Genomic DNA, 56,795 nt, shown 5'->3' on the forward strand with positions numbered 1-56,795 from the left:
CGCCGTCGGGGGCGTGGTCACCGAGGCCAACGCGCCGAACGGGGTGTAGGTGTACGCCGTGCGGTAGGCCGGGTTCGCGGTGCCGGTGGCGCCGGATCTGGCGTCGGCGGCGTAGAGCACCTTGCCGTTGAGCGGGTCCATCGGGTCGGACGCGTTGGTGTGGTAGCTGAAGTAGGAGGTCTGGCAGGAGTTGGCCTGCCGGCAGGTGGTGGTCGTCAGCACGTTGCCGTACGCGTCGTGCTTGCGGGTGACGGTGTGCCCGTTCGGATCGGTGCTGGCGTCCTGGAAGCCCAGGGAGTCGTACGCGTACGTCGTCTCGCCGCCCCGCGCGTCGGTGACGGCGGTGGTGCGGTTGCCGTTGGACGGGTCGTAGGCGAAGGTCTCGGTGTGCTGCGCGGGGTCGGTGACGGTCAGCGTGGTGGAGGGCATCAGCGTGGTGGCGGAGCCCTTGGCCTTGTACAGGCCGAGGCCGGCTTCGACGGCGGTCAGGTCGAGGTCGGTCTGGTAGACGCCGACCTGGCCGATCTCGCCGTTGAACCAGCCCTGTGCGGTGGTGGGCGGCTTGGGCCAGGAGCCCGCGATGTAGCCGGCGCCCACGGTGACGTTGGTCTCGCCCCAGGTCGCGACCTGGCCCGCGATGGTCTTGCCGGTGCGGGTGGCCTGGGTCTGGCCGTCGAGCGACAGGGTCTGGGTGGTGCCGGTGGCGGTCATTTCGACCAGGTGCCAGTTGCCGTCGTTGACGGCCGCCTTTGAGGCCATCGGGGAGGTGGTGCCGTCCCAGAACTGGCCGCGCAGCAGGCCGTCCGTGCCGATGTAGAGGGCCGGCGTGTAGCTGGTGGGCACCGAGCCGATCTGGCCGTTCTGGTACGAGAACAGCACTCCGCCGGCCTGCTTGGTGTTGAACCACAGGGCGACGGAGGCGTTCCCGGTGCCGTCGTCCAGGGCGCCGGCCGGCAGGGTGAGGTAGGAGGAGGTGCCGTTGAACCCGGCGGCGCTGTCCCCGCCGGGTCCGAAGATGCCGGGTTCGCCGAGCATGACGTCGTTGTAGATGCCGTCGGCGGAGCCGGCCGGCTTGTCGATGCCGTACTGGTTGACGGCGGTGAGACCGGCGGACTCGGTCATCGGGTAGTCGTAGGCGGGCCGGGTGCCGCGTACGACGCCGTAGTAGGAGTCGTTGCCGCCGGTGGTGACCGGGTCGGCCAGCCCGTACGTGCCGCCGTCGGCGTCGGTGACGGACGAGGCGCGGTCGGTCAGGGCGTTGTAGCTGACGGCCAGCGCGGTCTTGCCGGACGGCAGCGTGGTGCCGGTGAGCTCGGCGGCGGCCAGGGTGCCGGAGGCGTACTCCTGCTGGACGGCGGGCAGTCCGAGCGGGTGCTGGAGGAAGGAGACGTCCTGGATCTGGCCGCTGAACCAGCCCAGGGCGTTGCCGGTCGGGACGGCGGGCCACGATCCGGCGAGTTCGCCCGCGCCGACGGTGGTGTACGGCTGGCCGCTGACCGCGATGGTGTGGGTGCCGGTACTGGTCCGGGTGGCGGCCTGGGCGCCGTCCAGGAAGAGGGTCTGCGCGGTGCGGGCGCCGGAGAGCACCACGTAGTGCCACTTGCCGTCGTTGACGGCGGCGGCCGTGGTCATCGGGGAGGCGGCGCCGTCCCAGAACTGGCCACGGAGCTTGCCGTCGGTGCCGATGTAGAGGGCAGGCGTGTAGTTGGCGGTGACGGCGGTGCCGGCCTTGGCGCTCTGGTACGAGAAGAGGGTGCCGCCGGCCTGCGTGGTCCTGAACCACAGGCCGATCGCGAGGTTGCTGCTGGAGGCCACCAGGTTGTCGGGCAGCGCCATGGCGGAGCTGGTGCCGTTGAAGGAGGCGGCGGTGGCGGGAGTGCCCGCGAGGGCGCCGGTCTGGCCGAGGGTGACGTTGGCCAGCGTGGCGACGGTGGTGCCCTGGTTGACCACGACCGAGTCGGCGGCGGTGGTGGAGCCGGTGGCGTCGCCGAGGCGCCAGTAGTCGGTGGGGTTGGAGTCCTGGACCATCGACACGAAGTGCGATCCGGAGCTCGTGCCGGAGGTGTACGCGTACTGGGTGCAGGCGGTGGATGTGGTGGTGCTGGTGGCCGGCGGGCACACCGAGGTGAGGTCGTCGGCGGCGTTGTAGCCGTACGACCAGGGGTGGGTGACGCCGGCCACCGTACGGTCGGTGGCGGTGAGGACGTGCGGAACGTTCTTGACCGTTCCGTCGGTGGCCGTGATCTGCTGGACGCCCCAGGTCAGTTCGAGCAGCACGGTCTGGTCGGGCTGGCTGTCGGTCGCCCCGTCGTTGAAGCCGTTGTCCTGGTCGACGGAGTATCCGGCCTGGACGGGCTCGGTGACCTTGAGCGTGCTGCCGTCGGGCAGGGTGAGGGTGACCGGTTTCCAGGTGATGTCCAGGCCGTGGCCGTCGCGGTTGCCGTACTCCCTGAGTCCCCAGTAGGTCTGGCCCGTGACGGGGTCGGTCGCCGGCGTGGTGAAGATGTACCGCATGCCGGACTTCTCGGTCAGCATGAAGCCCGAGCTGCCGTGGGCGGCCGGCGGGGCCGAGAGGACGGCGTAGTCGCCCGCCGGGGGGCTGTAGGTGCCGTCGCCGTTGGCGCCGAACCGCTCCTGGCGGCCGTCGGCCATCGTGATGACGATGTTGCCGGAGCCGTCGTCGTCCGTGGTCGCCCGCATGTCCAGCATGGACGACCAGCCCGCGCCGAACGCCTTGAAGACGCCCGGGTCCAGGCTGTTGTAGGTGCGCTGGATGTTCAGCGCCGTGCCGTCGGCCATCGCGCCGAGGGACAGGTCGGTCGTCTGGGTGGAGTAGTCGCCCATCTGCGGGTCCACACCCTTGACCGTCGCGTCGTAAGGGGCGGCACCCAGATGCGAAGTCACCAGCGGCTGGGGCGCGGAGGGCACGGTGAAGTAGTCGGGCGCGGACCACAGGGAGGTGGCGTCACCGTCGCTGACCAGCGCGGTCCAGTAGTAGGTGCCGCCCCAGGCGAGTTTGCCCGCCGGGACGGTCCAGGTGGAGGTGGTGATGGTGCCGGAGCTCGCCAGCGCGGTGGTGGAGCCGTCGGCGTAGATGTTGAAGGAGTAACTGAGCGCGGTGCCCGGGTAGTTGTCGGGGTCGTGGCCGGTCACACCCAGCACCGGGGTGAGGCTGAAGACCGAGGCGTTGTTGCCGGGCGTGAACGTGTCGACGATCGGCGGGTTGTTGACCACCGGCAGGGAGTAACAGGTCTGCGGCACGCCGTAGGTGGAGAACAGCGTCCCGTTGTAGGACATGTCCCAGCAGATCAGATAGGTCTTGCCCGCGGTCAGCGCGGGGATCGACGCGGTGACGGTGACCGGTTTGTCGGGTGCGACGGTGGACGGCATGACGGCCGGGGTCGCGGCGGGGCTGGTGAGCAGGGTGCGGGTGGTGCCGGAGACCGTGTAGAGCTGGTACGAGAGCTTGTAGCCGTTGGTCGGGGTCCAGGTGGCCGTGCCGCGGTTCTGCACGGTGACCTTGCCCCAGCCGGGCTGGTTGTTCCACGGCGAGGCGTAGCTGACCTCGGAGTAGGAGGCTCCGGCGCCGTTGGGGGTGTACTCGATCGCCAGGTAGGGATCGTCGGCGTAGAACTCCTTGGCCGCGGCGGCGGTACTGGCCGCGGTGAGCGCGAGCCCGTAGTTCGGCGCCCAGCCGTGGGCCCAGTTCATGACCGTCTTGGTGTCGAGGGGGATGCCCTCCCACTGGCGGCCGTTGGAGCAGTCGGTGCCGGCCGCGAAGGAGGCGCTGCCGGTCTGTGCCCCGTAGGCCGGGCCCGGGTAGGTGTCGATCTTCGCCGGGTCCCAGGAGGCGCTGACCGGGAAGACGTTCACCGCCTGGGCGGAGCAGGTGCCGGTGGTGTCCTGGCCGGAGAACTCGGTGTCCAGCCAGAGCGTCGAGTTGACGACGTAGTCGTTGGCGAACTGGGTGCCGAAGCCGCTGAACTGGAGGAACGAGTTGTAGTCGTGGCTCTGGTACTTCCCGACGTACAGCTGCCCGTTGCCGTGGAAGTTCTGGGTGACGCCGGACTCGACGTAGGTCGAGGAGCCGGCGTTGCCCTGGCCGGTCGGGTTGCCCGCGGCGGCCGCGGTCCGGTAGGAGACCGTGGAGGCCGTTCCCGGGGTGGCGGTGGTGGCGGTGGCGATGCGCGCCCAGGTGCCGTCGGATTTACGGTAGTTGACCGGGTGGGTGTGGATCTGGGCGGTGTAGGTGCCGTCGGCGTTCTTGAAGACGGTCGTGGTGGCGGTGTCGAGCTTGGGCTGCTCCACGCTGGTGGACGCGACAAAGCCCCGATGCTTCTTCGTCGCCGGTGCGGCGACGCGCTTCGGGGCTTTGTGGATCCGGCTGCCGGAGTTCACCGGGTCGCTCTTCGTTCCGTGGGCCTTGTAGGCCCCCACCGCGCCCTTGACCTGGCCGGGGCCGGAGCCGGGCAGTGAGGTCCCGGCTCTGCTCCTGGTCGCCGAGGCGGGGACCGCGTGCTTCTTGCCTGCCGCGGTACCGGTCTGCTGTGCCGGGGTGGCGGGGGTGGCCGCCGTTCTCGGTAACGCCTGGGCGGCCTGGCCGCCCTGCACCCCGACCAGCGCGGCGACCGCCACGAACGCCGTCACTCTCAGCGTCATTGGCACATGCCGGACGGATCTCCACAAGCGGCCCATCATCGTTGCCCCCCCCAGCGATGCCCACCATCCAACTCCGGACAGCCGGATCTTCTATCAGCGGGGCGACGGCCCGGGACAGCCATATATCCCGGGCCATTGGCATCAAAGACCGGCATTGCGCACCAAGGTTGACCGGTACATTGCAAGTCCTTGTGGTTTTCCTGGCCAACTCCCGCCCCACTCTTGCCAGTTGGAGGGGAAGGCTGCTCTCACTGGACATCAGAGGGGCTGCGGGGGCAGATGAGACCGGGACAGTCGGGCGTTTTACGAGCCTGCGCATACGTCGGCCTGCCGCTGCTGCTCCTCCTGGCCGCCGCACCCGGGGCCGCCGCGCGGCAGTCCGCCGCACCCACCCCCCTCGGCTCCGAATGGCCCCTGGACGCCCGGCACTTCGACGCCTCCCGGATCTGGCGGCTCAGCCAGGGGGCCGGCGTCACGGTCGCGGTGGTCGACACCGGGGTGAACGCCCGTCACCCCGATCTGGCGGGCCGGGTCCTGCCCGGTACCGACGTCACCGGCCAGGCCGCCGACGGCAGGGTCGACGTCTCGTCGGAATCCCACGGCACCTCGGTCGCCGGGGTCATCGCGGGCTCCGGCGGCACCGGCGGCACCGGCGGCACCGGCAAGGGCATGGCCGGGCTGGCCCCCCGGGCCACCCTGCTCCCCGTCCGCGTCAGCGGCAACGAGGCGGCGGATCCGCTCGCCCTGGCCCGGGGCATCGTCTACGCCGCCGACCACGGGGCCGCGGTCATCAACATCTCGATGGTGACCACCGATCCCGACCCGCAGATCCGCGACGCCGTCGCCTATGCGCGGAGCCACGACGTCATCGTGGTCGCGGCGGCGGGCAACAGCGGCCGGGCGGGAAACCCGGTGACCTATCCGGCCGCGTTCCCCGGCGTGGTCGCCGTCTCCGGCACCACCCGCGACGGCGGCTTCTGGGCCGCCGGCGAGTCCGGTTCCTACATCGCGCTGGCGGCCCCGGCGGTGGACATCTACTCGACGAGGAACAGCGGCGGCTACCTCACCAAGGACGGGACCAGTTATTCCGCTCCCTATGTCTCCGCGGCCGCCGCGCTGCTGCGCGCCGCTTACCCGTCGGAGAGCGCCGGGCAGATCATCGCCCGGCTCATCGGCACCGCCGACCTTCCCGGCGGAGGGTCCGGCCGTGACGACCGCTTCGGCTACGGCATCGTCGACCCCCTGAAGGCCCTGGGCGCGCCGGCTCCGGCCTCCAGTGCCAATCCGCTGCTCACCGCCTCCGGAGACGGCGCCCCGAAGGCAGCCGACGCGGCGGGCGGCACTTCCGGCGGAACCGTCGCGGTCATCGGCGCCGTGGCGGGGGTGACCGCCGCCGGGGCGGGCGGCTTCCTCGTCCGCCGCCGCTCCCGTCGTCGTACGTGACCCCCAGGAGGAACCCGATCAGCATGCGGCTCCCGGCTCTCACCGCGCGGCCCGTCCGCCGCTTCGCCGGTCTCGTACGCGGCCACCCGGTCATCGCCGCGACCGCGGCCGCCGTCCTCCTGGCGGTCCTGTCGCTCACCGCGCTGCTCACCGGAGACCGGAGCGACCGGCCCCGGGCCGCCAACGTCTCCCGCAACTTCCGGGCCTGTCTGCTCGTCTCGCCCGCGGGCGCCACCGACGCCCGGCTCAGCCAGGTGTCCTGGCAGGGCATGCAGGACGCGGCGCGCTCCGGCGGGGTCAACGCCCAGCGTTTCCCGACCCCGACCATCGACGCCAAGGCCGCGCTGCCGTACTTCAACGGCGCCGTGCAGCATCACTGCGAGCTGATCGTCACCGTCGGCACCGGCATGAAACCCGCGACCGAGGCCGCGGCGCGCGCCAACCCCCACCAGGAGTTCGTGATCATCGGCGCCACCTCGGCACGCCCGCACATCTCGGCCATCGCCGCGCCTGACGACCCCGGGAAGGAACAGGCCGGAGAGGAACTGGCCAAAAAGGTCAGCGCCTTCATCGCAGACCGACGCTGACCGTCCGCCGCCGGTCCGGCAGCACACCGGCGGCGGATCCGGCGGGGCCATCGGTGCACCGGGTCCGCGCAGGCCGGTGCCGCGCGTCAGGCCGGTCGGCGGGCGGTCACGGAGTCGGCCGGCGGTCCGGCAGCGGCCGGCCGAGCTGCCGGGTCCCACCGGTCCGGGATACCCCGGACCGGTCACACCATACGAATCAGCGACCCGCGCGGCACGGGACCGGGGGCGTCAGCTCGTCGTGGCCGTCGGCTCGCCGACCGTCCTGGGCTCCGGCTGCGCGGGGGCCGTGACCGGCTCCGCCGCCATCTGTACCGACGTCGGCTCCACCGGCGCCGCCGCCGTGTCGTCGGTCTTCATGGCCTTCGCCTCGCTCTTCAGGATGCGCATCGACTTGCCCAGGGCCCGGGCGGTGTCGGGCAGCTTCCGGGAGCCGAAAAGCACGATGAAGACGATCGCGACGATCAGCAGGTGCCAGGGTTCCAGTCCGTTGCGGAGCATGACCGCCCCCTCCCTTTCTCACGTTCCTTCGTGCCGACGGAGGGTGCTTCACGCGCCTCGGCCGGGCAGCGACGATTGCTACATTGCGCAACTGTACAACCCGGGCTGGGAAACGCTCCCCGGACCCGGCCCCGCAATCGCTACCGCCGGTCGTGGCGTGCCCGCACCGCTCGCAGCGCCAGTGCGTACAGCCCCAGGACGGCGGCGAGCAGGGCGTGGTAGGCGGGCGGCAGCCCGGTCATGCCCAGGGCCGCGCCCAGGGGGCCGGGCGGGAGCAGCAGGCCGACGGCGGCGAGTGCGGCGGCCGCCCGGCCCACGGGCCCTCGGCGGGAGCCGCCCCGCAGCAGGAGCATCACCAGGGCCTGGGTGAGCAGGTTCTCGGTGAACCACGCGGAATGGAAGACCGCCTGGTCGTCGAGGGCGTCGGGGCCGCGCAGGGCGAGCGCGAGGACGCCGAAGGTGGCGAGGTCGGCGATCGCGTTGAGCGCACCGAAGCCGGTGATGAACCGCAGGAAGGCACGCGGCCGGAGCACGGTCGGGCGGCGCAGTGCCGCAGGCCCGGGGCGGTCGTAGGCGAAGGCGAGCTGGGCGGCGTCGAAGCAGAGGTTCTGGGCCAGCACCTGGACCGGGAGCATCGGCAGGAAGGGGAGGAGCAGGCCGGCGGAGAGCATCGCGATGACGTTGCCGAGGTTGGAGGAGAGCGTGACCCGCAGATAGGAGGCGATGTTGGCGCTGCTGCGCCGGCCGGCGGTGACGGCGTGCCCGATGGCGCCGAGGTCCTTCTCGGCGAGGACCACGTCGGCGGTCTCGCGGGCGAGGTCCACGGCGGTGCGGGGCGCGATCCCGACGTCGGCCGCGCGCAGGGCGGGGACGTCGTTGACCCCGTCCCCGAGGAACCCGACGGTGTGCCCGGCGGCGCGCAGTCCGGCCACGATCCGGGCCTTGTCCTCGGGGGTGCAGCGGGCGACGACGACAGGTCCGTCGACACGTGCGGCGCCCTCCGACGCCGCCACCCCCGTCTCGACCGCTCCCAGTCCCAGGTCCCGGCAGGCCCGCGCGGCGGTGGCCGGGTGGTCGCCGGTCAGGATCCGGATCGTGATACCGAGGCCGGCGAGGCCGCGCAGGGCCTCGGCGGCGCCGGGGGCGAGGGCGTCGCGGAAGGTGACCAGGCCGCGGAAGGCGAGGCCGTGTTCGTCGGCGGCCGTGCAGGGCCGGGTGCGGGCCGGAACCCGGGCGGTGGCCACGGCCAGGACGCGCAGCCCGGCGTCGGCCTCGCGGGCGGCGAGGGCGAGGAGGCGCTCGCGTTCGGCGGGGTCGAGGTCGCAGCGGTCCAGTACGTCCTCGGCGGCGCCCTTGGTGACGAGGACATGGGTGCCGCGGCTGCCGGCGACGACGGCGGTGGCGGTGCGCCGCTCGGGGGCGAAGGGGACGGCGCCGATGCCGTCGTACTCCTCCCCCACCGGTCCGGCGGCCGTGAGCAGGGCCTCGTCGAGTGCGTCGGGGGCGGGCAGTTCGGCGAGTTGCAGGGTCCACCAGGCGCCGACGGCCGCCCAGCGCAGCACCTCGGGGTCGTCGTCGCCGTCGGGTCCGAGGGCGCGTTCGACGACGGGCCGGTCCTGGGTGAGGGTGCCGGTCTTGTCGAGACAGAGCACGTCGACCGCGCCCAGGTCGTGCAGCGCGGGCAGCCGTCGTACGACGACCCGGTGGGCGCGGGCCAGCAGCGCGGCGCCCCGGGCCAGGCAGGTGGTGACGATCACCGGGAGCATCTCGGGGGTGAGCCCGACGGCGACCGCGACCGCGAAGGGCAGCGTCTCCAGTCCGCGGCCGCGCAGGGCGGCGTTGGCCATCAGGACCAGCGGCGGGGTCAGCAGCATGAACCGGACGAGCACCCAGGAGATGCCGTGCACGGACCGGTCGAAGGCGCTCGCCTCGCGCGGCGCGGCTGCGCCCTGGGCGACGGCGAACCGGGTCCGCTCCCCCGTCTCCACGACCACCGCCGTGGCACTGCCCGAGGCGACGCCGCTGCCCTGGAAACAGAGGTACGGCTCGTCGAAGGGGCCGCCTTCCGAGCGGTCGGGGACGTCCACCGCGGACTTGGCGACGGGCGCCGACTCGCCGGTGAGCACGGCCTGGTGCACGGTCAGCCCCCGGGCGCGCAGCAGTCGTACGTCGGCCGGGACCAGGTCGCCCGGGCCGAGCCGGACGACGTCACCCGGGACCAGTTCGGCGACCGGGATCTCCCGCGCCCGCGGCTCGGTGTCGACGCCGGAGCGGCGCAGCACGGTGGCGGTGCCGGCGACGAGTGCGCGCAGGGCGGCCAGCGAGCGGTCGGCACGGTGTTCGCCGGCGGCCCGCAGTCCGCAGCTGACCGCGACCAGGGCGAGGATCACGACGGCGGTGCCCCAGGAGGCGACGAGAGCGGAGACCAGGCCGAGGGTGAGGAGGACGGCGGTGAAGGGGTCGCGCAGGGCACGGGCGCAGCGCAGCGGCCAGGAGTCGGTGTGCGGGCGGGGCGGGGTGTTCTCGCCGAGGCCTGCGAGCCGGGCCGCGGCCTCGGCCTCGGTGAGCCCCCGCGGTCCCGTGTCCAGTCGGCGCAGCACCTGCAGCGAGGTGGCGGCCTCGCCCTCAGAGACCACGGAGCCGCCGGGGGGCGGGGAGCTCGGCGCCGGTGCTGCGGGCGGTGAGGCAGCCGACCAGGAGGCGTACGACGTCGACGACGTCGGGGTCGTCGACCAGGTACACCTGGCGGCGGCCCTCCCGGCGGGAGCGGACGAGACCGGCGAGCTTCAGCTTGGTCAGGTGCTGGCTGACGGCGGGCAGCGCGCCGCCGACCCGTTCGGCGAGGCCCGTGACATCGCTCTCGCCCTGGGCCAGCGCCCAGACGATGTGCAGCCGGGCGGGCGAGGCGAGCAGCCCGAAGGCCGCGGCCGCCTCCGCGAGCACGTCCGCGGTGGGGTCCTCGTAGCCGCTGCCGGGCACCGTCGCCACCGTCGTCGTCCTCCTGTCCAGCGCGTCGAAGCGACCCGCCGCGGGTCGGAGGGACAGTTTAGGGCGCGGGAACTTATCGGCCGCCGCGCAAGTTTCTACGGTGTTGTAGAAGTAATTTTTTGGCAAGCAGGACTCTTACCTACCGAGGAGTGAGTGCGCATGGCCCTGTGGGACCGCATCAAGGATTCCGCGACGCAGATGCAGACCCAGCTCGTGGCGAAGAAGAACGACCTGAAGAGCGGTGCGTTCCGCGACGCGAGCATGGCGATGTGCGCGCTCGTGGCCGCCGCCGACGGCACCATCGATCCGGCCGAGCGCCAGCGGGTCGCCCAGCTCATCTCGACCAACGAGGTGCTGCAGAACTTCCCGGCGGACGACCTTCGCCGCCGCTTCGAGGAGAACCTGAACAAGCTGACCGCCGACTTCGCCTTCGGCAAGGTGAGCGTGCTCCAGGAGGTCGCCAAGGCGAAGAAGAAGCCGGCCGAGGCGCGTGCCGTCATCCAGATCGGCATCGTGATCGGCGGCGCGGACGGCGACTTCGACAAGACCGAGCAGGCCGTGGTCCGCGAGGCGTGCTACACCCTCGACCTGCCGCCGCACGAGTTCGACCTCTGACCGGCACCGACGGGACGGGGGCGGCGGGACCAGGGGCGGCCGGACCGCGGACGGCTCACATCCGCCGGCTCGTGGCCCAGCAGAGTGCGGTGAGGGCCGCGGCCACGGCGCAGGCCGCCGCCGCCGAGCCGTCCAGATAAGTACTGCCGAGGACCGCCACTCCCAGCGTCGCCCCCAGTTGCTGTACGGCGTTCAGCGCACCCGCCGCCGAGCCGACCTCCTGGGGGCGCAGCGGCCGCAGGGCCAGCGTGAAGAAGGCGGGGGTGAACAGGCCCGCGCCCAGGCCGACCAGGGCCAGCGCGGGCAGGAGCGGCCAGGGATAGTGGACGGGGGCGGTGCCGGCAGTGCTGGCGTACACGGCCGCGGCGGCCGTCAGGCCCATGAGCACCAGGGCCAGGCCGCAGGGCATCATGCGGCGCCGGGCACCGCGGCGGCCCGACAGCCAGGACGACACCGCCAGGCCGATCGACCACGGCGTGAGGCTCAGCCCTGCCGCCAGTACGCCCTGGCCCGCCTGCAGTTGCAGCTGGAGGACGACGACGGTCAGCAGGCCGTTGGTCACCGCGAAGAACGTCGTCGAGGTGGCGAGGGCGGCCGGGAAGCCCGGGCGGGTGAAGAGGCTCGGTTCCAGGAGGGGCGCGGTCGTGCGGCGCTGGTGCCGTGCGAAGGCGGCCAGGGTGAGCAGGCCGAGCGCCAGCGACGCCCAGTCGCGCGGCGGGAGTTCGGTGAGGTCCGTGCCGATCAGGGGGTAGACCAGCAGGCCCGTGCCGGTCGCCGCGAGTGCCGTGCCCGGCCAGTCGAGGGCGGGGCGGTGCGGGGCGCGGTTCTCCGGGAGCTTCGGGGACAGGGCGAGGACGACCAGGGCCACCGGGACGTTCACCAGGAAGGCTGCCCGCCAGGAGGAGCCGAACAGGTCGGCGTGGGTGAGGACGCCGCCGAGGACCGGGCCGCAGACGGCCGCGAGGCCCATCACCGGACCGATGCTGCCCAGCGCCCGGGACAGCTCGTCGCCCTCGAACATCGCCTTGATGAGCCCGATGGTCTGCGGAATGATCACGGCCGCCGCCGCGCCCTGCACCGCGCGGAAGGCGATCAGCAGGCCCGCCGTCGGTGCGAGTGCGCAGGCGACGGAGGCCGCGGTGAAGAGCGTGACGCCGAGGACGAAGAGCCGGCGGCGGCCCGCGATGTCGCCGAGCCGTCCGCCGGTGATCAGCAGGACCGCGAACGGCAGGGTGTACGCCGTACTGAACCACTGGACGTCGGAGACGGAGCCGCCGAGGCCGGCGTGCACGGCGGGGGCGGCGACCTGGACGATCGTCGCGTCCAGGAGGTTCATCGCCTCGGCGAGGAGAAGGGCGGCGAGGGCGGGCCGGCGCCAAGGGTAGGGGGCCGGGGTGGTGGGGGCGTGCGTGGGTGTGGTTTTCATGGGGGCAGCGTGCGGGGCGCTGCGCGGGTGCCGACGGTTTTGGTCGGGAGGTCGCTGCTTTCTTCCATCGCACCCGGTGTTTGTGACGGAATCACACGCGATGAGTTGTGGCTGCGGGTGGGTGGGGGCTGGTCGCGCCCGCGCGGCGGAGCCGCAGATTTGATACAGCCCCGCGCCCCCAAGAAGGGTCGGCTGCTCAGACGTCGGCCAGGAGGGGCAGTACATCCATCGCCGCCGTCACGTCCCCGGTCAGCGCGCGGTCTTCCATGTCGCCCGGCAGAGCCGCCGCGGCCAGTCTGAAGGCGGGCACCGTCGGCTCCACCGGGCCCAGTCGCAACGCCCGTACCGCCGCCACCAGTTCGCAGGCCAGTACCACCGGGTACGCCTCTGCCGCCCGTTCGGCCTGTTTCGCCGCCTGGTCCGCGAAGCTCGCCGCCTCCTCCAGGCCGTGGGAGAGGACGGTGTGGCCGGCCGATGCCGGGGCCGCGCTGGAACGGAGCTCTGCCAGGGCCGAGTTGGCGGTGTACTCCAGGATCATCGTGCCGGAGCTGCTCGCCGGACCCGCGGTCAGGAAGGCGGGCAGGCCCGTGAGGTCGGCGCGGGTCAGGGCATGGAGGCGGGCGGCGGAGAGCTGGGCGGTCTGGAGGAGGGCCAGGTCGAGGCCGTCCAGGGCCAGGGCGAGCGGGGCCGCGAAGAAGCCGCCGTGGTGGTAGACGTGGCCGTCGGGGGCCAGCACGGGGTTCTCCGTGGGGCAGTTGATCTCCGTCTCGACGATGTGGCGGAGCCTGTCGGCGGCCTCCAGGGCCGCGCCGTGGACCTGCGGGAAGGCGCGGAAGCCGTAGGGGTCCTGGATGCGGCGGCCGGTGGTGAGCGGGTGGTCGGGGATCGCGAGGAGGCGTCGTACCTCCGCTGCCGCCCTGGCCGGGCCGGGGTAGGGGCGCAGGGCGTGCACCTCGGGGGCGTAGGCCTCCGGGGAGCCGGAGACGGCGGCCAGGGAGAGGGCGGCCACCGCGTGGGTGGCCCGCAGCAGTACGTCCAGGTCGTGGCAGGCCAGGGCGGCCCTGCCCAGGGCCAGGGCGTTGCTGCTCAGGAGGGCGAGCGAGTCGCCGGGGCGGAGGGCGACCGGGGCGGGCAGTTCGGCGTCGGAGGACGCCGTGAGCCAGGGGCGTTCGCCGATCAGGGTCAGGCCGGTCTGGGCCAGGGCCGTGAGGTCGCCGGTGCCCACACCCCCGTACTCGTTGATCGCGGGGTGCACGCCGAGACGCAGGGCCTCGGCCAGCGCCGTGACGAAGGAAGGGTGGATGCCGGAGCCGGCGGCCAGCAGCTGGTTGGCCCGGACGGCCATCAGCGCGCGGGCCTGACGGGCCGGCAGCAGCGGGCCGGCGCCGCCGGCGTGGCTGCGCAGCAGGCGCAGGGTGTGGCCGGACGCGTCGGACGGGTCGACGATGACGGAGCGGTGGGCGCCCACGCCGGTGCCGCGGCCGTACCAATGCCCCCGTGCGGCGAGGCGGTCGGCGCTCTCGTGGGCCCGGCGGACCCGGTCGAGCGCCTCCGGCGGTACGACAGGGCCGGCAACGGCGTCGGCGAGCCGGACGAGTCCGGTCAGGCCGAGGCCGTTGCCGTCGAGCACGACCCGGTCCGAGGAAGGTCCAGGGAGGATCCGCGGCAGGTCGAACACGGTCAGCTGGTGAGGCCGACCTTCTTCAGCCACGCCTGGGCGACCTCCAGCGGGTCCTTGTTGTCCGACTGCACCTGGGTGTCCATGTCCAGCAGGGCCGCGGTGTCGAGCTTGGCGGAGACGGCGTTGAGGGCGTCGGTGGCCGTCTGGTTCAGGGCGCTCTTGTAGACCAGGGGCTGGACGTTCTCGAAGCCGAAGAGGTTCTCCGGGTCCTGGAGGACGACGAACTTCTCCTTGGTGATGGTCGGGTCCGTGCTGAAGATGTCGGCGGCCTGCACCGCGTTCTTCTTCAGGGCGGCCTCGGTGAGCGCGCCGCCCGCGTCCAGCGCCTTGAAGGACTTGAACTCCAGGCCGTACACGGACTTCAGGCCGACCAGGCCCTGCTGGCGGGTCTGGAACTCCGGCGAGGCGCCGATGGCCAGGTCCTTGGCGATGGTCTTGAGGTCGGCTATGGAGGACTTCTCGGTGAGGTTGTACTTGGCGGCCGTGGCCGCGTTGACCGTCACCGTGTCCTTGTCCTGCGCGTCCGCCGGGTCGAGCAGCGTCAGCTTGGAGTCCAGCTTGGCCCCGATGGCCGACGTGGTCTCCTCGACGGTCTTCGGGGTCGCCTTGGGGTCGAGGTAGGCGAGCAGGGCGCCGTTGTACTCGGGCAGAACGGAGATCGAACCGTTCTTGAGCAGGCCGTAGGTGGTCTCGCGGCTGCCGATGTTCGGCTTGTAAGTGACCTTGACGCCCTTGGCCTTCAGTGCTTCGCCGTAGATGTCGGCGATCAGGGTGCTCTCGGCGAAGTTGTTGGAGCCGACGACGACGGTGTCCCCGCTCGCCTTGCTGTCCGACAGCGGGTCGGACTTGCTGTCGTCGGAAGAGGAACAGCCCGCCAGCAGGGCCGTCGTCGCGGCGAGCGCGACGGCCGCCACGCCTCGGTATGTCCGGATTGACCTGCTGGGAAGGGTGTTGGAAGTCACGGTTGCCGTTCCGGGAGCTGTGGGAAGGGTGGGGGTGTTGCGAACCACGCGGACCTGGTTGTGCACCACGGGGCTGTTCGAACCACTCCGGACGATCCAATCCAGCCGGTTCTCGGTCAGTCAAGTGTCTCCGGGTCACCGATTGGCTTCAATCCGTGGCCAGTTGTGGACGGAGAGCGGTCTCTTTGTAACGGATTCTTGATAAAGAGCAAGCGGAACCGAGCTTCAAGAACGCTGTAGTCTCACGGCAGTTGATATCGGTCACAGCGGTGCGCGGGGCCCGCTACTCGGTGTCGTTCCGCAGCAGCTCGGGGTGAAGACGCCCCCCAGACCAGACACCCTCATGAAGGAGGCCCGGTGTCCACGAACCAGGTGGACGCGCCCGTCCGGCCCGCCCAGGCGCGGAGCGGGATCAGGGGTTTCGCCGACCGTTGGCCCTTCCGGCGCAAGCTCAACCTGCTGGTCGGTGTACCGCTCGCCGTCATCGCCGTACTGCTGACGTACGTCATCACCGACCTGACGCAGCAGTCCACCAGCGCGGAGGACGCGGCGCAGACGGTCCGGGACAGCGCTCAGGTGGCACGCCTCGTGGACAAGGTCGAGGCGGAGCACCAGCAGGCGATCCTGCTCTCCGCGCGCTACGAGTCCGGCTACTCCACTCCCTCGGCGGCCGCCTACCGCGCGGCCCAGGACGCGGTGAACTCCCAGGTCGCGAAGGTCCGTGACACCTTCGGCGACCGGCTGCCGGGCACCGAGGCGGACGCCCTGCGGCAGGTCGAGGGCCTGTCCAGCCTGCGGGACTCCGTCGAGCAGGCCTATCTGCCCGCCGACAACATCGACCCGGCGTACACCAACGCGTCCAACGACCTGATCGACGGCCTCGGTCTGGACCGCGACACCGACCTCGCCTCCACCTTCACCGGCAACCTGCTGGACTCGCTGCTGCGCGCGGACGCCGCCCACGGCGCCTTCGAGACCAACGTGCTCGCGGCGACCACCGGGGACACCAACGCCCTGATCGAGTTCATCAACGCGGTCGGCGCCTACGACCTCTACCAGCACCAGGCCGACCGGTTCACCCGGTTCGCCTCCGAGGGGCAGGCCCGGCAGCTGGCCGACGTCGAGCACACCAAGGCCCAGAGCACGATCGCCGAGTCCTTCGCCGAGCTGCAGATCGACCCGACCAAGCTGGAGTCCGGCGACCAGGACCAGATCCGGCGGGCCGTCAAGGACGCGCTCACCGACTACCCGGCCTACCACGACCAGGCCGCGGCCCGGCTGACCATCACCACCTCGCTCATCGGGCAGATCGCCGACCGGGCCGACACCACGGCCGACTCGGCCAAGTGGCGCGCGATCTACCTGCTGAACGGCGCGCTGCTCGGCTTCGTCCTCTGGATCACCCTCGCGGCGCTGGTCCGCCGCTCGGTGATCCGCCCGGTGCAGGCCCTGACCGGGGTCGCGCACGAGGTCGCCGAGGTGGCGGGCCGCGAACTCGCCCGCGTCGCCGACGACGACGCCGAGGACTCCGGCCCGCCCCGGCTGCGGGACATGCCGGTCACCGCCCGCGACGAGATCGGTGACCTGGCCGAGGCGTTCAACCAGGTGCAGACGACGGCCGCGGCCCTGCTCGAACGCCAGGTGCTCAGCCGCCGCAACACCGCCGAGATGTTCGGCAACGTCGGGCGCCGCGTCAGCAACCTGACCACCCGCCAGCTCGCCTTCATCGACGCGGTGGAGCGTGCCGAGACCGATCCGGCCCTCCTCGAACGCCTCTACTCCATCGACCACATCGCCGTCCGCCTGCGCCGCAACGCCGACAGCCTGATGCTGCTGGCCGGCATCCGCGAGACCGTGCTGGCCTCGGGCCCGACACCGGTGTCCAACGTGGTCCGGGCCGCGCTCGGCCAGATCGAGGGCTACCAGCGGGTACGGCTGTACGCCGGCACGGACGCCATGATCGAGCCGGACATCATCGGCGACCTCACGCTGATGGTGGCCGAACTCCTGGAGAACGCGGTGTCGTTCTCGCCGGCCGGCAGCCCCGTCGAGGTGACCGTCCGTTCCAGCGACGTGGGCGCGCACATCGTCGTCACCGACCACGGCCTCGGCATGAGCGCCGAGCGGCTGGCCGAGGAGAACGCCCGGCTGATCCGCCGTGAGCGCCTCGACCTGGTGCCGACCAAGGTGCTCGGCCTCTTCGTGGTGGGTGCGCTGGCCCGGCGCTGGGAGATCGGCGTCGAGCTGACCCGGACCCCGGGCGGCGGTGTCACCGCCGAAGTGACGCTGCCCTCCAGGCTGTTGCTGACGATGAGCGCGGTGGCGGACACCACCGGCACCCCGTTCGCGGCAGAACCGGCGGAGCCGACGGAACTGACGGCACCCGCGACACCGGCTGCCCTGACGAAACCGGAGACACCGGTGGCGTCGGCCGAGGCGACCGGCCCGACCGCCGCCGTCACGGTGCCGGCCTGGGCCGAGCCGGAGAGCCCGCTCCCCCGCCGGCTGCCGCGCCGCGAACCGGCCGCCGAGCAAGCGGCGGCGCAGACCCCGCTGATCCCGGCCGCGCGCTCCGGCGAGCCCCCGGCCGACCCCGACGACCCCGACGACGCCGACGACGACGGGCCCCGCCCGCTGCGCCGCCGGGTCCGCGGTGCGACCCTCCGCACCACCGTCGGCGCCGCCCAGAGCCTCGCCCAGGCACCGCGCACCCGTGACGCCGAGGCCGAGCGGGACGCACTGGACGAGTTCGAGGCGGCGGTGGAACGCGCCCGGCGCGAGGGCGACACCGGGAGTTACGAACGGCCCGCACCGCGCACCGACCCCCTGAACCCCCCGCAGGACCAGAACCACCTTCCGGAAGGAGCCGAGCAGTGAGCACGTCGACAGGTGACACCCCGACGGGCGGCATCACGCCGACCGACCTGCAGGCGGCCGCAGCCGACTTCACCTGGCTGCTGAACCGCTTCGCCACCGAGACCGCAGGCGTGGTCGACGCGATCGCCGTGTCCTCCGACGGTCTGCTGATCGCGGTGTCGGAACTGCGCGAGCGCGCCCATTCCGAGCGACTGGCCGCGATCGTCTCCGGCATCACCAGCCTGGCCGCCGGTGCTTCCGGCAACTACGGCCTGGGCGGCCTCAACAAGGTCATCATCGACCTGGAGGGCGGCCATGTCATCGTCTCCGCGATCGGCAGCGGCGCCGTACTCGGCGTGGTCGCCGACAAGGAGGCCAAGCTCGGCAACATCGCCTACGAGATGACGCTGTTCGCCAACCGCGCGGGTGCGGCCCTCAGTCCGCAGCTCGTCCTGGAGCTGAAGAACAGCGTCGGCGTCCCACAGACGCGCTGACCGGCACCGCCGGTCGGCAAGCCGAGAAGGCCGAGAGAGGAAGACACAGCCATGGCGGACGGCACCCCGCCCCCGGGCCCGGACCCGGTCGGCCCCGCCCCCGCCGTACGGCCGTTCCTGGTCACCGCCGGCCGGGTGGCGGACAGCGCCTCCGGACCGGCGATGCCCGTCGAGACCCAGGTGGTGGCCACCGCCGCCGGGCTCGCCGTGCTGGACCGGCTCTCCTTCGAGCAGCACGACATCGTCGCCGCGTGCCGGATTCCGCAGTCGCTCGCGGAACTGGCGGCCCGGCTGCGGCTGCACCTGAACGTGGTCCGGGTGCTGGCCGAAGACCTGCGCGAGGCCGGGCAGCTGACGGTCCACGTGCCCGACTTCGAGGCCACCCACGACTCGTCCGTCCTGCGCAGGGTTATCGATGGCCTGCGGGCCATCCCCGACTCCCGAGGGGTACTCCGTGACACCGACTGACTCGCTGACCCGGGGCGCCGGGCGTACGGCCGTCCGGCCGCCGCTGCCGGTGAAGATGGTCATCGCGGGCGGTTTCGGCGTGGGCAAGACCACCGCCGTCGGCTCGATCTCGGAGATCGAGCCACTGACCACCGAGGCGTCGATCACCGAGGTCGCGGCGGGTGTGGACGACCTCTCGCTCACTCCGCGCAAGACGACCACGACCGTGGCGATGGACTTCGGCTGCATCACCATCGACCCGACGCTGAAGCTGTATCTGTTCGGCACGCCCGGGCAGGAACGCTTCGGCTTCATGTGGGACGACATCGTGGAGGGCGCGCTCGGCGGGCTGGTCATCGTTGACACGCGTCGCCTCGACGACTGCTACGCCGCGGTTGACTACTTCGAGCACAAGGGGATTCCGTTCGCCGTCGCGATCAACGCGTTCGACGGCCGCGTCGAGCACACGCTGGACGAGGTTCGGTGGGCGCTGGACGTTACCGAGGGGACACCGCTGGTCGTCTTCGACGCGCGTGAACGGGGTTCTGTGCGGGATGCGCTGCTTGTTGTCCTGGAACTGGCGCTGGCGCGTAGTGGGGGGTAGTGCGGTGGGTGGGGAACTGTCCGCCGCGTGGGGCTGGTCGCGCCCACGCGGCGGAGCCGCATATTGATACAGTCCCGCGCCCCTGAGGAGCGCGTTATCCCCTCCGTACTCCAGGAGAAACCGTCAATCGGGCTATGGCCCAGAAAATCCCCAGCGTGGCCAGGGCCATCGCCGCCACCAACGTGGCGCCGCCCACGACCTTCTCGTAGTTCTTCTGGTAGAGGCCGTCGATGATGTAGCGGCCGAGGCCGCCCAGGCTGACGTACGCCGCGATCGTCGCCGTCGAGACGATCTGGATGGCCGCCGAGCGCAGGCCGCTGAGGATCAGCGGGAGGGCGACCGGGAATTCGACCTGGAAGAGGACGCGTGCCTCCGGCATTCCCATGCCCCGGGCCGCGTCCACCGGGGACGGGTCGACCGAGCGCATCGCCTCGTACGTCGTGACCAGGATCGGCGGTACGGCGAGGATCACCAGCGGGATCATCACCGGCAGCATGCCGAAGCCGAGCCAGATGAACATCAGGACCAGCAGGCCGAAGCTGGGCAGCGCCCGGCCGGCCGTGGCGATCAGCGCGAGGGTGTTGCCGCCGCGGCCGTAGTGGCCGGTGATCAGGCCGATGGGCAGGCCGATGAGGGCGGCGTAGGCGAGGGCCTCCAGGGAGTACTGGATGTGCTCCCACAGCCGGGCCGGGATGCCGTCGTAGCCGTGCCAGTGGGAGCTGTCGCTGAAGAAGGCGTGGATGAAGTTCAGGACGTTCACCGGGCGCTCTCCTTCGGCATCCAGGGCGTCAGCACACGGCGTACGAGGACGAGGACGGCGTCGGCCAGGATGGCCAGCACGGCTGTGGTCACGACCGAGTTCACCGCCAGTTCGGGACGGTGGTAGAGGTTCGCGTCGTTGAGCAGGTTGCCGAGGGCGCCCTGGTTGCCGATCAGCATGCCGACGCTGACCAGGGAGATGCTGGAGACGGTGGCGACGCGCAGGCCCGCGATGATCGCGGGGACGGCGATCGGCAACTGGACCTGGAAGTAACGGCGTACGGGGCCGAGGCCCATCGCGGTCGCGGCGGCCAGGGTCTCGGCCGGGACCGAGCGGACGCCGTCCACGATGGCCGGGACCAGGACCACCAGGCTGTACACCGCGAGCGGGATCATCACCGTCGTCTCGGTCTGGCCCGTGTAGTCGATGAGGACGACGAAGAAGGCCAGGGAGGGGATGGCGTACAGGATCGTGGTCACGCCCAGCACCGGCGGGTACAGCCAGCGGAAACGCACGCAGAGCTGGGCGATGGGCAGGGACACCAGCAGACCGGCCAGGACCGGGATGAGGGCCTCGCGCAGGTGGAGGCCGATCAGCCCGAAGTAGGTGTTCTGGAGGTCGCTCGGGATGTCGAAGAAGCCGCTCATCCCCCGACCTTCGCGTCGTCGCGGCCCTCGGCGTGGGCGGTGCGGATCGCGGCGCCGATGACCTGCTGGGAGACGACGCCGACCGCGCGTCCCTCGCCGTCCACGGCCACGGCCCAGCCGGTCGGCGAGAGGACGGAACCGTCGAGGGCGGCGCGCAGCGAGTCCTTGCCGGGCACGAAGGGCCGCCCGTACGACACCAGTTGCTCCGGCCGGATCGAGCCGGGGGTGAGGGCTCGCGGCTCGCCCCAGCCGAGCGGCCTGCCGTCCAGGTCCGTCACGAGGAGATAGGGGGCGTCGGCCGTGGCGCGGGCGCCGAGCCGGGTGGCGTCGGCGTCGATCGCGACGATCGGGGCGGTCTGCAGCTCAAGGTCCGCGGACGGGAAGAAGGACAGCCGCCGGATGCCCCGGTCGGCGCCGAGGAAGTCCTCGACGAACGCGTCCGCCGGGTCGGTGAGCAGTTCGGCGGGCGGGGCGAACTGCGCGAGATGGCCGCCGGTGCGCATCACGGCGACCATCGTGCCGAGCTTGATCGCCTCGTCGATGTCATGGGTGACGAAGACGATGGTCTTGCCCAACTCGCCCTGGATACGCAGGAGTTCGTCCTGGAGTCCCTTGCGGACCACGGGGTCGACGGCGGAGAACGGCTCGTCCATCAGCAGCACCGGCGGGTCGGCGGCGAGCGCCCGGGCCACACCGACGCGCTGCTGCTGGCCGCCGGAGAGCTGGTACGGATAGCGCTTGGCGAGCGCGGAGTCGAGCCCCACCCGCTCCATCAGCTCGGCCGCCCGGGACCGCGCCCGCTGCTTGCTCCAGCCGAGCAGCCGGGGCACGGTGGCGATGTTGTCGATGATGGTGCGGTGCTGGAAGAGACCGGCGTTCTGGATGACGTAACCCATCGACCGGCGCAGGGTGTTGACCGGCTGTGCCTGGATGTCGGCGCCGTCGAGGAGGATGCGGCCCTCGCTGGGCTCCACCATCCGGTTGATCATCCGAAGGGTCGTCGTCTTGCCACAGCCCGAAGGGCCGACGAAGACGGTGATCGAGCGATGCGGTATCTCCAGGGAGAGCCGGTCGACGGCGACCGTACCGTCCGGGTACCGCTTGGTGACTGAATCTATCCGTATCAAAACGCCGAATACCCTTCGGGTTTGCCAGAAAGTGCCCAGTTATCGACCACGGTCGCCGTGGCGCAGGCAGTTGTGGACAGAGTTTAAACCGGAAGTGTTTCAGCACTTTGGCGGCTGACTGATCCTCTTCAGTTTGTGACCTGACCGAGGCCCGCTGTGCGACACCTGTGAGTTCCCTGATTCTCATTCCTCGCTCAGTGAAGCCTCACGACCGCCCCAGACAGCGCCCCGATCGTCATGGTCATGAACGAAACGAACGCGGGAGGCGTCCGGCGCCGGTCGGTCGAGATCGTGGTGCCGGTGTACAACGAGGCACACGTCCTCGCCGGCAGCATCGGCCGTCTCCACGCATACCTCGAAGACTCCTTCCCGTTCCCGTTCCGCATCACGATCGCGGACAACGCGAGCACGGACGCCACCTGGACGGTGGCGACCGACCTGGCCCTGCGCCTGCCGCACGTGCACGCACGGCGGCTGGAGCAGAAGGGCCGGGGCCGCGCCCTGAAGCACGTGTGGAGCCGCTCCACCGCCGACGTCGTCGCCTACATGGACGTCGATCTGTCGACCGGACTCGAAGGCTTCCTGCCCCTCGTCGCCCCGCTCCTGTCCGGGCACAGCGACCTCGCCGTCGGCAGCCGGCTGCACCGGCAGTCGGCCGTGGTGCGCGGCCCGAAGCGGGAGTTCATCTCGCGCTCCTACAACCTGCTCCTCAAGGCAGGCCTCGGCGCCCGCTTCTCGGACGCGCAGTGCGGCTTCAAGGCCGTGCGCACCGAGGTGTTCCGCGCCCTCGCCCCGCACATCGAGGACACCGCCTGGTTCTTCGACACCGAACTCCTCGTGCTCGCCCAGCGCAACGGGCTGCGCGTGCACGAGGTCCCGGTCGACTGGGTCGACGACCCCGACAGCCGGGTCGACATCGTCCGCACCGCCGTCGACGACCTCTTGGGCATGGCCCGCATGTTCCGGGCCACCGTCACCGGCCGCACCCGCATCCGCGCCGTACCCCGCCGCACCACCGTCCCCCAGAACGTCACGGCCCTGCCCACCGGGGCAGCCACCGCCGCCGAGCCCATGGAGTACGCGTCATGACGACCCTCGCCCCGCCGCCCACCCCGGTCCAGGACGGCCGGCACCGGGCCGCCACCCCGCCGGTCTCGCGTGTCAGAAGGCTGTTCACGGGCGCCCCCGAGGACCCGCGCTGGGCCCGCCCGGCCCTGTGGGCGATCCTGCTCCTGGCCACCGCCCTGTACGCCTGGAACCTCACCTCCGTCACCGGCAACAGCTTCTACGACGCGGCGGTCTACTCAGGCACCAAGAGCTGGAAGGCGTTCTTCTTCGGCGCCCTCGACGCCGGCAGCTTCATCACCGTCGACAAGCCCCCCTTCGCCCTGTGGGTGATGGGTCTGTCCGCCCGCGTCTTCGGGTACGGCACCTGGCAGTTGATGCTGCCGATGGTCACCGTCGGAGTCGGCTCGGTCGCCCTGCTGTACCGCCTGGTCAAGCGGGACTTCGGGGTCGTGGCGGGCACGATCGCCGCCCTCGTCCTGACCCTCACCCCGATCACCGTCGCCATCAACCGCGACACCAACCCCGACCCGGTCCTGGTCTTCCTGATGCTGCTCGGCGCGGCCGCGCTGCTGAAGGCGGTGCGCACGGGCAGGCTCATGCCGCTGGTCTGGTCGGCGGTCGCGATCGGGTTCGCCTTCAACACCAAGATGATGCAGGCGTACGTCGTACTGCCCGCGTTCTTCCTGGTCTATCTGTGGGCGGCGAACGCGTCGTTGGGCCGGCGCATCCGCAACCTCGTCGTCGCCACGGTCGCGTTGGTCGTGAGCAGCGCCTGGTGGATGGTGATCGTCGACCTGATCCCGGCCTCCTCGCGGCCCTACATCGGCGGCTCCACCGACAACACCGTGTGGGACCTGGTCATCGGCTACAACGGCTTCGGCCGGATCTTCGGGGCGAGTTCCTCGGTGGGCTCGGCCGGCAACGGCGCCAGCTTCGGCGGCAGCTCGGGCCTGTACCGGATGTTCAACGACATCATGGGCGGCCAGATCTCCTGGCTGATCCCGTTCGCCGCGATCGCCCTCGCCGGCGGCCTGGTGCTGCGCGGCCGGGCACCGCGCACCGACGCCAGGCGAGCCGCGCTGATGCTGTGGGGCGGCTGGTTCGTCCTGCACTTCCTGACCTTCTCCCTCGCCGAGGGCACCTTCCACCCGTACTACGTCACCGCCATGGCGCCGGGGATCGCCGCCCTGGCCGGCGCGGGCGGGGTCATGCTCTTCAAGGCCTTCAAGGAGGGCTCGGCCGCCACGTGGGGCTGGGTGCTTCCGGTGGCCGTCGCCGTCAGCACGGTATGGGCGGTCGTCCTGCTCCAGCGGGTCTCCGGCTCCGGCACGGTGTACACGGTCGCCGAGGTGGTGGCCGCACTGGGCGGCGCGCTCGCGGTGGCCGGGCTCCTGGTCGGGCGGTTCATGCGGCGGCAGAAGCTGATGGGCCTCGCGGCGGTGGCGGCGGTCGTCGCCCTGCTCGCCGGCCCGGCCGCCTACTCCGTCTCGGCGGCCACGACCGCGAGCACCAACGGCACCAACCCGACGGCCGGGCCGAACACCGGCGGCGGCATGGGCGGCATGGGCGGCGGCGGCCAGCGCCCGAGCGGCAGCGCGCCGAGCGGCACCGCCCCCGGCGGCTCCAGCAGCTCCAGCGGGCAGTCCATGGGGCAGCCGCCGACCGGAACGGGAACCACCGATGCCGATGCCGGCTCCAGCTCCAGCTCCAGCTCCAGCTCCAGCAGCCAGTCGGAGTCCGGTCGGACCGCCGGGGGCATGGGCGGTGGCAGCCAGGTCAGCTCCGCGATGATCACGTACCTGAAGAAGCACCAGGACGGCGCCACCTGGCTGGTCGCGGTGGCCACCGACCAGACGGCCTCCTCGATCATCCTGGAGTCCGGTCAGCCCGTCATCTCCATGGGCGGCTGGTCCGGCAGCGACAACGCGATGACCCTCGCCAAGCTCAAGAGCCTGGTGAAGGCCGGCAAGCTGCACTACATCGTCGTCAGCAGCGACGGCGGCCAGGGCACCAACTCCGAGATCGCGACCTGGGTGAAGAAGCACGGCACGGCCGTGAGCGCGTACAGCGGCCTGTACCGCCTGGACGCCTCCGACGTCGGCTGACCCCTCCCCCGGAAGCGGGCGGGCCGCCGGTATCCCCTACCGGCGGCCCGCCCGTGTCGAGATACCGTGGTGTGTCGGATCGACCGGCGAGAAAGGTTGCACATGGCCGCGACAGCGGGATGGGATCCGGACGGTCTGATCGAGGTGTTCAAGGCCCTCGGCAACCCGGCCCGGCTGCAGATCATGCAGTGGCTGAAGGATCCCGACACGCACTTCGCTGCGTACGAGCCGATCGCGGACCGCCGGTCGGTCGGCGTGTGCGTCAACCACATCCAGGCGAAGTCCGGGCTCGCCCAGTCGACGGTCTCCAGTTACATGAGCACGCTCGAACGGGCGGGGCTCGTGCGCCCCACCCGGGTGGGCAAGTTCACCCACTACCGGCGCGACGAGGAGCGGCTGGCGCAGCTGGCGGAGGCGATCGACGCCACCCTCTGACCGGCACCTCCCATTGACGCATCGCAATATGTCGATACGATCTCCTCATGCCGACCTCCGATGCCGCCGATGCCGCGCCCGTCGCCCTGATCGTGCACGCCCACCCCGAGCCCGGCTCGTTCAGCACCGCCCAGATGACCACCGCTGCCCGGGTCCTGCGCGAGGCCGGGTACCGGGTCGACGTCCTCGACCTCTACGCCGACGGATGGGCACCGGTCCTCGCCCGCGAGGAGTTCGCACCGGTGGACGGACCGTTCAAGCCACAGGCCGAGCAGCTCAAGGCGGTCGCCGAGGGGACGCTCGACGCGGCCGTCCGGGCCCATCTCGACCAGTTGCTCGCCGCCGACCTGCTCGTGCTGTCGTTCCCGCTGTGGTGGTTCTCGCTGCCCGCCGTCCTCAAGGGCTGGATCGACCGGGTCTTCGTGATGGGCGCGGTCTTCGGCGGGGAGCACGGGCTCTTCGACGACGGGGCCCTCGCCGGAAAACGCGCGGTACTGCTGATCACGACCGGCGGGTCCGGCGAGGCGTTCCGGCCCGGCGGCGCCTTCGGCCCGCTGGACGACTTCCTGTTCCACATCCACCGCGGGATGCTGGAGTTCGTCGGCTTCCAGGTCCTGGATCCGGTGGTCACCCACGCACCGGCCCGCATGACCGACCAGGAACGAACGGCGGCCCTGGACGCGGTCGGAGAGTCCGTCACGCGCATCGCGGCGGAGCTCCCCTCCCCCGTCCGCTGAACCGCCGGGGCCCGTCAGGCCGCCGCCGACGGCTCCCCCGCGACCGGGAAACCCGCCGTCCGCAGCACCTGACGCCCGGCGTCCACGGCGAACACCTCGCAGCCCGGACGCGCGGCCGCCCACCCGACGCCCTCGGCGCCCATCGCGAAGGCGGCCGTGGCCACGGAGTCCGCCTCGGTCAGCGAGGAGGCGACGACCGTCAGGCTGAGCAGGCCGGTCGCCGGACGCCCGGTGCGACCGTCGACGATGTGGTCGCCGCGCTCGTAGCGGGCCGAGGTGGCGACCGCCCCGTCGGTGAGTTCGAGCACCGTGCACAGCCGGTCGGCGTGCTCGGGGTGCCGTACCCCCACCCGCCAGGGCCCGCCGGAGGCGACCACGTCACCGCCGGCGTTCAGCACGAACCGGCGCGCCCCGGCCGCCGCGAGCCCCTCCGCCGCCCGCTGCACCGACCAGCCCTTGACCACCGCGCACGGGTCGAGGCCCCGCCCCGGCAGCCGTACGTCGAACGCGCCCCCGGTCGCCACCCGGTACTCCTCGCACAGCGCGAGCACCTCGGCGAGGTCCTGGCTCACCTCGGACCCGGCGAGCTCACCGCGGTCGAGCCGGGAGACCTCGCTGCCCGGCCGGAAGGGACTGAACCGCTCGTCGACCTCGCGCAGCCAGGCGAACACGGCGTCCGCGGCCTCCTTGTAGTCCCCCGCGTCGTCGATCCGCAGGGACACGGGGAAGCCCATGACATGTTCGACCCGCTGCATGCGCTCAGCCCTTCGCGTCGATCGCGGCCTGGAGGGACTCCTTGTAGGCGTCGCTGGTGATCGTCGCCCCGGACACGGTGTCGATGTCCGCGCTCTGTGCCTTCAGTGTCTCAGAGACGAGCACCGGCACCGCGGCCGCCGTCTGCGGGTGGTTCGGCTGCTGGAGCATCGTCACCGCGGAGATCTTGTCGGCGGAGAAGGTCACCTGGACCTGCACCGGGCCCTTGTCGGTGTTGACGGTGGTGCCCTTGACGACGGTGCCGGAAGAGGTGCCCGAAGCGGTGGTCGAGGTTGCCGACGGCGCGGGGGCGGGCTCGGCGGTGGCGGACGTCGTGCCGCCGATCGACGGCTCGTAGCGCCAGACGGGGATCAGGCCCGCGATGCTCAGGGCGACGACAGGTATGGCTCGCTTCACGGTGTCTCTCTCATCCCGCCAGGCTGAAACGCTCGAAGTGGATCTGCGGCTTGGGCACGCCCAGGTCTCCCAGGGTGCGCAGCACCGCGTTCATCATCGGCGGCGGACCGCACAGGAAGACGTCCCGGTCGGCGATGTCCGGCACCAGCCGGACCAGTTCGCGCGGGGCCAGCCTGTCGGGGACCGGCGGGCCGGTGACCAGGTGGAGTTCGGCGCCCTTGGCGACGGCGAGGTCGCGGAGTTCGTCGTAGAGGACGGCGTCCCGGTCGGTGCCGACGCGGTAGATGACGACCGCGTGGCCTTCGAGGTCCTCCAGGAGGGCGCGGATGGGGGTGACGCCGACGCCGCCGGCGATGAGCAGGGACTCCGGCTTCCGGCGGTGCAGGGTGGTGAAGGCGCCGTAGGGGCCCTCGGCGAAGACCCGGGTGCCGGGCTTGAGGTGGCGCAGCGCGGCGCTGCCGTCGCCGGCGGCCTTGGCGGTCAGGCGCAGGGTGCGGCCGTCGGGGGCGGCGGAGAGGGAGAAGGGGTTCGCCTGCCACCAGCGGTCCTTGGTCAGGAACCGCCAGAGGAAGAACTGGCCGGCCTGCGCCCCCAGCTTGTCGAGGTCGCGGCCGGTGACGTACACGGACACCACGTTGGCCGACTCGGGGACGACGGCGGAGACCCGGAACTGGTGCCGGTGGTTGCGCCACAGCGGCAGGACCAGGCGGCCCAGGGCCACCGCGCCGAGCGCCACGCCCCACACCGTGTACCAGTACGTCTTCGCCGCGGACGAGGACGTGAAGGTCGTACCGACCGCGACCTGGTGGCTGAAGGCGAGGACCACGGCCACGTAGGTGTACAGGTGGACGAAGTGCCAGGTCTCGTAGGCGAGCCGGCGGCGGGCGTAGCGGGCCGAGACGGCGCCGATCACGAGGATGATGCCGAGCGCGACCACGGCCCGGAGCACGCCTTGCGTCGTCTCCGCGAGGTCGACGAGCTCGGAGACCGGGCCGACGCCCGCGCCGTCCGCGTAGCCGAAGCTGATGAAGACGGCGTGCGCGAGCAGCGTCCAGAGCAGGGCGAAACCGGTCCAGCGGTGCCAGGAGGTCAGCCGGTCCATGCCGATCCGGCGGTCCAGCCAGGGCAGCCGGGCCACCAGCACCAGCTGGAAGGCCATGACGAGGGCGCCGTAGAGGCCGAAGAAGCGGCCGATGACGATCAGGGCGTTGGAGGCGAAGCCCGCCTGGGCGAAGAAGTAGGCGACCACGGCCGCGTTCGCGGCGAGCACGGCGTACAGGCCCGTGCGGGCCACCACCCTGGGGCGTATCGCCGTGGGGGGCGCAGGGGGTGATTGGACGGTCGTCACGGGCCGGCAGCTCCTTGATCGGATCCTGGGAGTCGAGCTTCACCCGCCGCTGCTGTCGTTTTCCTGTCGGACGACTTTCAACTCGTTATCGATGTGTTCTCTGTGTGAGCACGGGTCTGGCGTCCACGGCCGGGTGGCGCAGTATGAGCGGGTGGAAAAAGTACGACTCCTCGTCGTGGACGACGACCCGCCGATCGCCGACCTGGTCGCGACGGTCGCGCGGTACGAGGGCTGGGAGGCGGTCACCGCGTACTCGGGCGAGGACGCGCTGGCCAGGGCCGCCGAGTTCCGGCCGGACATCGTCGTGCTCGACCTGATGCTGCCGGATCTCGACGGCTTCGGTGTCCTCGACCGGCTGCGGCGCTCCGGGACGATGGTGCCGGTGGTGTTCCTCACGGCGCGCGACGGGGTCGCGGACCGGGTCGCGGGGCTGACCCGGGGCGGGGACGACTACCTGGTCAAGCCGTTCGCGGTGGAGGAGCTGATGGCCCGGCTGCGCACGGTGCTGCGGCGCAGCGCCGGACCCGGCTTCCAGCGCTCGGTGCTGCGGGTCGCCGACCTGACGATGGACGAGGACACCCGCGAGGTCCGCCGCGGCGACCGGCTGCTCTCGCTGACCCCGACCGAGTTCGAGGTGCTGCGCTACCTGATGCGCAAGTCGCCGACCGTGCTCACCAAGGCGCAGATCCTCGACCACGTGTGGGAGTACGGCTTCGGCGGCCGTTCGAACGTGGTGGAGCTGGTCGTCAGCCGGCTGCGCCGCAAGATGGACGAGACCGGCGGGGAGTCGCTGATCCACACCGTGCGCGGCTTCGGGTACGTCATCCGGCAGCAGGCCGCGGAGTGACCGGCCGGTTCCGGACGGGCCTGGCGCGGATCGGCCGGCTGCGGCGCTCGTACCGGACCATGCGCCTGGGCACCCGGCTGGCGCTGGGGCTCGGGGCGCTGGCCCTGGTGGTGTTCGCGATCGTCGGCACGTCGCTGACGATGTACATGCGGGACTACCTGTCGGCCCAGCTGGACGACCAGCTGGGACTGGCCCAGGTCGCCCAGTCCAAGAGCATCGCGCAGAACGGCACGCTCCAGGGCAAGAAGTACTACCACTGGTACTACGCCGTGTACGACGTCTCGCACGGCACCCCGGTGCTGCGCAAGCCGGAGGAGAGCAGTGACCTGCCCGCGGACATCGCCCCGCTCACGTCGGTGGCGAAGGCGCAGATCGCCGCGGGCACCGAGGTACTGCGCACCAAGGACCTGACCGGGGAGGGCGAGTACCGGCTGCGCGGCTGCGAGGTGGAGCCGGGCGTGGTGCTGGTGAGCGGGGCGCCGACGGACAGCATCGGCAACACGGTTCGCCAGCTGGTCACGGTCCAGGTGGTCGCCTTCGGGCTGGCGCTGCTGGCGCTGGTGGTGTTCGGCCGCCGGCTGCTGCGGCACGGTCTCGAACCGCTGAGCGACATGGCGCACACGGCCCATGGCATCGCCTCGCACAACCTGACGGAGTCGGCGGCCCGGCTGCCGCTGCGCGCGGCGAAGCGGGGCGGCGGGCCGGAGGTCGAGGAGCTGCGCACCGCGTTCAACACGATGCTCGAACACATCGACCACTCCCTCGCCGTCCGCGCCGAGGCCGAACAGCGGCTGCGCCGGTTCGTCGCGGACGCCTCGCACGAGCTGCGCACCCCGCTGATGTCGGTACGCGGCTACGCCGACCTCTTCCAGTACGCCGCCGCCAACGAGCCGGGGGAACGCGACCGGCATCTGGCCCGGCTGCGCGCGGAGGCCGCCCGGATGGGCATCCTCCTCGACGACCTGCTGCTCCTCGCCCGCCTTGACGCGGCCGAGGTGGAGACCCCGCTGCGGCTGGAGGACGCCGACCTGACGGAACTGGTCCGGGAGGCCGCCGACGCCTTCCGTGCCGCCCACGCGGACCATCCCCTGACGGTGACCGCCGGCCCGGACCCGGTACCGGTCCGCCTCGATCCGGTCCGTATCCGCCAGGTGCTGGACAACCTCCTCACCAACGCGGCCGTCCACACGCCCACCGGCACCCCGGTCTTCGTGACGGTCGCCGTCACCGCCGGCTCGGCGTCGGTGAGCGTCGCCGACCACGGCCCCGGCATCCCCGCCGGCGACCGCGCCCGGGTCTTCGACCGCTTCTACCGCGTCGACAAGGCCCGCAGCCGCGACCGCGGCGGCAGCGGGCTCGGCCTGTCGGTGGCCCGGGCGCTGGTGGAGGCGCACGGCGGGACCATCGGGCTGGGCGAGGGCCCCACGGCCGGCACGGTGTTCACGCTGACGCTGCCCAGGAACCGGGCCGCCGCCCGCACCGCCGGCTAGCCCTCCTCCGACGCGTCCTCCGCGGCCGGGCCGAACCCGCCCTGGCGGGGGTGCGGGCGTGCTGCCAGTACCGCGACGTCGTCCTCGGCGTGGCGGGCGTCGAGGCGGGTGAGGATGGACTCCAGCAGGCTGTCGACGCCGACGGCGGGGGTGAAGTCGAGGGCGGCGAGGCGGTGCAGGGAGCGGTCGATGTCCTCGCCGCGGTGCTCCACCAGGCCGTCGGTGAAGAGCACCAGCGCCTCGTCGGGTTCGAGCCGGTGGGTGGCCGACTCGTAGCCGCCGAAACCGGTACCCAGGGGCGGGCCGACGGGGACCCGCAGGAGTGCGGTACGCCCTCCCCTGGTGATCAGCGCGGGCGGCAGATGGCCGGCGCTGGCGAGGGTGACCTGCCCGCGGCCCGGGTCGACGCGCACGAGCAGGCAGGTGGCGGGTCTTCGGTCCGCCTCGGTGGCGGCGATGTCGTCCATCTGGCGCAGCACCCGGTGCGGGGGCAGCTCGGAGGAGGCGATGTAGCGCAGCAAGGACCGGTACGCGTTCATGTCGACGGCGGCCTCCAGCCCGTGCCCCATCACGTCGCCGACGACGAGCAGCGTGCGCCCGAAGTGCAGCCGTACGGTCTCGCACCAGTCGCCGCCGACCAGCACCCGGCCGCCGGCCGGGAGGTAGCGGATGGCCACGTCCAGGTTGGGGTGCGGCCGGCCGGGCTCGGCGAGCAGGGCGCGTTGCAGGTCACCGGCGGTGCGGTTGACCTGCTCGTACTCGCGGGCGTGCCGGATGTGGGAGGCGGCGCGTTCGGCGAGCAGGGCGAGCAGTTCGGCCTCCGCACGGGCGAAGGCGACACCCTCGCGGGCGCAGACCAGGACGCCGTACTGGTCGGAGCCGCTGGTCAGGGGCGCGCACAGGGCCGGACGGGCGCGGTTGCCGACGGGACGGGACAGCCAGGGGTCCGCCCAGTGGTCGGCCGCCGGGGTGCCCGCGTCCCGGACCACCGCGGTGGCCCAGCGGGCGTCGGGCAGCAGATCGGCGTCGCCGGTGATCGACTCGTAGCCGGAGACGGTGTCGCCGACGCGCCGCATCACGGCCGCGCTCCCGCCCACCAGCCGTACCGCCGCCCGGGTCAGTTCCGTACAGGTGGTGGACTCGTCGAGGCTCGTGCCGATGCCGGCCGCGGCCGTGCGCAACGCCCGCAACGGCGCGGCGGGGCCGTCGCCCGTCGTGCGCCCGGCCTGTCCGCCCGGGACGTCGGCGGACGCGGGTCCCCGGCGGGACTGGAACCATCGCGCGACACCCGACACCCTCACAGAATCTCAAACAGCCCGGGTCCGGGCACCAGCCGACTGACTGTCACCCCTCCCGGACACGTTTCACAGGGCCGGGTGACGTCAGGCCACGCCTGGCTGCGGCGCTCCGGCCCGTACCCGCCGGCGCTGCCTCCGGGCCCGCCTGAGGACGGGCCCGGCCGGACTCAGCTCTCGTCGGCGGTCAGCCGCAGCGAGATCGAGTTGATGCAGTACCGCTGGTCGGTCGGGGTCGCATACCCCTCACCCTCGAACACGTGCCCGAGGTGCGAGCCGCAGCGCGCACAGCGCACCTCGGTGCGGACCATCCCGTGGGTACGGTCCTCGATCAGCTCGACCGCGTCGGTGTCCTTCGGGTCGTAGAAGCTCGGCCATCCGCAGTGGGACTCGAACTTCGTGCCGGAGGTGAACAGCTCGGCACCGCAGGCGCGACAGGAGTACACGCCCTTGGTCTTGGTGTCGGTGTACTCACCCCTGAAGGCCGGCTCGGTCGCCGCCTGGCGCAGCACGGCGTACTCGGCCGGCGACAGCTCCGCCCGCCACTGCTCGTCCGGCTTCTCGACGTCGTACGACATGACTCTCAGCCCCTCACTTCACCAGGCGTTCCAGGATCCTCGGGCCCAGGTCGGTCACATCGCCCGCGCCCATGGTGAGAACCAGATCACCGGGCTTCGTCATTCCCGCGACCACGGCGGGAACCTCGTCCTTGTCGTGCACGGCGGTGACGTCGGCGCCCGCGCCCCGCGCCGCCTCGATGATCAGCTCGCTGGTGACCCCGGGGATCGGGTCCTCGCGGGCCGGGTAGATGTCGAGGACGACCGAGGCGTCGGCGAGGGCCAGCGCGTCGCCCATCTCCTTGCCCAGCTCCTGGGTCCGGGAGAAGAGGTGCGGCTGGAACACCACCAGGATCCGGGCGTCCCCGCCCGCGGCGCGCATGGCCTCCAGGTCGGCGGTCATCTCGGTCGGGTGGTGGGCGTAGGAGTCGATGACCTGGACACCGGCCGCCTCGCCCTTGAGCTGGAGGCGCCGCTGCACGCCCGTGTACGCGGCGAGCGCGGGCGCCAGCTCGGCGGCCGGCACCCCGAGGGCGACGCCCGCGGCCAGCGCGGCGACGGCGTTGTGCGCGTAGTGCCGACCGGGCACGGACACCGTGAACGTCAGCTCGGCCCCGTCCATCACGACGGTGACCTCGCTCTTCAGGCCCTGCGGTACGACGGACAGCACCCGGACGTCGGCGTCCGCGGCCTCGCCGTACGTCACGGTCCGCACCTTGCCCGCCACCCGCCGGGTCAGCTCGCGCGCTCCCTCGTGGTCGGCGTTGACCACCAGCGTGCCGCCGGGCACGATCCGGCCGGCGAAGGTCTCGAAGGACTCGTAGATCTCGTCGATCGAGGCGTAGTTGGCGTGGTGGTCCAGCTCCACGTTGAGGACGATGGCGACCTCGGGCGCGTACTTGTGGAAGCTGCGGTCCGACTCGTCCGCCTCGGCGACGAAGATCTCGCCCTCCCCGTGCAGGGCGTTGGAGCCGGGGGCGTCGAGATCGCCGCCGATGGCGTACGAGGGGGTGCGGCCCAGCGCGGTCAGGGACACCGCGAGCATGGACGTGGTGGTGGTCTTGCCGTGGGTGCCGGCGACCGCGATCGGCCGCAGGCCGTCCATCAGAGCGGCGAGGGCGTCCGAGCGGTGCACCACCGGGATGCCCAGCTCGGCCGCACGGGCCAGCTCGGGGTTGTCCTTCCGGATCGCCGACGACACGACGACACAGCTGGCGTCGTCGGCCAAGTGCCCGGCCGCGTGCCCGATGTGCACGGTGACGCCGAGCGCCCGCAGCGCCTCGGCGGTCTCCGACTCCTTGGCGTCGCTCCCGGCCACCTCGGCGCCGCGCTGGGCGAGGATCTTGGCGATCCCCGACATCCCGGCGCCGCCGATCCCGATGAAGTGCGGTCGCTCCATGGCGGAAGGAAGGCCGGGTGCCATGTGTTTCTCCCAGAGACGGTGACGTGCGAAAGCGTGCCTAGCCTATGTGCTGGAGCCCGCTCGGCTTTGCAAGGGACTCTCGGCATCCCTACCTGAAGGGGCGCGGGGCTGTATCCATGTGCGGCTGCCGCCGCGCGGGCGCAACCCGCGACACATCACAGCCAACGCGAGAACAGCCGACCCAAAGGGGCGCGGGGCTGTATCCACTTGCGGCTACCGCCGCGCGGGCGCGACCGGCCACCACGCACCCGCGGCCGCACACGCACCGCACCCCCTACGGCGTCTAGGCCTTGCTGTGCGAGAACAGCTTCAGCACCGGCACCCCCACCTTGTGGCGCGCCCGCGACGCCCAGTCCCGGTGGAAGAACTCCTCCACATAGTGCGGATCGGTCAGCACGATCACCTCGTCCGCGCCCACCTCTTCCACCAGCTTCCGCAGCGCGTCCAGCGGGTGGTCCTCGACCATCCGCCCCTCCGCCGTGCTCCCCGCCGCCCGCAGGGCCGTGAGGGACACGTCCAGCGCCTGCTCGGCCGGCCCCTTCGCCGCATCCCCCTCCGGCGTCTCCCGCTCGCGCGCGGCCTCGTCGAGTTCGCCGAGTGCGATGTCGTCGATGGCCCGCAGCAGGCGGTCCGCCTGGTCGCCGCGCGGTTGGAGCAGCACGTGGAAGGCGACCTGCTCGTCCCCGTGCAAGGTGGTGACGAACTCCACGTCGGCGGACGTCAGGGCCTTCTCGATCATCAGAACGCTTGTGAACACCAGGCGCCTCTTCTCCCTAGAGGGCCGCTCGACCCTCTGTCCTCCGTGGGGCCGGCACCCCTGCGGAAACCATCCTGCCCCGTGATCGCACGGGTACTGCCGGATTCAGTTTGCCCGCCGGAAGCAAAGCGGAACGGTACATTCCGCCGATTTCAGGACCGGCGATAGCGACCGAACAGGAATCCGGCCTCTTCCAGGAGGGACACTAGTTCGAAGCGTCGGGGTACGGCGACACCGGGCCCCCCGGCGATCCGCTGCGCGTTGCCCGCCGTGAGCATCGGGGAGATCGTCAGGCACAGCTCGTCGAGGACACCGGCCGCGATGAACTGCCCGAGCAGCCGGGGGCCGCCCTCGGTGAGCAGCCGGGTGTGGCCGAGGCCGGCGAGGGCGCGGACCGCGCGGGCGGGGTCGACGCCGGCGCCGTCACCGGCGACCACCACCCGGGCGCCGGCCTCCTCGGCGGCGGCGACCCGGTCGGGGGCGGCCGCCGCGCCGGTCAGGACGAGCGTGGGCACGAGGGGCGCGGTGAACAGCGGGAGCGAGAAGTCGAGGTCGAGGCTCGCGCTGACGACGGCGACCGCGGCGACCCTGGCCTGGCCCGCCGCGGCCCGGGCCCCGGCGAACTCCGCACGCTCGCGCACCGGCCGGTACCCCTCCTGCCGTACCGTTTCCGCGCCAACGACGACGACGTCCGCGAGTCCTCGCAGGGTGCCGAAGATCCGCATGTCGGCCGCACCGGAGATGGGCTGCGACCGCCCGTCGTGCTGACCGGCCCCGTCGAGCGTGGACACCATGTTGGCCCGCAGCCAGACCTCCCGCCCGGCGGACTCGGGGTAGGCATAGGCAAGCGCCAGCTCGGCAAGCCCCCACTCCCGATCGGCAGCCCCGGAACCGGAACCACCCGCCCCACCGGAAACCGCACCGCCTCCGCCATCGAGCACCGCCCCCTCGCCCGGACCGCCGGAGACACCCGCCCCCTCGGCATCCCAGCCGGAGACACCCGCCCCGCCGCCCGACCCCGCACGCTCGGCCAGACCGCCGGAGACACCCGCCCCCTCGCCCGGACCGCCGGAGGCACCCGCCCCCTCGGCATCCCAGCCGGAGACACCCACCCCGCCGCCCGCCCCCGCACGCTCGGCCAGACCGCCGGAGACACCCGCCCCCTCGCCCAGACCGCCGGAGGCACCCGCCCCGCCGGCCGGACCGCCGGAGGCCTGGGGTGTTGTTGGTTCGGTCACAGGGAACAGGCGTCGCATGTCGTGCAGTGTGGCACGGCAACTAGCATGGGTGACCGTGTCGTCTTCTCCCGCCGCATCCGAGGTCAGCCCCATAGCCGACGCGGCCCCGCTGTCCCTGTGCGCCCGTTCGCCGCACGTCCCCGCGGACCGGCTGGTCGCCGAGATGGTGCCGCCGCCCCGTTTCGACTCGGTCCGCTTCGCCACCTACATCCCGGACCCGAACCAGCCGAGCCAGACCGAGGCCGTACGGGTTCTGGAAGAGTTCGCCGGCGGTCTCGGCGGAGCGCACGCGGTGGCCGGCGGCAGGCGCGGCTTCTTCGGCTTCGGGAGGAGCAGGGCAGCCAAGGTGCCCGCCGGGCCCCGCGGGGTCTATCTCGACGGCGGGTACGGCGTCGGCAAGACCCATCTGCTCGCCTCGCTCTGGCACGCCACCCCTGCCGAGCCCGCGCTGAAGGCGTTCGGCACCTTCGTGGAGCTGACCAACCTGGTCGGCGCCCTCGGCTTCCAGCAGACCGTGCAGACCCTCTCCGGCCACCGCCTGCTGTGCATCGACGAGTTCGAACTGGACGACCCCGGCGACACCGTCCTGGTGTCGACGCTGCTGGGCCGGCTCGTGGACGCCGGTGTCGCGCTCGCCGCCACCTCCAACACCCTGCCCGGCAAGCTCGGCGAGGGCCGGTTCGCGGCCGCCGACTTCCTGCGCGAGATCCAGGGCCTGTCGGCCCACTTCCGCGCCCTGCGCATCGACGGCGAGGACTACCGCCACCGCGGCCTGCCCGAGGCGCCGGCGCCGTACTCCGACGAACAGGTGACGAAGGCGGCGTACGCCACCCCGGGCGCCTCGCTCGACGACTTCCCGCACCTCCTGGACCACCTGGCCAAGGTGCACCCCAGCCGGTACGGCGCGCTGACCGACGGCCTGAGCGCCGTCTGCCTGACGGACGTACAGCCGGTGCCGGACCAGTCGACCGCGCTGCGGCTCGTGGTCCTCGCGGACCGGCTCTACGACCGCGAGGTCCCGGTCCTGGCCTCCGGGATGCCCTTCGACCAGCTGTTCAGCGAGGAGATGCTGAACGGCGGCTACCGGAAGAAGTACTTCCGCGCGATATCCCGGCTCACCGCCCTGGCCAGGGACGCCAAGGAGCTGGTGGCCGCCGGCTAGGCCGGATCAGGCCACACCACCGGCACTTTTCACGCTCTCTTCGGCTCGCAACACCGAGTTAACCCTGCAAACAACTTTGCAGGGTTAACGTGTTTCTTGACCAGCCATTGACCTGTGCTTGGTGCACACGAGAGGCGTGAACTGCCGCGAGGGGGGCTCATGTTCCGAGGTACGACGGCCCGGACCGTGCTCTGGCTCCTGGCCGCCGCCCTGCTCGCCGTCCAGTTCTTCGCGCCTACGGCAACCTTCGCAGCCGCGCACACCCTCAGTCATGTCGAGGCCAAAGCCCAGTCCGGCCCGCACCCCTCGGCGAAGGTCGTGCGCGACGGCTCGCACACCCTCCGCGACCACGGTCGCTGCGGCGAGCCCCCCAGCCCGCCGCAGACCGCCGACCGCCATCGCAGCGCCACCGCCGGCTGGGCGGACGACCGTCCGTCCACCGCGCGCCACACCGAGGCCATACGCACCTCGGTGCCTCCCACAGCCAGGCACCACCGCACGTCAAGAGCGTCGAGAGCCCACTCACCGGCCACGCTTCAGGTCTTCCGCTGCTGACGGGACGGGCTCTGCCCCGGGCTTTCCATGCCCTTCATCCCCCCACAAACGTCGTGCTAGCCCGACGCGCCGCTGTAGCGCGCCAGGAGGAATCCACACACCATGCAGCCCCTCATCGACAACGCCCGTACGTTCGGACAGCGCCCTGAGGAGTTCGCCAGGCTCGCCGAAGGCCAGTCCCCGCAGGTGCTCTTCATCACCTGCTCCGATTCCCGGGTCGTCCCGGCCCTGATCACCGGCGCCCGCCCGGGCGAGCTCTTCGAGCTGCGCACCGCGGGCAACATCGTCCCGCCGTACGCCTCGGTCCACCCCACCAGCGAGGCGGCCACCATCGAGTACGCCGTGGAGGTGCTCGGCGTCCGCGACATCGTCGTCTGCGGGCACTCGCACTGCGGTGCCGTCGGGGCTCTGGTGCGCGGCGACGACCTGACCGCCGTACCCGCCGTCCGGGACTGGCTGGCGAGTGCCGAGCCACGCCCGACCGGGGCGGTCGAGGATCCGGCCGTGGCCGAGGGCGTGCAGAGCCATGTGCTCGCCCAGCTGCTGCGGCTGCGCTCGTACCCGTTCATCGACAGGAAGCTGGCGGAGGGCGGACTGACCCTGCGCGGCTGGTACTACGAGGTCCACACCGGTGCCGTGCGCGAACACCGCGCCGAGACCGACGCGTTCGAGACCCTGTGAGCGTCGCGATGACCAAGTTCCCCCACATCAAGTTCCCTTACATACGGCAGGACTTCGCCGCCTCCCTCGTCGTCTTCCTGGTCGCGCTCCCGCTGTGCGTGGGCGTGGCCGTCGCCTCCGGTGTCCCGGCCGAACTCGGCCTGGTCACCGGCATCGTGGGCGGTCTCGTCACCGGGATGCTGCGGGGCAGCAGCCTTCAGGTGTCGGGGCCGGCCGCCGGCCTGACCGTGCTCGTCTTCGAGGCGGTGCGGGAGTTCGGGCTGCCGCTGCTCGGGGTGATCGTGCTGGCCACCGGCGTCCTGCAGATCACCATGGGCGTCCTGAAGCTGGGGCGCTGGTTCCGGGCCATCTCGGTCTCGGTCGTCGAGGGCATGCTGGCCGGAATCGGCCTGGTGCTGATCGCCGGCCAGCTGTACCCGGCGCTCGCCGCCAAGGCCCCCGAGTCGGGCCCCGGCAAGATCGCCGGACTGCCCGGCGCGTTTCTGGACGCCCTCGGGGACGGCGGGGCGCTGGCCTCGCTCGCCCTCGGCGCGGGCACGATCGCGGTCCTGACGCTGTGGAAGTACGCGCCGGCGAAGGTGCGGACGGTCCCCGGACCGCTGGCCGCCGTCGGCCTCGCCACCCTGGCCGCGTTCTTCCTGGGCCTTCCGGTGGCCACCGTCGAGGTGCACGGGCTGCTGGGTTCCGTCCAGCCGCCGCCGCTGAGCGCCTTCGGCGAGCTGGCGAGCGTCGGACTGATCGGCACGATCGTCGCGTTCACGCTGATCGCGTCCGCCGAGTCGCTGTTCAGCGCGGCGGCCGTGGACCGGCTGCACGACGGGCCGCGCACCAGGTACAACCAGGAGCTGATCGCCCAGGGCGCGGGCAACGCGCTCTGCGGGGTGCTCGGCGCGCTGCCGATGACCGCGGTGATCGTGCGCAGCGCGGCCAACGTCCAGGCGGGCGCCCGCACCAAGGCGTCCCGGGTGCTGCACGGCGTCTGGCTGCTGCTGTTCGCGGCCCTGCTGCCGGGAGTGCTGAGCTACATACCGATCCCGGCGCTCGCCGGAATCCTGGTCTACTCGGGCGCCAAGCTGATCCCGGTGCGCGCGCTGGCCGTGCTGTGGCGCGAGCACCGGGGCGAGGCGCTCATCCTCGTCGTCACGGCGGTGTCCATCGTCGCGGTGAGCATGTTCGAGGGCGTCCTGATCGGGCTCGCCCTGTCGATCGTCAAGACGGCCTGGGAGGCCTCGCACCTCAAACTGGAGGTCGTCGACAAGGGCTCGGGGCCGGTCGACGCCTACCTGTCGGGCAACGCGACCTTCCTGCGGCTGCCGAAGATCCTCGACAGTCTGGAGGCGCTGCCCCAGGACCGCCCGATCCGGGTGGACCTCTCCGGGCTGCACCACCTCGATCACGCCTGCCGGACCGCGCTGGAGAGCTGGGCCGAGCGGCACAGCGACGCGGGCACCGAGCCGGTGAAGGTCACGGCCGTCTGAACCGGCGGCCGCCCCGGGCCGGGATGCCGACGCCCCTCGGCATCCCGGCCCGGACCTGCTCCCCGGCGGCCATGGCCCCGACCCTCCCGCCGGGCATATCGTTACAGCAACAGACATACCGGACCTCTTTACCTGGAGGTCGTGATGGTTCAGGAGCTGCTGGTCGCGGTGGTGGCCGCGCTGTGCTTCGGCGCGCTCTACCTGGCCGCCGGCGCACGGGTCGTCAAGCAGTACGAGCAGGGCGTGCTGTTCCGGCTCGGCCGGGTCACGGGTGACGTACGGACACCCGGCTTCAATCTGGTGATCCCGTTCGTGGACCGGCTGTACAAGGTCAACCTGCAGATCGTCACGCTGCCGGTCCCCGCCCAGGAGGGCATCACCCGCGACAACGTGACCGTGCGCGTGGACGCGGTCGTCTACTTCCGGGTGGTCGACTCGGTGAGCGCGCTGGTCAAGGTCGAGGACTACAAGTTCGCCGTCTCGCAGATGGCCCAGACCTCGCTGCGTTCCATCATCGGCAAGAGCGACCTCGACGACCTGCTCTCCAACCGCGAGCAGCTCAACCAGGGCCTGGAGCTGATGATCGACAGCCCGGCCGTGGGCTGGGGCGTGCAGGTGGACCGGGTAGAGATCAAGGACGTGTCCCTGCCGGACACGATGAAGCGCTCGATGGCCCGCCAGGCCGAGGCCGACCGGGAGCGCCGGGCCCGGATCATCAACGCCGACGCCGAGCTCCAGGCCTCGAAAAAGCTGGCGGAGGCGGCCCAGCAGATGGCGGCCACCCCGTCGGCCCTGCAACTGCGACTGCTGCAGACGATCGTGGCGGTGGCCGCCGAGAAGAACTCCACCCTGGTCCTGCCGTTCCCGGTGGAGCTGCTGCGGTTCCTGGAGCGGGCGGGTCCGCAGCCGCCGGGGCCGAACGGCGGCGCCCCGGCCGGCATCGCCGAGAGCACCCTGCGGACAGGGCCGCCGCCCGGGTGACCCGGCGCGGTACCGTCCGCCGCGCCACCCTGAAAAATCGGACATTCCGACCTACATTCGTACGGTGATCCGACTAGCACGCCGTCTTACCGGTACGACCGCTGTCTGCGTCGCCCTGGGCGCCGCGCTCGCCGCCTGTGGCACCACCGAGGCACCCCACGCCGGCCCCCCGGCTCCCGCCAGGGCCTCCTCGTCCGCTACCCCGCCGCCCACGCTCACCCCCGGCCCCGGCGGTGCGGCACCCGTCTTCATGAACGGTCCGCGCACCCTGGGCAAGACCGTCGCCCTCACCTTCGACGCCGACATGACCGCCGACCAGGGGCCGCGCGCGGCCGCGGGCGAGCACTTCGACAACCCGGCGCTGATCGCGACCCTGCGCAGGCTGAAGGTGCCGGCCACGATCTTCATGACCGGCCGCTGGGCCGACGAGTACCCGGCCCAGGCCCGCTCCCTCGGCCGCGACCCGCAGTTCGAGGTCGCCAACCACTCCTACAGCCACTACGCCTTCACCGGCGACTGCTACGGCCTGCCGACCGTCTCCGCCGCGAACATGAAGTCGGACGTGGAGCGCGCCTACGCCGCGCTGCTGCGCGCCGGGGTACCGCACCCGATGCCGTACTTCCGGTTCCCCGGCGGCTGTTACGACGGGCAGGCGCTGCGCGCGGTCGGCGCGCTCGGGGTCACCGCGGTGCAGTGGGACGTGGTGAGCGGGGACGCGTTCGCGACGGACGCCGACGCGGTGACCAAGCAGGTGCTGGACGGGGTGAAGCCCGGTTCCGTGGTCGTCATGCACTGCACCCGCAGCGCCGCCCCGACCACCGAGCAGGTCGTCAGGAGCGTCGTACCGGAGCTGCGCAAGCGGGGCTTCCGGTTCGTGAAGGTGTCCGAGCTGATCGGGGAGACACCCGGTCACCGGTGACCGTCCTACGCTGGAGGTATGAGCGACGAGGGCTACTGCACGATCACCGGGGACGCGAAGCCGCCGACGGCGGACGGTCCGCCGTACGCGGAGTGCGTGCTGTGCCGGGAGCCGACGGAGTACCCGGAGTCGTACAAGGGGATCACCATGTGTCCCCGGTGCGAGTGGCAGGAGGCGCAGCGGACCGCCTGTTCAGGTTGAGCGGCGGCCGTTGAGGGCGCAGGCCAGGGAGAAGGCCGCGGTGGTGAGCAGGGCCGCCGCGGCCACCGGCAGCGGGGAGACCGGGATCCGGCCGGACTCCGAACCGGTGACCAGGCCGCTGACGGCCGCGTGCGCCGGGGAGCCCGCGACCACCATCGAGAGCAGCGCGGCCAGCAGCATCGCGGGCACCGCCCGGCCCGGCGAGCGCAGCAGCGGCCGGTTGGTGAGCGCGCCGACCGCGGTGCCGAGGAGAGCGCAGGCGAGAGTCGCGAGGAGACCGGCGGCACCGGCCCGCAGGGGTGGTACGGGGAGCCGGTGGTCGTTGGTGGCGTGCCGGCTGATCACCGTCACGACGAGGGTGGCCGCGGCGCCGAGCAGCGCGGCGGCGAAAAGTGCGGTGAGCAGGGCTGCCAGATGGGCCCTGGCCGGGCCGCGCGCCGCGGTGACACAGGCGCGGGCGGCCGGCGGTTCGCCGGTGACACAGATCCGTACCAGCCAGGCGGCCACCGGCAGCAGCGCGGCGGCCGTGTAGCCGAGCGAGTCCAGCACCGGCTGACCGCTCTGCACGCCCACGCCCAGGAACGCGGCGTACAGGATCACCGGGGGCAGCCAGCGCTGGGAGCGCAGGAGGAGAGCGGTCTGGTAGCGGAGGAGTGCGGTCATGGGCGGTCTTTCTCGTCCGGCGGGACGTCCGGGGGACTGACGGAGACCACGTGCCAGGGCGGGTGGGCCGTGAGGAGGGCACGCAGCACCACGTCCGAGTGGGACGCGGGAACCGTAAGACGGTAGGTGCCGGGGGCCGGTTCCTCGGCCGAGGCCGCCGTGCGGGTCGCGTCGGCGGGCAGCCGGCCGCCGGCCGGGCCCCGGACGGTGACGGCGGTGAGCGGGCCGACCGGTGAAGCCGCCTGGTCGGTACGGGGTCTGAGGGTGCCGTCGACGACCTGGTGGATCGCGTCGGGCACGCCCGCGAGGCGCCGGGGATCGTGATCGACGAACACGACGGCGCCCCCGGCGGCGGTGCGCTCGGCCACGGCCCGCTCCAGTTCGGCGCGGGCCTCGGCGTCGAGGCCGGTCCAGGCCTCGTCGAGGACGAGGAGTTCGGGGTCGGCGAGCAGTGCCTGGGCGACCGCGACCTTCTGGCTGGTGCCCTTGGAGAGCTGGGCCATGGGGGTGGTCGCGTAGGCCGCGGCGCCGAACCGCTCCAGCCAGGTCGCTGCGCCTGCGGCGGCCGACCGGCGGGAGAGGCCGTGGACGGTGCCGAGATGGGTGAGGTAGCCGGAGGGGGTGAAGGGGAGGGCCGAGGGGAAGCGCTCGGGCACGTACGCGGTGCGGGGGCGGCCGGTGATGCGGCCCTCGGTGGGGGCGTCAATGCCGGCGACGAGGCGGAGCAGGGTGGACTTGCCGGTGCCGTTCGCTCCCTCCACGCGGGTGAGGGTGCCGGGGGTGATGGTGAGGTCGACGCCTCGTAACACCCAGGGGCCGCGTATGCCGTAGCGGCGGCCTACGCGGGCCAGTTCAAGATCACGGTGCATGAGGACATTGTCGTGCGGGAAGGGGGCGGGTGGTGCGCATCGCTGCGGGGTGCGGGTCGTATGCGGCTGGTCGCGCCCACGCGGCGGAGCCGCAAATCGGGCACGGCCCCGCGCCCCTTAGGGTGATGGGGTGAGCGTTGATTCCATGTCACCCGGCGACAGCCCGTTCAAAACAGAACCCACTGCACGTGACGAAGCACCTCAGTTCGTGCTGCCCCTGGTCGTACGGATAGAGAAGTCGGTGCCTCCTGCCCTCACCGACGCTCTCGAAACGGCCGCTCGGGCTGTCCTGACCATCCTCAGTGACCCTCGGGCCCTCGGGGACGGGGAGTGGGCTCAGGCCGTTCGGGACTGGGAGGACGCGCGGATCCGGAAGGTGGTGCGGCGGGCGCGGGGGGCCGAGTGGCGGCGGGCCGGGGAGTTGCCCGGGATCACTCTCACGGGGAAGTCCGCCGAGGTACGGGTGTTTCCGCCGGTTCCCCTGGACGGGTGGCCCAAGGAGCTGGCGAAGTTGCAGGTGTCCGGGACCGAGCTGGACGATCCGGAGCCGCCCGTGGGTGCCGACCGGACCGCGCCCGTGCTGTGGCTGAACCCGGAGTTGGAGATGTCGGCGGGCAAGGCGATGGCACAGGCCGGGCACGGAGCCCAACTGGCGTGGTGGGCGCTATCGGAGGAGGAGCGGGACGCCTGGCGCGACGCCGGGTTCCCGCTCGCCGTGCGGACCGCCGATCCGGCCGAGTGGCGTGAACTTACGGACAGCGGGCTGCCGTTGGTGCGGGACGCCGGGTTCACCGAGATCGCGCCGGGCAGCTGCACGGTGGTCGCGGACCATCCCGCGCTCCGGGGATAGCACGCGGTCAGACGGTGTCGGTGCCCCGGTAGGCGTACATGTCGGCAAGGAACTTGCGGCGCAGGGCGGGGACCTTGCCGGTCACGCTGAAGAAGCTGCGGGTGGCGAAGAGGGCGAGGCGGCCGGTGACGGGCCGGTAGAGCGGGTCGTCGCCGCTGGTGCCGTTGTTGTCGAGGGACTCGGCGACGCGGGTGAAGCCGTAGGGGATCATGTCCGCCTCGTAGTCGCCGATCGCGGTGAGCAGCGGCTTGTCGCCGCGGGCGGCGGCGGCCAGTTCCCGGCAGAGCAGCGAGGCGTCGCGCAGCGCGGTGTTGGCGCCGACGCCCTGGCCCGGGGTCATGGTGTGGATGGCGTCGCCGAGCAGGGTGACGGTGGTCGTGGGCCAGGGGTCGACGGGGACCGAGGTGGCGATCCTGAGCGGGAACGCCGCCGCCGGGTCGGACAGTTCGAAGATCCTGCGCAGGTCCGGGTGCCAGTTGCGGGTCACCCGCAGGACCGTGTCGACGAGCTGCTTGCCGCGCTGCCGGGCGGTGTCCTCGGGGAAGTGGTCGTGGGAGCTCCACACGGACAGGTTGATGTAGTCGTGGGTGTTGTCGAACCGCAGGCCCGACCAGCTGGCCGGCAGCGCCTTGTCGGCGGGGTTCTTGGGCCGGCCCTCGGCGTCCCACTTGAATTCCATGACGTGCAGCATGCCGATGAGGCCCTTGGTGCCGAAGATCAGGGAGAGTCCGTTGAGCACCTCGTCCGACAGCAGTGCGCGGGTCTCGGGCGTGAGTGCGGTCCTAGGGCCTGTCTGACAATTCCCGTCGTCGCCCGGAGGGCGGCCTCGCGGCGTCAGGTGCGTGCTCTCGGCGTGCCGGGCGTAGGCCCTCGTACTGGACGTACTTGGGTCTGCGCCCGGTGCGGCGAGAGTGCGTGCATGGCGTCGCGAGGCAGACGGGAATTGTCAGACAGGCCCTAGTGGCCACGGCCGTGATCCCGGTGTCCTTGATCTCCGCGTGCGGGAGGTACTGGCGGCGTACGGCGGAGCGGGTGCCGTCGGCGGCGACCAGGACGTCACCGGTCGCGGTGGTGCCGTCGGCGAAGTGGGCGGTGACCCTGCCGTCCGGGTGCTGCTCGTAGCGGGTGAACTCCTTGCCGTAGTGCACGACGTCGTCCATGCCGGTGAACAGCACCTGGCGCAGGGTCGAGCGGGACACGGAGCGTTCGCTGTGCACCGCGTCTGCCGCCTCGGGCAGCTCGATCGTGGCGGTGGTGCGGTTCGACTGGGTGAGCACGTTGAAGTACCGGGGGTCCCGGGCGCAGGTGTCGACGAACGTGGTGAAGAGCCCGGGCGGCAGGCACTCGTGCAGGGCGCGGCTGCCGGTGGGGTCGATGCCGACCCGGTAGCCGTACAGGCCGTCGCTCCGGGAGCCGTAGCGCTCGTACACCGCGACGGAGACGCCGGCCTTCTTCAGACCGTGCGCCAGGCACATCCCGCCGGTACCGCCGCCTATGACCAAGACGTGCATGACGATCACTTTCCTCGATGTTCATGTATCTCGATTTTCGAGACAGGTCAGATTGAACATAGAGATACTCGATTGTCAAACCATCGGCTCCGACCAGGGGTCTTTTACCTTTCCTTGAAGACTTTGCCGTTTGTTTGAACACCGCTGCCGCTCCGCCCGTACGTCCTGGCACTGAACCAGCGACACGGGGAGGCATCCCTTGCGGCGTTTCAACGGAACGGCCCTGATCATGGCGGCCCTCGCCACCACGCTCGGCGCGCTCGCCTACCCCGTGTGGTCGTACGCCGACCGCTCCGGCACCGGGCAGGCGAACGTGGCGGCGGGCACCGTGGCGACTCAGTGGGGTCCGCTGACCGCCGCCGACCGGGACCTGATCGTGCGGGTCCGGCTGGCCGGACTGTGGGAGCTGCCGGCCGGCCAGCAGGCGATCCAGCGGGCGCCGAGCGCGGCGATCAAGGAGGCGGGAGACCACCTGATCGTGGGCCACACCGACCTGGACAAGCGGGTCCGGATCATCGCGGCGCAGCTGGGCGTCGAACTGCCCAACGTGCCGAACGAGCAGCAGCAGGGCTGGCTCGACGAGATGTCCGCGGCGACCGGCTCGGAGTACGAGTACAAGTTCGTGAACCTGCTGCGGGCCGCGCACGGCAAGATCTTCCCGGCGATCGGCACGGTGCGGAACACCACCCGCAACACCCTGGTACGGCAGCTGGCCTCGGACGCCAACCAGACCGTGCTCGACCACATCACGATCCTGGAGAAGACCGGCAAGGTCGACTTCGACGCCATCGCCAACGAGATCGCCAACGCGACCACGGCGAGCCCGACGGGTCCGGCCGCCCCGGTCCCCGGACAGGTGGTGCCCTCCGCGCCGGCCGCGCAGGCCAGCGGCAACGTGCGGACCACGTCCAAGCCCTCCCCCGGCGCGCCGGGCACGGTGAACACCGCACGCCCGGACCCGACGGACTCGCTCGGCCTGCTCGGCCAGTAGCCGGAGAGCTCCCCGGAGCGCGACCCCGAACCTCAAATGTTGCTCTGAAGCGGCAGGCAACGCGGTTCGCGGGCGCGCTCCGGGGCCATACCCCCCTCACTCGAAGCAGCAGGGGGGACGGCCATGGCCTTGGACCGGCTGGGAACGGGCATCGGCTGGCGGCCGGAGATCGCGGACGCCGTGGAGCGCATGCCGGGCATCGACTGGGTCGAGGTCGTGGCCGAGAACACCTGCCCGGGTCACCTCCCCGAGTCGCTGCGGCGGCTGCGCGAGCGCGGGGTGACGGTCGTACCGCACGGCGTCTCACTGGGTCTCGGCGGCGCGGACCGGCCGGACGAGGACCGGCTGGCCGCACTCGCCGAGCGGGTGGCGGCGCTGGGCTCGCCGCTGGTCACCGAGCACATCGCGTTCGTCCGCGCGGGCGGCCCGCGCACGGTGTCGCCCGTCCTGGAGGCGGGCCATCTGCTCCCCGTCCCCCGCACCCGGGACGCCCTCGACGTGCTCTGCGAGAACGTCCGGATCGCCCAGGCCGCACTGCCCGTGCCGCTCGCCGTCGAGAACATCGCCGCGCTCATCTCGTGGCCGGGCGAGGAGATGACCGAGGGGCAGTTCCTGTACGACCTCGTGGACCGTACCGGGGTACGGCTGCTGATCGACGTGGCGAACCTGCACACCAACCACGTCAACCGGGGCGAGGACCCGGCCAAGGCGCTCGCCGAACTCCCCGTCGAGGCCATCGCCTACGTCCATGTCGCGGGCGGCTTCGAGCGGGACGGCGTCTGGCACGACAGCCACGCCCATCCGGTGCCCCCGGCCGTGCTGGACATCCTGACCGGCCTCGCGTCCCGGGTGGCGCCGCCGGGTGTGCTGCTGGAGCGGGACGAGAACTTCCCGGAACCGGCCGAGCTGGAGCGGGAGCTGACGGCGATCCGGGCGGCCGTGGCGGCGGGGGGTGCGGTGGCCGCCGGCGAGCGCTGGGAGTCCTCGCCGGCGGCGACCGCGCCGGAGGTGTCCGACGTCACCCGGCAGCGGGTCGGGCTCGCGCAGGCCGCGGTGCTGTCGTCGCTGGTCGCGGGGACGCCGGTGCCGGAGGGGTTCGACCGGGTGCGGATGGGGGTGCAGGCACGGGCGCTGGCGGCGAAGCGGGCGGACGTGGTGGCGAAGGTGGCGCCGGAGCTGCCGGAGATCCTCGGGGCGGGTTACCGGGCGGCGTTCCTGGCGTATGCGCAGGAGCGGCCGATGACGGGGGGCTACCGGCGGGACGCGCTGGAGTTCGCGGGGGAGCTGCTGCGGGCGGGGCGGCTGGGCGACCAGGGGTCCTGTCGGCGGCTGGAGGAGTGGTGGCTGGAGCGGGCGGGACCGGCACCTCGGCGGTCGCTTGCGCGGAGGGTGCTGCTGCGGCGCGGGTAGTGGCCGGGGGGGGGTGGGGACGCTCACCGGCGCTGGCCGGGTGCCGCCCGCGCCCACCCGTGCCGCCCTGGGGGCACCTCCCAGGCCCTTGAGGCACTGGGGGAGGCACGACTGCCCGCGGCTGGATGAGACACGGCTGGGCAGCGCGCCCCAAAGGGGCGTGGGGAACTGCGCGACCAGCCCCCACCGGCCCGCAGCCGACCGACCGCCCGGCACCCCTACGGCAACCCCTCGGTAATATGCCAATCCCGCGCGGCGAAGCCCCACCGTGCGGTGCAGGAGGCATCATGCGCGCGCGACCCCGACCCCCCGTCCAGGGACGAGGCATATTCAGCGGTACCTGGCTGATCATCGTCTGTCTCACGGCGACCCTCGCCGCCCTGGTGTTTCCGATCTGGTCGTACGCCGACCGCTCGGACCCGACCGGCTCGGTGAACGTGCTCAGCGCCCAGACCGTGTCGACGGCGTACGGCCCGCTGTCCGCGCAGGACCGGGACTTCATCGTCAAGGTCCGGCTCGCCGGGCTCTGGGAGCTGCCGGCCGGGGAGATGGCGGAGGAGAAGGGCACCACGGCGGCCGTACGGACGGCCGGGCAGCACCTCGTCGACGGGCACACCTCCCTCGACGCCCACGTCCGCACCGTCGCCACCCAGCTCGGCGTGCCGATCCCGAACGGGCCGAACGCCCAGCAGCAGCAGTGGCTCGCCACGCTGAGCGCCGCGCAGGGGCAGGACTTCGACCGGGAGTTCGCGAACATCGTGCGGCTGGCCCACGGCCGGGTCTTCTCCGTGGTCGCCCAGGTCCGCGCCGCCACCCAGAACACGCTGGTCCGCGACCTCGCCGACGACGCCAACACCACCGTCCTGGACCACATCAAGGTCCTGGAGGCGACCGGCTACGTCGACTTCGCCACACTGGCGCAGCAGTTGGCCGCCACCCCCTCCCCCGTGGCCTCGCCGCCCGTCGTCGCCCCCGCCGACGCGACCCCGGTCGGGGCGGCGCCGGCACCCGCGGCGTCGCCGTCCTCGACGTACACGCTGCCGCCCGCCACCGCCAGTCCGGAGCCGACGTCCCAGAACCCCTGACCTGCACGGGAAGCGGAACGTCACATACCGACAACACTCGGTCCGGAATGTGAACAGGGCATGGCGGTGGCCAGGCCGCTGGCATAGAAACGTGTCATGTTCTGGGTCCTTCTCCTGCTCCTGGCCTGGGCCGTCGCCGGCACCGCCTGCACCCGGTTGTGCCTGGCCGCCGTACGGACGGCGGTCGTCGACGCGGACGCGGGCCGGGGACACGATCTGACGCTGTACGAGGCCGCGTTCCTGTCCGGCGGGCCCGCGCGGGTCGCGGATCTGACGCTGGTGTCCATGGCCCGGCAACGGCGGCTGCTGCTCGCCCACACCGGCTGGGCGACCGTTGTGGACCCGCGGGGGCGGGACGAGATGGAGCGGTCGGTGATAGGGGCCATCGGGCCCGAGGGGCAGTCGCGGATAGCGCCGGTGCGCTCGGCGGCGGCCGACACGGACGCCGTGCGAAGTCTCGGCGAGGATCTGGTGCGGGCGGGGCTCGCGGTGCCCGACGCGGCGGCGCGGACCACGGTCGCGTCCGGCGTCCGGCAGGTCCGGGCCGCCGCACTGGCGGTCCTCGGGCTCGGCGTGGCCGCGCTCACGCTGCCCGCTCCGACCGAGATGCCACGCGACCTGGTCGCCGTCTGGTTCGCGCTGCCCCTCACCCTCACGCTGAGCTGCCTGGCCATCGCCCGGGTCGAGGTGCACCCGTACTCGCGGTGGGCCTCCCCCGCCGGGCAGCGGCTGCTCGGCGTGCTGCACCGGCGGGTGAACCGCACGGCCGACGACCACTCGCTGCTGACCTCCGTCGCGGTACGCGGCATCCGCGCGATCGGCGAGCCGGAGCTGCGTGCGGCCTTCGCACACCGGGACCAGCTTCCGCGGGAGTGAGCGGGGGCGCTCAGGGGGTGTCCGGCGGATCATGCCGGCGACGCGGGCTCTGGCACGCACTCCCCCACTGCCTCAAAGGCGTGGGGGGACCCCCAGCCGCATTGTCGTCACTCGACGACGTCCCCCAGCCTTCGGCCGGGAGGTGCCCCCACCGCGTCGCCCGCCGCGGCAGCGGCTGATCGTCAACGCCTCCTCCGCCTTGCAGCTGCACGCACCAGACCCCGCTCCAGGTCGGCATCAACGCACCGTTGCTTCCCGCCAACCTGATCCGCCGGACACCCCCTGGGGGGATTGACGCCGACACCGCCCCGTGGTGCTTGCCTTCGCCGTCAACCGGTCGAAATATCCCTTTTATTGCTGCCGTGCAGTCGCCGCGGTGCCTTGCCGCCACGCCACCGCAGCCGTGCACCGAAGGGATACGCCATTGAGAGCCCCCGCCCTGTACTCGGCCGCCGGGTCCCTGATCCTGACCACCCTGGCCGCCGCCCCGGCCGGGAGCGCCCCCCGCGTCCCGGACTCGGCGTCGGCCGAACTGCGCGGTACCGCCGTGGCCGCCGCGCGAGCACGCGCGGAGGGCATCGACTTCGGCCGGTGCGCCGCCGACCTGGAGGCGCCGGACACCTTCCGGTGCGGCACGGTGAGCGTCCCGCTGGACTACGCGCACCCGGACGGCAAGCAGATCAAACTGACCGTCAGCCGGGTGCCGGCCACCCACAAGGACCCGCACAACAGCAAGCGCAAGGTGCCCCGGCAGGGCGTCCTGGTCTACAACCCGGGCGGCCCCGGCGCCTCCGGCATGCTCTTCCCGATGATCGGCGTACTGCCCGAGTGGAAGCGCATCGCCGCCGCCTACGACCTGGTCGGCTACGCCCCGCGCGGCGTCGACCGCTCCGCCCCGCTGTCCTGCGTCGACCCCAAGCACTTCTTCAAGGCGCCGTCGCAGTCGCCGACGCATCCCTCCGAGTCGTACAAGAAGGCCCGGATCAAGGAGGCGAAGGCCTACGCGAAGGGCTGCCTCAAGCGCTCCGGGAGCAGGCTGCGCCACTACACCTCGCTCAACAACGCCCGGGACCTGGACGTGCTGCGCGCGGCGCTCGGCGAGGACCGGCTGACCTTCATGGGCGCCTCGTACGGAACCTACTTCGGCGCGCTGTACGCGACCCTGTTCCCCTCGCACGTACGGCGGATGGTGCTGGACTCGGCGGTGAACCCGGACCCGGAGCGGATCTGGTACCGGGACAACCTGGAGCAGTCGGCCGCGTTCGAGGGCCGGTGGGCGGACTTCCGGGACTGGATCGCCAAGCACGACGACGTGTACCGGCTCGGCGACACGGCCGCGAAGGTGCAGGCGAGCTACGACAGGGCGAGCCGGCGGCTGGCCAAGAAGGCGGCCGGCGGGAAGGTCGGGCCGGGGCAGTTGCAGGGCGCGTTCCTGTCGGCCGGGTACTACGACGACTACTGGCCGAGCCGGGCGGAGGCGCTGTCGAAGTTCCTGAAGGGGGACGCCAAGCCCCTGGTCCGGCTGGCGGCGCCGGTGACGGAGACGGCCGCCGAGGCGGAGAACGGCAACGCGGTCTACACGGCCGTCGAGTGCAACGACGCCCCCTGGCCGAGGGACTTCGCCACCTGGGACCGGGACAACACCCGGCTCGCCCGTGTGGCGCCCTTCGAGACCTGGGACAACGCCTTCATGAACCTGCCGTGCGCCTACTGGCCGGTGCCCCGGCAGAAGGCCCTCGACGTGCGCACGGGCCCCGGTGAGCTGCCGCCGACGCTCATCCTCCAGGCCGAGCGGGACGCGGCCACGCCGTACACGGGCGCGCTGGAGATGAACCGGCGGCTGGCCGACTCGGTGCTGGTGACCGAGCGGGACGCGGGCACGCACGGCATCGGCGGCGGCCCCAACAAGTGCGTGAACGGCTATCTGGAGGCCTACCTGCTGGAGGGCAGGCTCCCGGCTCGGCGCGCCTCCTGTGCGGGGCACCCCGAGCCGAGGCCGGCGGCCGACCATGCCCGGCGGAAGAACCTGCGGGACTCCCTGAAGGGCAAGGCCGGCCAGCGCTGACGAACGGTCAGGCGAGGCCCGCGACCAGCTCCGCGATGTCCTTGCGGCAGCCCGTGCCGCATCTTCCGGGGGACACTGCTCCCGACTGCCGCTGCGCGGCGGGCCCGACCCCCGGCCGGCCGATGAGCCGCTGGCTGTCAGGCGAGCCCTGCGATCAGATCGGCCACCGACTTACGGCGCCCGGTGTAGAACGGGACCTCCTCGCGGACGTGCATCCGGGCCTCGGAGGCGCGCAGGTGGCGCATGAGGTCGACGATGCGGTACAGCTCGTCGGCCTCGAAGGCCAGCACCCACTCGTAGTCGCCGAGCGAGAACGAGGCGACCGTGTTGGCCCGCACGTCCGGGAAGCCGCGGGCCATCTTGCCGTGGTCGGCGAGCATCCGGCGGCGGTCCTCGTCGGGCAGCAGGTACCACTCGTACGACCGCACGAACGGGTACACGCTCACGTAGTTGCGCGGGGTCTCGTCGGCGAGGAAGGCCGGGATGTGCGAGCGGTTGAACTCGGCGGGGCGGTGCAGCGCCATGTTCGACCAGACCGGCGTGAGGGCGCGGCCCAGCTTCGTGCGGCGGAAGAGGTTGTACGCCTCCTGGAGCTGGTCGCTGGTCTCCGCGTGCCACCAGATCATCAGGTCGGCGTCGGCGCGCAGTCCGGAGACGTCGTAGGTGCCGCGGACGGTCACGTCCTTGGCGGCGAGCTGGTCGAACAGCTCCTGGACCTCGTCGGCGTAGCCCGCGCGGTCCTCGGGCAGCACGTCCTTCAGCTTGAAGACCGACCACAGGGTGTAACGGATGACCTCGTTGAGGTCCTTGGCCAGCTTGCCCTTGTTCGGGATCCTGCCGGACTCGGTGGTGGGGGCGTCGTCACTCATGGTCCCTATTCTCCCGCTCCGCCGTGCAGGCTCTGCACCGGGTTGGCCGTCAGCTCTTCGACGGCGCCCAGGTCGCCCGCCAGCTGGTCCACCGCCGCGTACGCGCTCGCGATGCAGGCGGGGATGCCCACCCCGTCGTACTGCGCCCCGCACACCGCGAGACCCGGCAGCTCGGCGACGTGCTCGCGGACGCGGGCCACGCGCGCGTGGTGGCCGACCGGGTACTGGGGCAGGCCGTCGGTCCAGCGGGTGACGCGGGTGGCCACGGGGGCCGCGTCCAGGCCGGTGGCCGCGTGCAGGTCCTGCCGGGAGACGTCGACGAGGCCGGCGTCCTCGCGGTCGAGGACGGCCGTCTCTCCGTAGCGCCCGACCGAGGTGCGCAGGACGACGACGTCCGGGTTCTCGTCGGCGATCCAGCCCCACTTCTGGGAGGCGAAGGTGGAGGCCTTGATGGTGCGGCCGTCCACGGGCGGGACGAGGAAGCCGCTGCCCTCGGGAAGGGCGAGGTCGGCGCGTCGGTAGGCGAGGGTGACCAGGGCCATCGAGGCGTACTCGACGGCGGACAGCTCCGCCGCGGCGGCGGGCGCCTCGGCACGCAGCAGGGCGGCGGCGACGGGCGCCGGAACGGCGACGACCACCGCGTCGGCGTGCAGCACCCGGTCACCGGCGACGATGCGCCAGGCGGTGCGGGAGCCCTCATGGCCGGCCGCGTCCGCCCGGTCGGGCCGTACCCTGCGCAGCTCCGTCACGGGCGCGCCGGTGACGATCTCGCCGCCGCGGGACCGGACCGACTCGGCCACCGCGAGCGGCAGGGTGCCGACGCCGCCCTCGATGCCCATGAAGACCGGCCCGGTCTGCTGGTTGGCGACCGCCTTGGCCTGGATCTCGCGGACGGCCTCCGTCAGCGAGTCGTGGATCCTGGCGGCCTGGTAGAGCTGCGGGACCGCCGAGCGCATCGAGATGCGGTACGCGTCGCCCGCGTAGACCCCGCCGAGCAGGGGTTCGACCAGCCGGTCGACGACCTCCCGGCCCAGCCGGGCGGCCACGTACTCCCCCACCGCGACGTCGTCGCCCACCTCGGTGCGGGGCAGGTCGGCGTCGCGCTCGATGCGGGCGAGGCCCTCGTCGGACAGCACCCCGGACAGTGCGGCGGCGGTGCCGGGGACGCCCATCACATGGCCCTTGGGCATCGGCCGCAGCGCGCCCCGGGTCCAGATCGAGGCCGTGGCGGTGGCCGGCGGCTGCAGCCGGCCGGCGAGGCCCGCCTCGCGCGCGAGGGCGACCGCCTCGGGCCGGCGGGCCAGCATCGACTCGGCGCCCAGGTCGACCCGCACGCCCGCGATCTCGCCGGGCAGCAGCTTGCCGCCGACTCTCTCCGAGGCCTCCAGCACGGTCACGCGCGCGCCGCGCTCCAGCAGCCGGTGCGCCGCGGCCAGCCCCGCGATCCCGGCTCCGATGACGACGACCTGGCCCGTACCCGTTGCGCTCATGCCCTCACTCTCTCAGACCCCACTGACACTCCCGCCCCGGCCCGGTGACCCGTACGCGTCCGGACCGTGACCGCATCGGGACCGCCGCCGCCAAACGTCCCGCCCCGCCCCGGCGTCGAAGGAGCGTCAGTCGTCAAGACCCCCGGGGGGAACCATGCGCCATCCCGTACGACCCGCCCTCGCCGGCCTCCTGCTCGCCACCGCGCTCGTCCTCACCGGATGCAGTGCGAACGACGCCTCCGACAGCGGCTCCGCGAGCAATGCCAAGGCCGGTGTGAACAGTGCGGCCAAGGAGGCGGCGGGCTCGGCAGGCGCCAAGGACAGCGGCAGCGGGACCGGCAGGACGGCACCCGACCTCACGGTGAACCGGATCATCCGCACCGCTTCCCTGACCGTGCAGGTCAAGGACGTGCCCAAGGCCCTCGACGCGGCCCGCACCACGGCCGAGGACGCCGGAGGCTACGTCGGAAACGAGACCACCACCCGGGATTCCGGGGGCCGTGAACGCACCCGGGTGGTCCTCCGGGTCCCCGTCGACAAGTACGACGAGGTGCTCACCGGCCTCCAGGGCGCCGGCAAGCTGATCGACCGCACCGCGAAGGCTCAGGACGTCACCGACCAGGTGGTCGACGTGGACAGCCGGGTCGCCTCGCAGCGGGCCAGCGTGGCCCGGATCCGCGAGCTGATGGACCGGGCGACCAAGCTCGGTGACGTGGTCACCCTGGAAGGGGAGTTGAGCAGCCGGGAGGCCGACCTGGAGTCGCTGCTGGCCCAGCAGGCGTCCCTGAAGGACCGCACCAGCATGGCCACGATCACGCTGTCCCTCACCCAGACGCCGGTGAAGAAGGCGGCCGCGAAGGACGACTCCCCGGGGTTCGTGGACGCCGTGTCCGGCGGCTGGCACGTCTTCGTCACCATGCTGCGCTGGATCGCCCTGGCGCTGGGCGCGGCCCTGCCGTTCGCGGCACTGGCGGCCGTGGCGGCGCTGCTGTGGTGGAAGGTCGTACGCCGGCGTCGTGCCCCCGCCCAGCCCGGCAGCGAGACCTGAGCGAGCCCGAAATGACCGCGCCCCGTAGCGTGTTCGCATGAACATGAGCGGTGGGCGGGAACGACTGGTCGTGATCGGCGGTGACGCCGCGGGCATGTCCGCGGCGTCCCAGGCACGCCGGCTGCGGGGACCGGACGAGCTGGAGATCGTGGCCTTCGAACGCGGCCACTTCACCTCCTACTCGGCGTGCGGGATCCCGTACTGGGTCGGCGGTGACGTCGGGGAGCGGGACGATCTGATCGCCCGCTCCCCCGAGGAGCACCGGACCCGCGCGATCGACCTCCGGATGCGCACCGAGGTCACGGAGATCGACGTGGCCGGGAAGCGGGTACGCGCGCGTGACGTCGATTCCGGCGCCGAGTCCTGGACGTCGTACGACAAGCTCGTCATCGGCACCGGCGCCCGCCCGATCCGCCCCGACATGCCGGGCGCGGACGCGCCGGGGGTGCACGGGGTGCAGACCCTGGACGACGGCCAGGCCCTCCTCGACACGCTGGCACGCACGCGTGGCCGCCGGGCCGTGGTGGTCGGCGCCGGTTACATCGGCGTCGAGATGGCCGAGGCGCTGATCAACCGGGGCTACGAGGTGACGGTCGTCAACCGCGGCAGCGAGCCGATGTCCACCCTCGACCCGGACATGGGCCGCCTGGTGCACAAGGCCATGGAGGGCCTCGGCATCACCATGGTGAACGACGCCGCGGTCACCAAGGTGCTCACCGGCCAGGACGGCAGGGTGCGCGCGGTGGCCACGGAGGACGCCGAGTACCCGGCGGACGTGGTGATCCTGGGCATCGGCGTCCGCCCGGAGACCGGCCTGGCCCGGGCGG

The 56,795-nt window shown here is 72.2% G+C and carries 52 protein-coding genes (2 of these 52 only partly in view); 28 read left to right on the top strand and 24 right to left on the bottom strand.

Translation table 11 applies throughout. The features are described 5' to 3' along the window. A protein-coding gene (locus SSP29_RS61000; RefSeq protein ID WP_145968979.1) for a LamG-like jellyroll fold domain-containing protein crosses the window boundary here: on the bottom strand, positions 1-4,659 show its 5' portion. The gene continues 6,228 nt to the left of window position 1, outside the view; the window shows 4,659 of its 10,887 coding nt (coding positions 1-4,659); it begins with the start codon at positions 4,657-4,659; its stop codon lies off the left edge, out of view. Positions 4,660-4,938: 279 nt separating this feature from the next. Between SSP29_RS61000 and SSP29_RS33700 the strand changes: the two genes are divergently transcribed. Both SSP29_RS33700 and SSP29_RS33705 read left to right on the top strand, forming a co-directional pair. Then, positions 4,939-6,102 (top strand): S8 family serine peptidase, encoded by a 1,164-nt coding sequence (locus SSP29_RS33700; protein ID WP_089104668.1) that lies wholly within the window; start codon positions 4,939-4,941, stop codon positions 6,100-6,102. Positions 6,103-6,125: 23 nt separating this feature from the next. Then, positions 6,126-6,689 carry a type 1 periplasmic-binding domain-containing protein gene (locus SSP29_RS33705; protein ID WP_089104669.1) on the top strand — a complete coding sequence of 188 codons (564 nt, stop codon included), beginning with the start codon at positions 6,126-6,128 and terminating at the stop codon, positions 6,687-6,689. A gap of 228 nt (positions 6,690-6,917) precedes the next feature. Here the strand turns inward: SSP29_RS33705 and tatA are convergent, their stop codons facing one another. The 3 genes from tatA to SSP29_RS33720 all read right to left on the bottom strand — a co-directional run bounded on the left by tatA (position 6,918) and on the right by SSP29_RS33720 (position 10,175). Then, the gene (gene tatA, locus SSP29_RS33710) at positions 6,918-7,187 is read right to left on the bottom strand and encodes a Sec-independent protein translocase subunit TatA (protein WP_089104670.1); all 270 of its coding nucleotides are present in this window, start codon (positions 7,185-7,187) and stop codon (positions 6,918-6,920) included. A 140-nt stretch (positions 7,188-7,327) separates the two neighbouring features. After that, positions 7,328-9,823 carry a magnesium-translocating P-type ATPase gene (mgtA, locus tag SSP29_RS33715; RefSeq protein WP_089104671.1) on the bottom strand — a complete coding sequence of 832 codons (2,496 nt, stop codon included), beginning with the start codon at positions 9,821-9,823 and terminating at the stop codon, positions 7,328-7,330. Beyond that, on the bottom strand, positions 9,813-10,175 hold the full coding sequence (locus tag SSP29_RS33720) for an ArsR/SmtB family transcription factor (RefSeq protein WP_089104672.1): 363 nt from the start codon (positions 10,173-10,175) through the stop codon (positions 9,813-9,815). Before SSP29_RS33720 ends, mgtA begins: the two co-directional genes overlap by 11 nt. A gap of 159 nt (positions 10,176-10,334) precedes the next feature. On the opposite strand from SSP29_RS33720, the gene SSP29_RS33725 reads away from it, so the two are divergent. Then, positions 10,335-10,790: a tellurite resistance TerB family protein gene (locus SSP29_RS33725; RefSeq protein WP_089104673.1), complete on the top strand. Its 456-nt coding sequence runs from the start codon at positions 10,335-10,337 to the stop codon at positions 10,788-10,790. A gap of 55 nt (positions 10,791-10,845) precedes the next feature. On the opposite strand, the gene SSP29_RS33730 is transcribed toward SSP29_RS33725, so the two are convergent. The 3 genes from SSP29_RS33730 to SSP29_RS33740 form a co-directional block, all read right to left on the bottom strand. After that, the gene (locus SSP29_RS33730; RefSeq protein WP_089104674.1) at positions 10,846-12,216 is read right to left on the bottom strand and encodes an MFS transporter; all 1,371 of its coding nucleotides are present in this window, start codon (positions 12,214-12,216) and stop codon (positions 10,846-10,848) included. 196 nt (positions 12,217-12,412) lie between these two features. Next, positions 12,413-13,900 carry an aromatic amino acid lyase gene (locus tag SSP29_RS33735; RefSeq protein WP_438363827.1) on the bottom strand — a complete coding sequence of 496 codons (1,488 nt, stop codon included), beginning with the start codon at positions 13,898-13,900 and terminating at the stop codon, positions 12,413-12,415. Then, positions 13,897-14,859, bottom strand: coding sequence for an ABC transporter substrate-binding protein (locus SSP29_RS33740; RefSeq protein ID WP_089104676.1), 963 nt, complete (start codon positions 14,857-14,859; stop codon positions 13,897-13,899). The genes SSP29_RS33735 and SSP29_RS33740 overlap by 4 nt, the downstream gene beginning before the upstream one ends. A gap of 357 nt (positions 14,860-15,216) precedes the next feature. On the opposite strand from SSP29_RS33740, the gene SSP29_RS33745 reads away from it, so the two are divergent. From SSP29_RS33745 to SSP29_RS33760, 4 genes are read left to right on the top strand one after another with little or no spacing between them, the layout of a single operon-like run. Beyond that, positions 15,217-17,736: a sensor histidine kinase gene (locus SSP29_RS33745; RefSeq protein ID WP_089104677.1), complete on the top strand. Its 2,520-nt coding sequence runs from the start codon at positions 15,217-15,219 to the stop codon at positions 17,734-17,736. Then, on the top strand, positions 17,733-18,209 hold the full coding sequence (locus SSP29_RS33750; protein ID WP_089104678.1) for a roadblock/LC7 domain-containing protein: 477 nt from the start codon (positions 17,733-17,735) through the stop codon (positions 18,207-18,209). The genes SSP29_RS33745 and SSP29_RS33750 overlap by 4 nt, the downstream gene beginning before the upstream one ends. 51 nt (positions 18,210-18,260) lie before the next feature. After that, the gene (locus SSP29_RS33755) at positions 18,261-18,677 is read left to right on the top strand and encodes a DUF742 domain-containing protein (protein ID WP_089104679.1); all 417 of its coding nucleotides are present in this window, start codon (positions 18,261-18,263) and stop codon (positions 18,675-18,677) included. Then, positions 18,664-19,260: a GTP-binding protein gene (locus SSP29_RS33760; protein ID WP_089104680.1), complete on the top strand. Its 597-nt coding sequence runs from the start codon at positions 18,664-18,666 to the stop codon at positions 19,258-19,260. The genes SSP29_RS33755 and SSP29_RS33760 overlap by 14 nt, the downstream gene beginning before the upstream one ends. Before the next feature lie 94 nt (positions 19,261-19,354). On the opposite strand, the gene SSP29_RS33765 is transcribed toward SSP29_RS33760, so the two are convergent. From SSP29_RS33765 to SSP29_RS33775, 3 genes are read right to left on the bottom strand one after another with little or no spacing between them, the layout of a single operon-like run. Further along, entirely contained in the window at positions 19,355-20,020 is a 666-nt protein-coding gene (locus tag SSP29_RS33765) for an ABC transporter permease (protein ID WP_089104681.1), read from the bottom strand. Continuing rightward, positions 20,017-20,667, bottom strand: a complete 651-nt coding sequence (locus tag SSP29_RS33770; RefSeq protein WP_089104682.1) for an ABC transporter permease — start codon at positions 20,665-20,667, stop codon at positions 20,017-20,019. Before SSP29_RS33770 ends, SSP29_RS33765 begins: the two co-directional genes overlap by 4 nt. Continuing rightward, the gene (locus SSP29_RS33775) at positions 20,664-21,794 is read right to left on the bottom strand and encodes an ABC transporter ATP-binding protein (RefSeq protein WP_167450054.1); all 1,131 of its coding nucleotides are present in this window, start codon (positions 21,792-21,794) and stop codon (positions 20,664-20,666) included. The genes SSP29_RS33770 and SSP29_RS33775 overlap by 4 nt, the downstream gene beginning before the upstream one ends. Positions 21,795-22,037: 243 nt before the next feature. Here SSP29_RS33775 and SSP29_RS33780 point away from each other — a divergent pair, with 243 nt between their 5' ends. The 4 genes from SSP29_RS33780 to SSP29_RS33795 all read left to right on the top strand — a co-directional run bounded on the left by SSP29_RS33780 (position 22,038) and on the right by SSP29_RS33795 (position 26,139). Continuing rightward, positions 22,038-22,883, top strand: a complete 846-nt coding sequence (locus SSP29_RS33780) for a dolichyl-phosphate beta-glucosyltransferase (protein WP_089104770.1) — start codon at positions 22,038-22,040, stop codon at positions 22,881-22,883. Next, entirely contained in the window at positions 22,880-24,967 is a 2,088-nt protein-coding gene (locus SSP29_RS33785; RefSeq protein WP_089104683.1) for an ArnT family glycosyltransferase, read from the top strand. Before SSP29_RS33780 ends, SSP29_RS33785 begins: the two co-directional genes overlap by 4 nt. A 102-nt stretch (positions 24,968-25,069) precedes the next feature. Beyond that, complete coding sequence (locus SSP29_RS33790; RefSeq protein WP_089104684.1) at positions 25,070-25,402, top strand: ArsR/SmtB family transcription factor; 333 nt, start codon at positions 25,070-25,072, stop codon at positions 25,400-25,402. Between the two features lie 47 nt (positions 25,403-25,449). Next, complete coding sequence (locus tag SSP29_RS33795) at positions 25,450-26,139, top strand: NAD(P)H-dependent oxidoreductase (RefSeq protein WP_089104685.1); 690 nt, start codon at positions 25,450-25,452, stop codon at positions 26,137-26,139. Between the two features lie 14 nt (positions 26,140-26,153). On the opposite strand, the gene SSP29_RS33800 is transcribed toward SSP29_RS33795, so the two are convergent. From SSP29_RS33800 to SSP29_RS33810, 3 genes are read right to left on the bottom strand one after another with little or no spacing between them, the layout of a single operon-like run. After that, positions 26,154-26,894: an FAD:protein FMN transferase gene (locus SSP29_RS33800; protein ID WP_089104686.1), complete on the bottom strand. Its 741-nt coding sequence runs from the start codon at positions 26,892-26,894 to the stop codon at positions 26,154-26,156. 4 nt (positions 26,895-26,898) lie between these two features. Continuing rightward, complete coding sequence (locus SSP29_RS33805) at positions 26,899-27,309, bottom strand: FMN-binding protein (RefSeq protein WP_089104687.1); 411 nt, start codon at positions 27,307-27,309, stop codon at positions 26,899-26,901. 10 nt (positions 27,310-27,319) lie between these two features. Further along, positions 27,320-28,657 carry a ferredoxin reductase family protein gene (locus SSP29_RS33810; protein ID WP_089104688.1) on the bottom strand — a complete coding sequence of 446 codons (1,338 nt, stop codon included), beginning with the start codon at positions 28,655-28,657 and terminating at the stop codon, positions 27,320-27,322. Between the two features lie 151 nt (positions 28,658-28,808). Here SSP29_RS33810 and SSP29_RS33815 point away from each other — a divergent pair, with 151 nt between their 5' ends. Together SSP29_RS33815 and SSP29_RS33820 are read left to right on the top strand one after the other, a co-directional pair. After that, on the top strand, positions 28,809-29,504 hold the full coding sequence (locus SSP29_RS33815; RefSeq protein WP_089104689.1) for a response regulator transcription factor: 696 nt from the start codon (positions 28,809-28,811) through the stop codon (positions 29,502-29,504). Positions 29,505-29,563: 59 nt separating this feature from the next. Next, positions 29,564-30,994: a sensor histidine kinase gene (locus SSP29_RS33820; RefSeq protein WP_089104771.1), complete on the top strand. Its 1,431-nt coding sequence runs from the start codon at positions 29,564-29,566 to the stop codon at positions 30,992-30,994. Here SSP29_RS33820 and SSP29_RS33825 read toward each other — a convergent pair. The 5 genes from SSP29_RS33825 to SSP29_RS33845 all read right to left on the bottom strand — a co-directional run bounded on the left by SSP29_RS33825 (position 30,991) and on the right by SSP29_RS33845 (position 35,967). Continuing rightward, positions 30,991-32,289 (bottom strand): PP2C family protein-serine/threonine phosphatase, encoded by a 1,299-nt coding sequence (locus SSP29_RS33825; protein WP_089104690.1) that lies wholly within the window; start codon positions 32,287-32,289, stop codon positions 30,991-30,993. The genes SSP29_RS33820 and SSP29_RS33825 overlap by 4 nt on opposite strands. Before the next feature lie 170 nt (positions 32,290-32,459). After that, positions 32,460-32,867: a peptide-methionine (R)-S-oxide reductase MsrB gene (gene msrB / locus SSP29_RS33830; RefSeq protein ID WP_089104691.1), complete on the bottom strand. Its 408-nt coding sequence runs from the start codon at positions 32,865-32,867 to the stop codon at positions 32,460-32,462. A gap of 13 nt (positions 32,868-32,880) precedes the next feature. Then, on the bottom strand, positions 32,881-34,269 hold the full coding sequence (murC, locus tag SSP29_RS33835) for a UDP-N-acetylmuramate--L-alanine ligase (protein WP_089104692.1): 1,389 nt from the start codon (positions 34,267-34,269) through the stop codon (positions 32,881-32,883). 283 nt (positions 34,270-34,552) lie between these two features. After that, positions 34,553-35,026, bottom strand: coding sequence for an indole-3-glycerol phosphate synthase (locus tag SSP29_RS33840; protein ID WP_089104693.1), 474 nt, complete (start codon positions 35,024-35,026; stop codon positions 34,553-34,555). 152 nt (positions 35,027-35,178) lie between these two features. After that, positions 35,179-35,967: a pyrimidine reductase family protein gene (locus SSP29_RS33845; RefSeq protein WP_089104772.1), complete on the bottom strand. Its 789-nt coding sequence runs from the start codon at positions 35,965-35,967 to the stop codon at positions 35,179-35,181. A 352-nt stretch (positions 35,968-36,319) separates the two neighbouring features. Here SSP29_RS33845 and zapE point away from each other — a divergent pair, with 352 nt between their 5' ends. The 7 genes from zapE (at position 36,320) to SSP29_RS33880 (ending at position 42,241) form a co-directional block, all read left to right on the top strand. Further along, entirely contained in the window at positions 36,320-37,426 is a 1,107-nt protein-coding gene (gene zapE, locus SSP29_RS33850) for a cell division protein ZapE (protein ID WP_089104773.1), read from the top strand. A gap of 159 nt (positions 37,427-37,585) precedes the next feature. After that, positions 37,586-37,981 (top strand): hypothetical protein, encoded by a 396-nt coding sequence (locus SSP29_RS33855; RefSeq protein WP_089104694.1) that lies wholly within the window; start codon positions 37,586-37,588, stop codon positions 37,979-37,981. Positions 37,982-38,083: 102 nt separating this feature from the next. Further along, on the top strand, positions 38,084-38,662 hold the full coding sequence (locus tag SSP29_RS33860; protein ID WP_089104695.1) for a carbonic anhydrase: 579 nt from the start codon (positions 38,084-38,086) through the stop codon (positions 38,660-38,662). Positions 38,663-38,670: 8 nt separating this feature from the next. After that, entirely contained in the window at positions 38,671-40,140 is a 1,470-nt protein-coding gene (locus SSP29_RS33865; RefSeq protein WP_089104774.1) for a SulP family inorganic anion transporter, read from the top strand. Between the two features lie 144 nt (positions 40,141-40,284). Further along, positions 40,285-41,121, top strand: a complete 837-nt coding sequence (locus SSP29_RS33870) for a slipin family protein (RefSeq protein ID WP_089104696.1) — start codon at positions 40,285-40,287, stop codon at positions 41,119-41,121. A 64-nt stretch (positions 41,122-41,185) separates the two neighbouring features. Then, positions 41,186-42,040, top strand: coding sequence for a polysaccharide deacetylase family protein (locus SSP29_RS33875; RefSeq protein ID WP_089104697.1), 855 nt, complete (start codon positions 41,186-41,188; stop codon positions 42,038-42,040). 18 nt (positions 42,041-42,058) lie between these two features. After that, positions 42,059-42,241 carry a hypothetical protein gene (locus tag SSP29_RS33880; protein ID WP_089104698.1) on the top strand — a complete coding sequence of 61 codons (183 nt, stop codon included), beginning with the start codon at positions 42,059-42,061 and terminating at the stop codon, positions 42,239-42,241. Here the strand turns inward: SSP29_RS33880 and SSP29_RS33885 are convergent. Together SSP29_RS33885 and SSP29_RS33890 are read right to left on the bottom strand one after the other, a co-directional pair. Next, positions 42,233-42,904, bottom strand: coding sequence for an ABC transporter (locus SSP29_RS33885; RefSeq protein ID WP_089104699.1), 672 nt, complete (start codon positions 42,902-42,904; stop codon positions 42,233-42,235). The two genes, SSP29_RS33880 and SSP29_RS33885, sit on opposite strands and share 9 nt — an antisense overlap. Next, complete coding sequence (locus SSP29_RS33890; RefSeq protein WP_089104700.1) at positions 42,901-43,773, bottom strand: ABC transporter ATP-binding protein; 873 nt, start codon at positions 43,771-43,773, stop codon at positions 42,901-42,903. Before SSP29_RS33890 ends, SSP29_RS33885 begins: the two co-directional genes overlap by 4 nt. Positions 43,774-43,918: 145 nt before the next feature. Between SSP29_RS33890 and SSP29_RS33895 the strand changes: the two genes are divergently transcribed. Further along, positions 43,919-44,623, top strand: a complete 705-nt coding sequence (locus tag SSP29_RS33895) for a peptidyl-tRNA hydrolase (RefSeq protein ID WP_089104775.1) — start codon at positions 43,919-43,921, stop codon at positions 44,621-44,623. A gap of 7 nt (positions 44,624-44,630) precedes the next feature. Here the strand turns inward: SSP29_RS33895 and SSP29_RS33900 are convergent, their stop codons facing one another. Beyond that, entirely contained in the window at positions 44,631-45,362 is a 732-nt protein-coding gene (locus tag SSP29_RS33900; protein ID WP_150135423.1) for an FAD-dependent oxidoreductase, read from the bottom strand. Between the two features lie 43 nt (positions 45,363-45,405). Then, positions 45,406-46,134 carry an FAD-dependent oxidoreductase gene (locus SSP29_RS33905; protein ID WP_150135424.1) on the bottom strand — a complete coding sequence of 243 codons (729 nt, stop codon included), beginning with the start codon at positions 46,132-46,134 and terminating at the stop codon, positions 45,406-45,408. Positions 46,135-46,333: 199 nt separating this feature from the next. Between SSP29_RS33905 and SSP29_RS33910 the strand changes: the two genes are divergently transcribed. The 5 genes from SSP29_RS33910 to SSP29_RS33930 all read left to right on the top strand — a co-directional run bounded on the left by SSP29_RS33910 (position 46,334) and on the right by SSP29_RS33930 (position 52,561). Continuing rightward, the gene (locus tag SSP29_RS33910) at positions 46,334-47,125 is read left to right on the top strand and encodes a DUF4142 domain-containing protein (protein ID WP_150135425.1); all 792 of its coding nucleotides are present in this window, start codon (positions 46,334-46,336) and stop codon (positions 47,123-47,125) included. A gap of 129 nt (positions 47,126-47,254) precedes the next feature. Beyond that, entirely contained in the window at positions 47,255-48,535 is a 1,281-nt protein-coding gene (locus SSP29_RS33915; RefSeq protein WP_438363828.1) for an MbnB/TglH/ChrH family RiPP precursor modification enzyme, read from the top strand. Positions 48,536-48,822: 287 nt separating this feature from the next. Continuing rightward, on the top strand, positions 48,823-49,620 hold the full coding sequence (locus tag SSP29_RS33920; RefSeq protein ID WP_089104703.1) for a DUF4142 domain-containing protein: 798 nt from the start codon (positions 48,823-48,825) through the stop codon (positions 49,618-49,620). A 96-nt stretch (positions 49,621-49,716) separates the two neighbouring features. Continuing rightward, positions 49,717-50,496 (top strand): TIGR04222 domain-containing membrane protein, encoded by a 780-nt coding sequence (locus SSP29_RS33925; RefSeq protein ID WP_089104704.1) that lies wholly within the window; start codon positions 49,717-49,719, stop codon positions 50,494-50,496. 424 nt (positions 50,497-50,920) lie between these two features. Then, positions 50,921-52,561, top strand: coding sequence for an alpha/beta hydrolase (locus SSP29_RS33930; RefSeq protein WP_089104705.1), 1,641 nt, complete (start codon positions 50,921-50,923; stop codon positions 52,559-52,561). A 137-nt stretch (positions 52,562-52,698) separates the two neighbouring features. On the opposite strand, the gene hemQ is transcribed toward SSP29_RS33930, so the two are convergent. Beyond that, positions 52,699-53,430, bottom strand: a complete 732-nt coding sequence (gene hemQ / locus SSP29_RS33935; RefSeq protein ID WP_089104706.1) for a hydrogen peroxide-dependent heme synthase — start codon at positions 53,428-53,430, stop codon at positions 52,699-52,701. Positions 53,431-53,435: 5 nt separating this feature from the next. Continuing rightward, complete coding sequence (gene hemG / locus SSP29_RS33940) at positions 53,436-54,920, bottom strand: protoporphyrinogen oxidase (RefSeq protein ID WP_089104707.1); 1,485 nt, start codon at positions 54,918-54,920, stop codon at positions 53,436-53,438. A gap of 154 nt (positions 54,921-55,074) precedes the next feature. Between hemG and SSP29_RS33945 the strand changes: the two genes are divergently transcribed. Continuing rightward, complete coding sequence (locus SSP29_RS33945) at positions 55,075-55,968, top strand: DUF4349 domain-containing protein (protein WP_089104708.1); 894 nt, start codon at positions 55,075-55,077, stop codon at positions 55,966-55,968. A 37-nt stretch (positions 55,969-56,005) separates the two neighbouring features. Further along, positions 56,006-56,795, top strand: partial view of an FAD-dependent oxidoreductase gene (locus tag SSP29_RS33950; protein WP_089104709.1) — the 5' portion only. It continues 596 nt past the right edge of the window; 790 of the gene's 1,386 nt are visible here — the first part of the coding sequence; its start codon is at positions 56,006-56,008; its stop codon lies beyond the right edge, outside the window.

This window comes from Streptomyces hyaluromycini, assembly GCF_002217755.1.
In the GTDB taxonomy this organism is placed as follows: domain Bacteria; phylum Actinomycetota; class Actinomycetes; order Streptomycetales; family Streptomycetaceae; genus Streptomyces; species Streptomyces hyaluromycini.

What these genes read in the sequence shown, in the direction of transcription:
- SSP29_RS33700 (WP_089104668.1), top strand. Translation starts at nt 4,939, where the DNA reads ATGAGACCGGGACAGTCGGGCGTTTTACGAGCCTGCGCATACGTCGGC.
- SSP29_RS33705 (WP_089104669.1), top strand. Translation starts at nt 6,126, where the DNA reads ATGCGGCTCCCGGCTCTCACCGCGCGGCCCGTCCGCCGCTTCGCCGGT.
- tatA (WP_089104670.1), bottom strand. Translation starts at nt 7,187, where the DNA reads ATGCTCCGCAACGGACTGGAACCCTGGCACCTGCTGATCGTCGCGATC.
- SSP29_RS33725 (WP_089104673.1), top strand. Translation starts at nt 10,335, where the DNA reads ATGGCCCTGTGGGACCGCATCAAGGATTCCGCGACGCAGATGCAGACC.
- SSP29_RS33730 (WP_089104674.1), bottom strand. Translation starts at nt 12,216, where the DNA reads ATGAAAACCACACCCACGCACGCCCCCACCACCCCGGCCCCCTACCCT.
- SSP29_RS33755 (WP_089104679.1), top strand. Translation starts at nt 18,261, where the DNA reads ATGGCGGACGGCACCCCGCCCCCGGGCCCGGACCCGGTCGGCCCCGCC.
- SSP29_RS33770 (WP_089104682.1), bottom strand. Translation starts at nt 20,667, where the DNA reads ATGAGCGGCTTCTTCGACATCCCGAGCGACCTCCAGAACACCTACTTC.
- SSP29_RS33780 (WP_089104770.1), top strand. Translation starts at nt 22,038, where the DNA reads ATGAACGAAACGAACGCGGGAGGCGTCCGGCGCCGGTCGGTCGAGATC.
- SSP29_RS33785 (WP_089104683.1), top strand. Translation starts at nt 22,880, where the DNA reads ATGACGACCCTCGCCCCGCCGCCCACCCCGGTCCAGGACGGCCGGCAC.
- SSP29_RS33790 (WP_089104684.1), top strand. Translation starts at nt 25,070, where the DNA reads ATGGCCGCGACAGCGGGATGGGATCCGGACGGTCTGATCGAGGTGTTC.
- SSP29_RS33795 (WP_089104685.1), top strand. Translation starts at nt 25,450, where the DNA reads ATGCCGACCTCCGATGCCGCCGATGCCGCGCCCGTCGCCCTGATCGTG.
- SSP29_RS33800 (WP_089104686.1), bottom strand. Translation starts at nt 26,894, where the DNA reads ATGCAGCGGGTCGAACATGTCATGGGCTTCCCCGTGTCCCTGCGGATC.
- SSP29_RS33820 (WP_089104771.1), top strand. Translation starts at nt 29,564, where the DNA reads ATGCGCCTGGGCACCCGGCTGGCGCTGGGGCTCGGGGCGCTGGCCCTG.
- msrB (WP_089104691.1), bottom strand. Translation starts at nt 32,867, where the DNA reads ATGTCGTACGACGTCGAGAAGCCGGACGAGCAGTGGCGGGCGGAGCTG.
- murC (WP_089104692.1), bottom strand. Translation starts at nt 34,269, where the DNA reads ATGGCACCCGGCCTTCCTTCCGCCATGGAGCGACCGCACTTCATCGGG.
- SSP29_RS33855 (WP_089104694.1), top strand. Translation starts at nt 37,586, where the DNA reads ATGTTCCGAGGTACGACGGCCCGGACCGTGCTCTGGCTCCTGGCCGCC.
- SSP29_RS33860 (WP_089104695.1), top strand. Translation starts at nt 38,084, where the DNA reads ATGCAGCCCCTCATCGACAACGCCCGTACGTTCGGACAGCGCCCTGAG.
- SSP29_RS33865 (WP_089104774.1), top strand. Translation starts at nt 38,671, where the DNA reads ATGACCAAGTTCCCCCACATCAAGTTCCCTTACATACGGCAGGACTTC.
- SSP29_RS33870 (WP_089104696.1), top strand. Translation starts at nt 40,285, where the DNA reads ATGGTTCAGGAGCTGCTGGTCGCGGTGGTGGCCGCGCTGTGCTTCGGC.
- SSP29_RS33880 (WP_089104698.1), top strand. Translation starts at nt 42,059, where the DNA reads ATGAGCGACGAGGGCTACTGCACGATCACCGGGGACGCGAAGCCGCCG.
- SSP29_RS33885 (WP_089104699.1), bottom strand. Translation starts at nt 42,904, where the DNA reads ATGACCGCACTCCTCCGCTACCAGACCGCTCTCCTCCTGCGCTCCCAG.
- SSP29_RS33890 (WP_089104700.1), bottom strand. Translation starts at nt 43,773, where the DNA reads ATGCACCGTGATCTTGAACTGGCCCGCGTAGGCCGCCGCTACGGCATA.
- SSP29_RS33895 (WP_089104775.1), top strand. Translation starts at nt 43,919, where the DNA reads ATGTCACCCGGCGACAGCCCGTTCAAAACAGAACCCACTGCACGTGAC.
- SSP29_RS33905 (WP_150135424.1), bottom strand. Translation starts at nt 46,134, where the DNA reads ATGCACGTCTTGGTCATAGGCGGCGGTACCGGCGGGATGTGCCTGGCG.
- SSP29_RS33920 (WP_089104703.1), top strand. Translation starts at nt 48,823, where the DNA reads ATGCGCGCGCGACCCCGACCCCCCGTCCAGGGACGAGGCATATTCAGC.
- SSP29_RS33925 (WP_089104704.1), top strand. Translation starts at nt 49,717, where the DNA reads ATGTTCTGGGTCCTTCTCCTGCTCCTGGCCTGGGCCGTCGCCGGCACC.
- hemQ (WP_089104706.1), bottom strand. Translation starts at nt 53,430, where the DNA reads ATGAGTGACGACGCCCCCACCACCGAGTCCGGCAGGATCCCGAACAAG.
- hemG (WP_089104707.1), bottom strand. Translation starts at nt 54,920, where the DNA reads ATGAGCGCAACGGGTACGGGCCAGGTCGTCGTCATCGGAGCCGGGATC.
- SSP29_RS33945 (WP_089104708.1), top strand. Translation starts at nt 55,075, where the DNA reads ATGCGCCATCCCGTACGACCCGCCCTCGCCGGCCTCCTGCTCGCCACC.